This is a genomic window from Bacillus sp. F56 (assembly GCF_001748205.1).
Classification (GTDB): Bacteria; Bacillota; Bacilli; order Bacillales; family Bacillaceae; genus Bacillus; species Bacillus stercoris.
This window is the reverse complement of sequence record NZ_BDFC01000005.1, coordinates 230687-287900: the sequence shown is the minus strand read 5'-3', so window position 1 is coordinate 287900 and position 57214 is coordinate 230687. Positions and strand designations below refer to the sequence as shown.

Annotated in this window: 58 protein-coding genes, 3 pseudogenes and 5 riboswitches (2 of these 66 cut by a window edge); of the genes and pseudogenes, 42 read left to right on the top strand and 19 right to left on the bottom strand. The window is 44.4% G+C overall.

What is annotated here, in order from left to right; all coding sequences use genetic code 11:
* Both BFW96_RS06020 and BFW96_RS06015 read left to right on the top strand, forming a co-directional pair.
* Window positions 1-158 carry the final stretch of a glycosyltransferase family 39 protein gene (locus tag BFW96_RS06020; protein ID WP_069838916.1) on the top strand. It extends 2002 nt beyond the left edge of the window, so 158 of the gene's 2160 nt are visible here — the last part of the coding sequence; its start codon lies beyond the left edge, outside the window; the stop codon is at window positions 156-158.
* Window positions 159-169: 11 nt separating this feature from the next.
* Window positions 170-1141 carry a glycosyltransferase family 2 protein gene (locus BFW96_RS06015; protein ID WP_014663672.1) on the top strand — a complete coding sequence of 324 codons (972 nt, stop codon included), beginning with the start codon at window positions 170-172 and terminating at the stop codon, window positions 1139-1141.
* Between the two features lie 183 nt (window positions 1142-1324).
* Here the strand turns inward: BFW96_RS06015 and BFW96_RS21680 are convergent, their stop codons facing one another.
* Window positions 1325-1501 (bottom strand): hypothetical protein, encoded by a 177-nt coding sequence (locus BFW96_RS21680; RefSeq protein WP_052438167.1) that lies wholly within the window; start codon window positions 1499-1501, stop codon window positions 1325-1327.
* Between the two features lie 159 nt (window positions 1502-1660).
* On the bottom strand, window positions 1661-3031 hold the full coding sequence (htrA, locus tag BFW96_RS06005; RefSeq protein ID WP_069838915.1) for a serine protease HtrA: 1371 nt from the start codon (window positions 3029-3031) through the stop codon (window positions 1661-1663).
* Between the two features lie 165 nt (window positions 3032-3196).
* Here htrA and proG point away from each other — a divergent pair, with 165 nt between their 5' ends.
* The 10 genes from proG (at window position 3197) to BFW96_RS05955 (ending at window position 13575) form a co-directional block, all read left to right on the top strand.
* Window positions 3197-4015, top strand: a complete 819-nt coding sequence (gene proG, locus BFW96_RS06000; protein WP_069838914.1) for a pyrroline-5-carboxylate reductase ProG — start codon at window positions 3197-3199, stop codon at window positions 4013-4015.
* A 127-nt stretch (window positions 4016-4142) separates the two neighbouring features.
* Window positions 4143-4967: a D-aminopeptidase DppA gene (gene dppA, locus BFW96_RS05995; protein WP_014663676.1), complete on the top strand. Its 825-nt coding sequence runs from the start codon at window positions 4143-4145 to the stop codon at window positions 4965-4967.
* A 16-nt stretch (window positions 4968-4983) separates the two neighbouring features.
* On the top strand, window positions 4984-5910 hold the full coding sequence (gene dppB, locus BFW96_RS05990; RefSeq protein ID WP_069838913.1) for a dipeptide ABC transporter permease DppB: 927 nt from the start codon (window positions 4984-4986) through the stop codon (window positions 5908-5910).
* A 5-nt stretch (window positions 5911-5915) separates the two neighbouring features.
* Window positions 5916-6878 (top strand): dipeptide ABC transporter permease DppC, encoded by a 963-nt coding sequence (dppC, locus tag BFW96_RS05985; protein WP_069838912.1) that lies wholly within the window; start codon window positions 5916-5918, stop codon window positions 6876-6878.
* A 4-nt stretch (window positions 6879-6882) separates the two neighbouring features.
* Entirely contained in the window at window positions 6883-7890 is a 1008-nt protein-coding gene (gene dppD, locus BFW96_RS05980; protein WP_069838911.1) for a dipeptide ABC transporter ATP-binding subunit DppD, read from the top strand.
* Window positions 7891-7892: 2 nt separating this feature from the next.
* Window positions 7893-9542 carry a dipeptide ABC transporter substrate-binding protein DppE gene (gene dppE / locus BFW96_RS05975; protein ID WP_014663680.1) on the top strand — a complete coding sequence of 550 codons (1650 nt, stop codon included), beginning with the start codon at window positions 7893-7895 and terminating at the stop codon, window positions 9540-9542.
* Between the two features lie 87 nt (window positions 9543-9629).
* On the top strand, window positions 9630-10589 hold the full coding sequence (locus BFW96_RS05970; protein WP_069838910.1) for a S66 peptidase family protein: 960 nt from the start codon (window positions 9630-9632) through the stop codon (window positions 10587-10589).
* Window positions 10586-11686 carry an L-Ala-D/L-Glu epimerase gene (gene ykfB / locus BFW96_RS05965; RefSeq protein ID WP_069838909.1) on the top strand — a complete coding sequence of 367 codons (1101 nt, stop codon included), beginning with the start codon at window positions 10586-10588 and terminating at the stop codon, window positions 11684-11686. Before BFW96_RS05970 ends, ykfB begins: the two co-directional genes overlap by 4 nt.
* Entirely contained in the window at window positions 11683-12573 is an 891-nt protein-coding gene (gene eepC / locus BFW96_RS05960; RefSeq protein ID WP_069838908.1) for a gamma-D-glutamyl-L-lysine dipeptidyl-peptidase, read from the top strand. Before ykfB ends, eepC begins: the two co-directional genes overlap by 4 nt.
* Window positions 12574-12585: 12 nt before the next feature.
* The gene (locus BFW96_RS05955) at window positions 12586-13575 is read left to right on the top strand and encodes an ABC transporter ATP-binding protein (RefSeq protein ID WP_040083344.1); all 990 of its coding nucleotides are present in this window, start codon (window positions 12586-12588) and stop codon (window positions 13573-13575) included.
* Between the two features lie 35 nt (window positions 13576-13610).
* Here the strand turns inward: BFW96_RS05955 and pgl are convergent, their stop codons facing one another.
* Window positions 13611-14660, bottom strand: coding sequence for a 6-phosphogluconolactonase (gene pgl, locus BFW96_RS05950; RefSeq protein ID WP_069838907.1), 1050 nt, complete (start codon window positions 14658-14660; stop codon window positions 13611-13613).
* A gap of 89 nt (window positions 14661-14749) precedes the next feature.
* Complete coding sequence (locus tag BFW96_RS05945; RefSeq protein ID WP_069838906.1) at window positions 14750-15610, bottom strand: dimethylarginine dimethylaminohydrolase family protein; 861 nt, start codon at window positions 15608-15610, stop codon at window positions 14750-14752.
* A 159-nt stretch (window positions 15611-15769) separates the two neighbouring features.
* Here BFW96_RS05945 and BFW96_RS05940 point away from each other — a divergent pair, with 159 nt between their 5' ends.
* On the top strand, window positions 15770-16288 hold the full coding sequence (locus BFW96_RS05940) for an acyl-CoA thioesterase (RefSeq protein WP_003232595.1): 519 nt from the start codon (window positions 15770-15772) through the stop codon (window positions 16286-16288).
* A gap of 226 nt (window positions 16289-16514) precedes the next feature.
* Window positions 16515-17726 carry an NO-inducible flavohemoprotein gene (hmpA, locus tag BFW96_RS05935; RefSeq protein WP_371326432.1) on the top strand — a complete coding sequence of 404 codons (1212 nt, stop codon included), beginning with the start codon at window positions 16515-16517 and terminating at the stop codon, window positions 17724-17726.
* A 74-nt stretch (window positions 17727-17800) separates the two neighbouring features.
* On the opposite strand, the pseudogene BFW96_RS21395 reads toward hmpA, so the two are convergent.
* A pseudogene (locus tag BFW96_RS21395) lies at window positions 17801-18028 on the bottom strand (hypothetical protein).
* 109 nt (window positions 18029-18137) lie between these two features.
* Between BFW96_RS21395 and BFW96_RS05925 the strand changes: the two are divergent.
* The 9 genes from BFW96_RS05925 (at window position 18138) to BFW96_RS05885 (ending at window position 25104) form a co-directional block, all read left to right on the top strand.
* Window positions 18138-18869, top strand: a complete 732-nt coding sequence (locus BFW96_RS05925) for a DUF421 domain-containing protein (RefSeq protein WP_040083340.1) — start codon at window positions 18138-18140, stop codon at window positions 18867-18869.
* Window positions 18870-18960: 91 nt separating this feature from the next.
* A complete protein-coding gene (locus BFW96_RS05920) occupies window positions 18961-19488 on the top strand; it encodes a DinB family protein (protein ID WP_069838904.1) in 528 nt (175 codons plus the stop codon).
* Window positions 19478-19993 (top strand): GNAT family N-acetyltransferase, encoded by a 516-nt coding sequence (locus BFW96_RS05915; RefSeq protein ID WP_069838903.1) that lies wholly within the window; start codon window positions 19478-19480, stop codon window positions 19991-19993. The genes BFW96_RS05920 and BFW96_RS05915 overlap by 11 nt, the downstream gene beginning before the upstream one ends.
* A gap of 32 nt (window positions 19994-20025) precedes the next feature.
* Window positions 20026-20137: riboswitch (guanidine-I (ykkC/yxkD leader) on the top strand.
* 77 nt (window positions 20138-20214) lie between these two features.
* Window positions 20215-20553 carry a multidrug efflux SMR transporter subunit YkkC gene (ykkC, locus tag BFW96_RS05910; protein ID WP_014663694.1) on the top strand — a complete coding sequence of 113 codons (339 nt, stop codon included), beginning with the start codon at window positions 20215-20217 and terminating at the stop codon, window positions 20551-20553.
* Window positions 20553-20870, top strand: a complete 318-nt coding sequence (gene ykkD / locus BFW96_RS05905) for a multidrug efflux SMR transporter subunit YkkD (RefSeq protein ID WP_014476583.1) — start codon at window positions 20553-20555, stop codon at window positions 20868-20870. Before ykkC ends, ykkD begins: the two co-directional genes overlap by 1 nt.
* A gap of 70 nt (window positions 20871-20940) precedes the next feature.
* Window positions 20941-21843: a formyltetrahydrofolate deformylase gene (gene purU, locus BFW96_RS05900; RefSeq protein WP_069838902.1), complete on the top strand. Its 903-nt coding sequence runs from the start codon at window positions 20941-20943 to the stop codon at window positions 21841-21843.
* Between the two features lie 350 nt (window positions 21844-22193).
* Complete coding sequence (proB, locus tag BFW96_RS05895; RefSeq protein WP_069838901.1) at window positions 22194-23291, top strand: glutamate 5-kinase; 1098 nt, start codon at window positions 22194-22196, stop codon at window positions 23289-23291.
* 11 nt (window positions 23292-23302) lie between these two features.
* The gene (proA, locus tag BFW96_RS05890; RefSeq protein ID WP_069838900.1) at window positions 23303-24550 is read left to right on the top strand and encodes a glutamate-5-semialdehyde dehydrogenase; all 1248 of its coding nucleotides are present in this window, start codon (window positions 23303-23305) and stop codon (window positions 24548-24550) included.
* A 128-nt stretch (window positions 24551-24678) separates the two neighbouring features.
* On the top strand, window positions 24679-25104 hold the full coding sequence (locus tag BFW96_RS05885) for an organic hydroperoxide resistance protein (RefSeq protein WP_069838899.1): 426 nt from the start codon (window positions 24679-24681) through the stop codon (window positions 25102-25104).
* Between the two features lie 40 nt (window positions 25105-25144).
* Here BFW96_RS05885 and ohrR read toward each other — a convergent pair whose 3' ends face one another.
* Window positions 25145-25579 carry an organic hydroperoxide resistance transcriptional regulator OhrR gene (gene ohrR, locus BFW96_RS05880; RefSeq protein WP_069838898.1) on the bottom strand — a complete coding sequence of 145 codons (435 nt, stop codon included), beginning with the start codon at window positions 25577-25579 and terminating at the stop codon, window positions 25145-25147.
* Window positions 25580-25721: 142 nt separating this feature from the next.
* Between ohrR and ohrB the strand changes: the two genes are divergently transcribed.
* Window positions 25722-26132: an organic hydroperoxide resistance protein OhrB gene (ohrB, locus tag BFW96_RS05875; RefSeq protein WP_003232570.1), complete on the top strand. Its 411-nt coding sequence runs from the start codon at window positions 25722-25724 to the stop codon at window positions 26130-26132.
* A gap of 325 nt (window positions 26133-26457) precedes the next feature.
* Here ohrB and guaD read toward each other — a convergent pair whose 3' ends face one another.
* The 3 genes from guaD to isp all read right to left on the bottom strand — a co-directional run bounded on the left by guaD (window position 26458) and on the right by isp (window position 30764).
* Entirely contained in the window at window positions 26458-26928 is a 471-nt protein-coding gene (guaD, locus tag BFW96_RS05865) for a guanine deaminase (protein ID WP_069838897.1), read from the bottom strand.
* 173 nt (window positions 26929-27101) lie between these two features.
* The gene (gene metE, locus BFW96_RS05860) at window positions 27102-29390 is read right to left on the bottom strand and encodes a 5-methyltetrahydropteroyltriglutamate--homocysteine S-methyltransferase (protein WP_069838896.1); all 2289 of its coding nucleotides are present in this window, start codon (window positions 29388-29390) and stop codon (window positions 27102-27104) included.
* Between the two features lie 127 nt (window positions 29391-29517).
* Window positions 29518-29673, bottom strand: a riboswitch (SAM riboswitch).
* A 131-nt stretch (window positions 29674-29804) separates the two neighbouring features.
* Window positions 29805-30764 carry a serine protease Isp gene (gene isp, locus BFW96_RS05855; protein ID WP_014663706.1) on the bottom strand — a complete coding sequence of 320 codons (960 nt, stop codon included), beginning with the start codon at window positions 30762-30764 and terminating at the stop codon, window positions 29805-29807.
* A 222-nt stretch (window positions 30765-30986) separates the two neighbouring features.
* On the opposite strand from isp, the gene rsbRB reads away from it, so the two are divergent.
* Entirely contained in the window at window positions 30987-31820 is an 834-nt protein-coding gene (gene rsbRB, locus BFW96_RS05850; RefSeq protein WP_014663708.1) for an RsbT co-antagonist RsbRB, read from the top strand.
* 31 nt (window positions 31821-31851) lie between these two features.
* On the opposite strand, the gene thiX is transcribed toward rsbRB, so the two are convergent.
* From thiX to thiU, 4 genes and pseudogenes are all read right to left on the bottom strand, one after another.
* Window positions 31852-32616 carry an HMP/thiamine ABC transporter permease ThiX gene (gene thiX / locus BFW96_RS05845; protein ID WP_069838895.1) on the bottom strand — a complete coding sequence of 255 codons (765 nt, stop codon included), beginning with the start codon at window positions 32614-32616 and terminating at the stop codon, window positions 31852-31854.
* Window positions 32591-34234, bottom strand: a complete 1644-nt coding sequence (locus tag BFW96_RS05840; RefSeq protein WP_069838894.1) for an ABC transporter ATP-binding protein — start codon at window positions 34232-34234, stop codon at window positions 32591-32593. The genes thiX and BFW96_RS05840 overlap by 26 nt, the downstream gene beginning before the upstream one ends.
* Window positions 34221-34820 carry an ECF transporter S component gene (locus BFW96_RS05835; protein ID WP_014663711.1) on the bottom strand — a complete coding sequence of 200 codons (600 nt, stop codon included), beginning with the start codon at window positions 34818-34820 and terminating at the stop codon, window positions 34221-34223. Before BFW96_RS05835 ends, BFW96_RS05840 begins: the two co-directional genes overlap by 14 nt.
* A 1-nt stretch (window position 34821) precedes the next feature.
* A pseudogene (gene thiU, locus BFW96_RS05830) lies at window positions 34822-35423 on the bottom strand (HMP/thiamine ABC transporter substrate-binding protein ThiU).
* Window positions 35424-35520: 97 nt separating this feature from the next.
* A riboswitch (TPP riboswitch) is annotated at window positions 35521-35633 on the bottom strand.
* A 101-nt stretch (window positions 35634-35734) separates the two neighbouring features.
* Here thiU and ykoG point away from each other — a divergent pair.
* The 7 genes from ykoG (at window position 35735) to mgtE (ending at window position 41147) form a co-directional block, all read left to right on the top strand.
* Entirely contained in the window at window positions 35735-36421 is a 687-nt protein-coding gene (gene ykoG / locus BFW96_RS05825) for a two-component system response regulator YkoG (protein ID WP_069838893.1), read from the top strand.
* A 3-nt stretch (window positions 36422-36424) separates the two neighbouring features.
* Window positions 36425-37789, top strand: coding sequence for an ATP-binding protein (locus tag BFW96_RS05820; protein WP_069838892.1), 1365 nt, complete (start codon window positions 36425-36427; stop codon window positions 37787-37789).
* The gene (locus BFW96_RS05815; protein WP_069838891.1) at window positions 37786-38466 is read left to right on the top strand and encodes a PepSY domain-containing protein; all 681 of its coding nucleotides are present in this window, start codon (window positions 37786-37788) and stop codon (window positions 38464-38466) included. The genes BFW96_RS05820 and BFW96_RS05815 overlap by 4 nt, the downstream gene beginning before the upstream one ends.
* 91 nt (window positions 38467-38557) lie before the next feature.
* A complete protein-coding gene (locus BFW96_RS05810; protein WP_069838890.1) occupies window positions 38558-39070 on the top strand; it encodes a PepSY domain-containing protein in 513 nt (170 codons plus the stop codon).
* Between the two features lie 80 nt (window positions 39071-39150).
* On the top strand, window positions 39151-39288 hold the full coding sequence (locus BFW96_RS05805) for a transcriptional regulator SplA domain-containing protein (protein WP_052438166.1): 138 nt from the start codon (window positions 39151-39153) through the stop codon (window positions 39286-39288).
* Window positions 39289-39395: 107 nt separating this feature from the next.
* Window positions 39396-39561: riboswitch (M-box (ykoK) riboswitch) on the top strand.
* Window positions 39562-39651: 90 nt separating this feature from the next.
* A complete protein-coding gene (locus tag BFW96_RS22010) occupies window positions 39652-39774 on the top strand; it encodes a hypothetical protein (protein WP_041521309.1) in 123 nt (40 codons plus the stop codon).
* Between the two features lie 17 nt (window positions 39775-39791).
* The gene (gene mgtE / locus BFW96_RS05795) at window positions 39792-41147 is read left to right on the top strand and encodes a magnesium transporter (RefSeq protein ID WP_014663717.1); all 1356 of its coding nucleotides are present in this window, start codon (window positions 39792-39794) and stop codon (window positions 41145-41147) included.
* A gap of 42 nt (window positions 41148-41189) precedes the next feature.
* Here mgtE and BFW96_RS05790 read toward each other — a convergent pair whose 3' ends face one another.
* A complete protein-coding gene (locus BFW96_RS05790) occupies window positions 41190-41522 on the bottom strand; it encodes a MerR family transcriptional regulator (RefSeq protein WP_003232541.1) in 333 nt (110 codons plus the stop codon).
* A 193-nt stretch (window positions 41523-41715) separates the two neighbouring features.
* Between BFW96_RS05790 and BFW96_RS05785 the strand changes: the two genes are divergently transcribed.
* From BFW96_RS05785 to BFW96_RS05775, 3 genes are all read left to right on the top strand, one after another.
* Entirely contained in the window at window positions 41716-41871 is a 156-nt protein-coding gene (locus BFW96_RS05785) for a hypothetical protein (protein WP_052438165.1), read from the top strand.
* 87 nt (window positions 41872-41958) lie between these two features.
* Window positions 41959-42141: a stress response protein YkoL gene (ykoL, locus tag BFW96_RS05780; RefSeq protein WP_014663719.1), complete on the top strand. Its 183-nt coding sequence runs from the start codon at window positions 41959-41961 to the stop codon at window positions 42139-42141.
* A 132-nt stretch (window positions 42142-42273) separates the two neighbouring features.
* Window positions 42274-42738, top strand: a complete 465-nt coding sequence (locus BFW96_RS05775; RefSeq protein WP_003232536.1) for a MarR family winged helix-turn-helix transcriptional regulator — start codon at window positions 42274-42276, stop codon at window positions 42736-42738.
* Between the two features lie 15 nt (window positions 42739-42753).
* Here the strand turns inward: BFW96_RS05775 and BFW96_RS05770 are convergent.
* Window positions 42754-43871, bottom strand: a pseudogene (locus BFW96_RS05770) (MGDG synthase family glycosyltransferase); the annotation flags it as partial.
* Between the two features lie 91 nt (window positions 43872-43962).
* On the opposite strand from BFW96_RS05770, the gene BFW96_RS05765 reads away from it, so the two are divergent.
* Window positions 43963-44514 (top strand): YkoP family protein, encoded by a 552-nt coding sequence (locus tag BFW96_RS05765; protein ID WP_040083805.1) that lies wholly within the window; start codon window positions 43963-43965, stop codon window positions 44512-44514.
* 27 nt (window positions 44515-44541) lie between these two features.
* Here BFW96_RS05765 and BFW96_RS05760 read toward each other — a convergent pair whose 3' ends face one another.
* The gene (locus BFW96_RS05760) at window positions 44542-45354 is read right to left on the bottom strand and encodes a metallophosphoesterase (protein ID WP_069838888.1); all 813 of its coding nucleotides are present in this window, start codon (window positions 45352-45354) and stop codon (window positions 44542-44544) included.
* A gap of 192 nt (window positions 45355-45546) precedes the next feature.
* Here BFW96_RS05760 and BFW96_RS05755 point away from each other — a divergent pair, with 192 nt between their 5' ends.
* Both BFW96_RS05755 and BFW96_RS05750 read left to right on the top strand, forming a co-directional pair.
* Window positions 45547-47241 (top strand): DUF6044 family protein, encoded by a 1695-nt coding sequence (locus tag BFW96_RS05755; protein WP_069838887.1) that lies wholly within the window; start codon window positions 45547-45549, stop codon window positions 47239-47241.
* A 12-nt stretch (window positions 47242-47253) separates the two neighbouring features.
* Window positions 47254-48267 carry a glycosyltransferase family 2 protein gene (locus BFW96_RS05750; RefSeq protein ID WP_069149484.1) on the top strand — a complete coding sequence of 338 codons (1014 nt, stop codon included), beginning with the start codon at window positions 47254-47256 and terminating at the stop codon, window positions 48265-48267.
* Window positions 48268-48286: 19 nt separating this feature from the next.
* On the opposite strand, the gene BFW96_RS05745 is transcribed toward BFW96_RS05750, so the two are convergent.
* From BFW96_RS05745 to BFW96_RS05735, 3 genes are all read right to left on the bottom strand, one after another.
* Complete coding sequence (locus BFW96_RS05745) at window positions 48287-50125, bottom strand: DNA ligase D (protein WP_069838886.1); 1839 nt, start codon at window positions 50123-50125, stop codon at window positions 48287-48289.
* Window positions 50126-50128: 3 nt separating this feature from the next.
* Window positions 50129-51013 carry a non-homologous end joining protein Ku gene (gene ku, locus BFW96_RS05740; RefSeq protein WP_069838885.1) on the bottom strand — a complete coding sequence of 295 codons (885 nt, stop codon included), beginning with the start codon at window positions 51011-51013 and terminating at the stop codon, window positions 50129-50131.
* Window positions 51014-51102: 89 nt separating this feature from the next.
* Entirely contained in the window at window positions 51103-53511 is a 2409-nt protein-coding gene (locus tag BFW96_RS05735; protein ID WP_069838884.1) for an EAL domain-containing protein, read from the bottom strand.
* Between the two features lie 230 nt (window positions 53512-53741).
* Here BFW96_RS05735 and BFW96_RS05730 point away from each other — a divergent pair, with 230 nt between their 5' ends.
* The 4 genes from BFW96_RS05730 to rsgI all read left to right on the top strand — a co-directional run.
* On the top strand, window positions 53742-54356 hold the full coding sequence (locus BFW96_RS05730) for a DedA family protein (RefSeq protein WP_069150765.1): 615 nt from the start codon (window positions 53742-53744) through the stop codon (window positions 54354-54356).
* A 47-nt stretch (window positions 54357-54403) separates the two neighbouring features.
* Window positions 54404-54563: riboswitch (yybP-ykoY riboswitch) on the top strand.
* 49 nt (window positions 54564-54612) lie between these two features.
* Entirely contained in the window at window positions 54613-55407 is a 795-nt protein-coding gene (locus tag BFW96_RS05725) for a TerC family protein (RefSeq protein WP_069838883.1), read from the top strand.
* Window positions 55408-55670: 263 nt separating this feature from the next.
* Window positions 55671-56426: an RNA polymerase sigma factor SigI gene (gene sigI / locus BFW96_RS05720; RefSeq protein ID WP_003245855.1), complete on the top strand. Its 756-nt coding sequence runs from the start codon at window positions 55671-55673 to the stop codon at window positions 56424-56426.
* On the top strand, window positions 56423-57214 hold the 5' portion of the coding sequence (gene rsgI, locus BFW96_RS05715) for an anti-sigma-I factor RsgI (RefSeq protein WP_069838882.1). 354 nt of this gene lie beyond the right edge of the window; 792 of the gene's 1146 nt are visible here — the first part of the coding sequence; it begins with the start codon at window positions 56423-56425; its stop codon lies off the right edge, out of view. The genes sigI and rsgI overlap by 4 nt, the downstream gene beginning before the upstream one ends.

The following is a 57214-nucleotide window of genomic DNA, read 5'->3' as shown; positions in this document are numbered from 1 at the left end:
AAAAATGGCAATCAAGTTCTGATCAAAAAACAGAAGATACTGATTCAGCTGATACATCAAGCAACAGCAAGGCTTCAGGCCAAACCGGCAAAATGGGCGGCGGGCCTGGCGGAATGAACCAGTCAGCAACGTTATACGAACTAAATGCTGATGAATAGGAGGAAAAAACATGAGCAGACATATTCAATATTCAATTGTTGTACCTGTGTATAACGAAGAGCTTGTCATTCATGAAACCTATCAGCGCTTAAAAGAGGTCATGGATCAAACGAAGGAAAACTACGAGCTGCTTTTCGTCAATGATGGAAGCAAAGATCGCAGTATTGAGATTTTAAGAGAGTACAGCCTGATCGATCCGAGAGTAAAGATTATAGACTTTTCAAGGAATTTTGGGCACCAGATCGCGATTACAGCGGGTATGGATTATGCACAGGGAAATGCCATCGCCGTCATTGACGCCGATTTGCAGGACCCTCCTGAGTTAATTTTAGACATGATTGAAAAGTGGAAGGAAGGCTATGAGGTCGTATACGCCGTACGTACAAAACGAAAAGGGGAAACCTTTTTCAAAAAACAGACTGCAGCTATGTTTTACCGGCTTCTCAGCAGCATGACAGATATTGATATCCCGATTGATACCGGGGATTTCCGCCTCATGGACAGAAAAGTCTGTGATGAAATGAAAAAATTAAAGGAAAAAAACCCTTTTGTCCGAGGACTCGTCAGCTGGGTAGGCTTCAAACAAACGGCAGTTGAGTATGTACGTGATGAAAGGCTTGCCGGAGAAACGAAATACCCGCTTAAGAAAATGCTGAAGCTTTCAATGGACGGCATTACGACATTTTCACATAAACCGCTGAAGCTGGCAAGCTATGTCGGGGTCTTAATGTCAGGCGCAGGATTTCTGTATATGTTTATCGTACTGTATTTGAAGCTGTTCACAGACAGCACGATTACCGGCTGGTCATCACTTATTGTGATCCAGCTCCTGTTCAGCGGCATTGTGCTTCTGATACTGGGCATGATCGGCGAATATATCGGCAGAATCTATGATGAAGCCAAAGACCGGCCACTTTACATCGTACAGAAATCGTACGGGATTGAAAATAAAAGACTCTATAGAGACCAGCACATGTCATAACCTTAAAACCTCTGTTCTTAACGGACAGGGGTTTTTTTATGTTCTGTCGATCAAAGTGAAAAATGCGAATGGATATATGGAATAAGAGAAGGCGGAAGAGATTGCGGGCTTGTACTTCGGTTCACTCACGCTGAAAGAAAAACGGCAAAGCCTAATCGTTTTCGTCTTAGGCTTTGCCGCATGTCAACTATTATATTGGGGGGCTTTTAAGAAACGCATGATCACTGCTGTACCAGTGACGTTTAATAGAATACTGGCACCCAGTACAACTCCCCATGCCAACGTCGATTCAGAGAGAAGAAAGCTCAGCAAAAGAAAAGCTAATCCTGCGCAGATCATACTCAATCCCGCGGTTTTCATGTTTATACCTCCTAGCAAACGATGTTTCTAGCATCTTGATGCGAATGATGTCAGTCTGTATGATATACGGATATCTTGCCAGAAAGTTTCATAGAGCAGTTAGGTCTTTGTCTATTAAAAAAGCCTCAGGCCGAATTTGGCGGCCTGAGGCTTTATCTCTTACGAAGTTTTCTCTTCTTTTTGATCGAGTTTAATTTTTTTCGTCATTTCTTTGCCGTTTCTGAGAATTTTCACTTCAACGGTATCACCGATTTTTGCGTCTTTATATAAGATATTGCGCAATTCACTGCCTGTATCGGTTTCTTTACCTTTTAGGCCGATGATAATATCCTCCGCTTTTAATCCAGCCTTTTCAGCAGGAGAGCCTGAAGCGACCTCACGGATGTAAACACCTTTATTCAGCTGGCTGCCGAACAGGCCGAGTGTGCCTTCTTGGTAGTTTTGCGGCACTTGTTCTAGATCAAGCATGCTGACACCGATATATGGACGTTCAATTTGCCCTTTCGACAGCAATTCTTCAGCAATCGGTTTTACGTCATTGCTTGGAATGGCAAATCCGATACCCTCAACATCATCCTCACTGATTTTCATACTGTTAATGCCGACAATTTTGCCGTCTGTATTTAACAAAGGGCCGCCGCTGTTACCTGGGTTAATTGCTGCGTCTGTCTGAATGACGTTAATGCTCGTTTCGCCGGCTGAAGTAGACATTGAAACCGTCCTGTCCACGCCGCTTACAATTCCTTGTGTTACCGTGCGGGACAGGTCTTTTCCAAGCGGGTCCCCAATCGCAATAACGGTCTCGCCTGTTCTGAGATCAGATGAATTTCCGAAGTTTGCCACTTTTGTGACATGATCATCACTGATTTGGAGAACAGCTAAATCAGTTAACGAGTCACTGCCTACCAGCTTTGCTGTCACTTCAGTGCCGTCATATAAAGATACCTTCAGTGAAGATGCTCCTTCTACGACGTGGTTATTTGTAATGATATAAGCCTTGCCATTCTCTTTTTTGAAAATGACACCAGACCCTGAACCGCTTTCTGTATCTTCGCTGGAATCAGAGCTGGAACTGGATGAGCCAGAGCCGAACAAAGAGCTGTTTGATTGTGCCTGAAGATTTGTAATGCCGACTATTGCTGGTGAAAGGTCTTCTACCATATCTGAGATTTTAGAAGAGTCCTCGCTCTTGAATGCAGATGAGCTGCTTGAGCTTGATGAGCTTTTTTTAGATTCAGAGGACGTGCTTTTAGCAGTAACAGATTGCGTTTGCTGCTGGCTGGATGATTGTTTTGCAGTGTCCTGAGAATCATGGTCGCCAAGCGGTGTAAACGTGTAAATGCCAAGGGCGAGACTGCCGCCGATCACTCCGCCAAGCAACGGCCTGAACCATCCGAATCCTCGTTTTTTCTTTTCCTGATCATGAATGACATTGCGGGCTGAGTAGGAGGTGCTCTGATCGTTCTCTTTTGTTAAAAAGACCTCATTCTCATTACCTTCCGTTCTGTTTTCATCACGATAGTTATTCATTATGTTCACTCCGTTTCTCTATTTTCACATTACTATTTATGATAGGTTTATGACTTGAGTTTATCATAAACAAAAACTGTGGGATAAAAATGAAAAGATTATGGGAAATTGTGAAAAAGTGCGGAAAACGGTACACTTCATATTGTATATGAAAGGACTGAGTCAATGGAACAAATTGGATTGATTGGATATGGCAGCATGGCGGATATGATCGCCAGACAGCTGTTGAAGCACGGACAAATAAAAGAGAATGAGCTATTTATTGAAACGAGAACGAAGGGGGAGCGGCTGCAGGCACTCATGTCAGATTACCCAAACGTATCGGCTGATTCGCTGGAGAAATGGGCAAATACATGCCAATTGATTTTGATATGCGTCCCGCCGCTCCATGTCATCGAAACAATGCGCCGTCTGCACCCGTATGTGAACAGAAATACTCACATCGTATCCATAGCTGCCGGTGTGCCGCTGCGTCTTTTGGAGGCGGAAACAGAAGCGGGTATCTCACGCGTTATTCCTGCCATTACGTCCGAAGCAGAAGCCGGCATCTCACTTGTCGTTCACAGTGAAGCACTAGCTGCGGAGAAGAAAGAGCATCTGAATGAATTGTTATCGGTTTTCAGCCGTGTACGAGAAATCAAAGAATCGAATGTTGATGCGGCCAGCAATTTAACGAGCTCGGCACCGGGATTCATAGCTGCAATCTTTGAAGAATTGGCACTGTCTGCCGTCAGAAACAGCAGCCTGTCCAAAGAAGAAGCCTTTGATTTTCTGATTCATTCACTATACGGAACTGGCAAGCTGCTGATCGAAAAAAATATGTCTTTCGAGGAGACGCTGGAACGTGTTGCAACGAAAGGCGGAATAACGGGAGAGGGAGCTGAGGTGATACGCGCCTCTGTGCCGGACGTTTTTGATCAGGTGTTTGAAAGGACGCTGAAAAAATATGAACTTGTTACAGAACAGACAGAAAAACAGACATGAATCCTTGCAAGAGGATTCTTTTTTATCACTGAATGGTCGAGATTTTCCCCAGTTATATTGCATTTTTCCTCTTTTTTTAATATAATTTGTTGGAATATTCATAATTTAGTAAAAAAGGAGGAGCGTTATGAAATTGTACCTGTCAGTAGATATGGAAGGTATTTCGGGTCTTCCGGACGATACCTTTGTGGATTCCGGCAAGCGTAATTATGAACGCGGGCGGCTCATTATGACTGAAGAAGCAAACTACTGTATTGCCGAAGCATTTAACAGCGGGTGTACAGAGGTGTTGGTCAATGACAGTCATTCGAAGATGAATAATCTGATGGTTGAAAAGCTTCACCCTGAAGCAGATTTGATTTCCGGTGACGTCAAACCATTTTCTATGGTTGAGGGACTGGATGATACGTTTACAGGCGCTTTGTTCCTCGGTTATCATGCGAGAGCCTCGACCCCCGGTGTCATGTCACACAGCATGATTTTCGGGGTCCGTCATTTTTACATAAACGATCAGCCTGTCGGTGAGCTTGGGCTAAATGCATACGTTGCCGGTTATTATGATGTCCCTGTATTAATGGTAGCCGGGGATGACCGGGCGGCGAAGGAAGCGGAAGAGCTTATTCCGAACGTGACGACAGCCGCAGTCAAACAAACGATTTCAAGATCTGCAGTGAAGTGCTTGTCGCCTGCGAAAGCCGGACGGCTGTTGACAGAAAAAACCGCATTTGCCCTGCAAAACAAGGACAAGGTCAAACCGCTTACACCGCCTGACAGGCCGGTTCTGAGCATTGAATTCGCCAATTACGGCCAGGCAGAATGGGCGAATCTGATGCCGGGAACGGAAATCAAAACGGGAACCACAACCGTTCAATTTCAGGCGAAGGACATGCTTGAAGCCTATCAGGCGATGCTTGTCATGACTGAGCTTGCGATGCGGACATCATTCTGCTAAAGGGGTGTTTTAGGCTTTGGCACGATACCTGATAAAGCGTTTTTGGGCAATGGCAGCTACGATTTTGGTGATTACCACCCTGACTTTTGTTCTCATGAAGGTCATTCCCGGATCTCCTTTTAACGAGGAGAGAGGCACAAATGAAGCCGTTCAAAAAAATCTCGAAGCCTACTATCACTTAGACGATCCTCTCATTTTCCAATACATCATCTACCTAAAATCCATCATTACATTCGATTTTGGACCTTCAATAAAAAAACCATCCGACAGCGTAAATGACATGCTGGAACGCGGATTTCCCGTTTCCTTTGAGCTTGGAATGACGGCGATTGTCATTGCTGTGATTTCTGGGCTGGTACTAGGCGTAATCGCTGCGCTCCGCCGTAATGGCTTTTTGGACTACGCTGCGATGAGTCTTGCGGTACTTGGCATCTCCATCCCGAATTTTATTCTCGCAACATTGCTCATCCAGCAATTTGCAGTCAATCTCAAACTATTTCCTGCTGCCACATGGACGAGCCCGATTCATATGGTGCTTCCGACCGCAGCGCTTGCTGTAGGGCCAATGGCGATCATTGCCAGGCTGACACGGTCAAGCATGGTCGAAGTTCTGACTCAGGATTATATCCGCACAGCAAAAGCAAAAGGGCTTTCCCCGTTCAAAATTATTGTGAAACACGCACTCAGAAATGCACTCATGCCCGTCATTACCGTCCTGGGCACACTCGTCGCCAGCATCTTAACAGGAAGCTTTGTCATTGAAAAAATCTTTGCCATTCCGGGAATGGGAAAATATTTTGTGGAAAGCATTAATCAGCGGGACTATCCCGTGATTATGGGAACGACCGTTTTTTACAGCGTCATTCTGATCATCATGCTGTTTTTGGTCGATTTGGCCTACGGTCTCTTAGACCCGCGCATTAAACTGCATAAGAAAGGGTGAAGCGTGTGAATCTCCCTGTACAAACGGATGAACGCCAGCCAGAACAGCACATTCAGGTACCGGATGAGTGGTTTGTCTCAAATCAGGAAAAAAATCGGGAAGCCGATTCGGTCAAGCGGCCGAGCTTGTCATACACGCAGGATGCCTGGAGGAGGCTGAAGAAAAATAAATTAGCGATGGCTGGACTCTTTATTCTTTTATTTCTTTTTGTCATGGCAGTTATCGGACCCTTTATATCGCCTCATAGTGTCGTGCGCCAATCGCTGACCGAACAAAATCTACCGCCCTCAGCCGATCATTGGTTCGGCACCGATGAACTCGGCCGGGATGTGTTTACCCGAACATGGTATGGCGCGAGAATTTCGTTATTTGTCGGCGTGATGGCAGCGCTGATTGACTTTGTGATCGGTGTCATTTACGGAGGCGTTGCCGGTTATAAAGGCGGCAGGATTGACAGCATTATGATGCGGATTATCGAAGTGCTGTACGGGCTGCCGTACCTGCTTGTTGTCATTTTGCTGATGGTGCTCATGGGGCCGGGACTGGGCACGATTATTGTGGCGCTGACTGTGACCGGATGGGTCGGCATGGCGAGAATTGTAAGAGGCCAGGTGCTTCAGATTAAAAATTATGAATATGTGCTCGCCTCGAAAACCTTTGGCGCGAAAACGTTTCGCATTATACGGAAGGATTTGCTGCCGAATACAATGGGAGCGATCATCGTACAAATGACATTAACCGTACCTGCCGCAATATTCGCAGAATCATTTTTAAGCTTTCTCGGCCTCGGCATACAGGCCCCGTTTGCAAGCTGGGGTGTGATGGCAAATGACGGCCTGCCTACAATTTTGTCTGGCCATTGGTGGCGCCTGTTTTTTCCGGCCTTTTTCATATCTCTGACAATGTATGCGTTTAATGTGCTGGGGGACGGATTGCAGGATGCGCTCGACCCTAAGCTGAGGAGGTAGCTGTATGGAAAAAGTTCTGTCAGTCCAAAATCTGCACGTGTCTTTTACGACTTACGGCGGGACGGTTCAGGCGGTCAGAGGGGTGAGCTTTGATTTGTATAAAGGAGAAACCTTTGCGATCGTCGGCGAATCCGGCTGCGGCAAAAGCGTGACCTCTCAAAGCATTATGGGCCTGCTTCCGCCTTATTCGGCGAAGGTGACAGACGGCAGCATTCTATTTAAAAACAAAGACCTTTGCCGTCTCTCTGACAAAGAAATGAGAAGCATAAGGGGAGCCGACATTTCTATGATTTTTCAAGACCCGATGACGGCGTTAAACCCGACGCTGACTGTCGGCGACCAGCTGGGGGAAGCGCTATTGCGCCACAAAAAAATGGGCAAAAAAGCGGTGCGGAAAGAGGTGCTTTCCATGCTGTCATTGGTCGGTATTCCAGATCCCGAAGAGCGCCTAAAGCAATATCCCCATCAATTCAGCGGCGGCATGAGACAGCGGATTGTCATTGCGATGGCGCTGATTTGCGAGCCTGACATCTTAATTGCGGATGAACCGACCACCGCCCTGGATGTAACCATTCAGGCCCAGATTTTAGAGCTGTTTAAAGAGATTCAGAGAAAAACGAATGTGTCTGTCATTCTGATTACGCACGATTTAGGGGTTGTTGCCCAGGTAGCTGACAGAGTCGCAGTCATGTATGCCGGGAAAATGGCGGAAATCGGCACAAGAAAAGATATTTTTTATCAGCCGCAGCACCCATATACAAAAGGCCTGCTGGGCTCTGTTCCGCGGCTGGATTTAGATGGCGCTGAGCTGATCCCGATTGACGGAACGCCGCCGGATTTATTTTCACCTCCGCCGGGCTGCCCGTTTGCCGCCCGCTGTCCGAACAGGATGGTTGTGTGTGACAGGGTATATCCGGCCCAGACGATCAGATCTGACTCGCATACTGTCAACTGCTGGCTGCAGGATCAACGAGCAGAGCATGCTGTGCTGTCAGGAGATGCGAAGGGTTGAACATGAAAAGGGGGAAGAGGATGAAACGAGTGAAAAAGCTATGGGGTATGGGCCTTGCATTAGGACTTTCGTTTGCGCTGATGGGATGCACAGCAAATGAACAGGCCGGAAAAGAAGGCAGTCATGATAAGGCAAAAACCAGCGGAGAAAAGGTGCTTTATTTAAATAACGAAAATGAACCGACTTCATTTGATCCGCCGATCGGTTTCAATAATGTGTCATGGCAGCCGTTAAATAACATCATGGAGGGGCTGACGCGTCTTGGCAAAGAGAATGAGCCCGAGCCGGCAATGGCGGAGAAGTGGTCTGTATCAAAGGATAAAAAAACCTACACGTTTACGATACGAGAAAATGCGAAATGGACAAACGGAGATCCGGTAACAGCCGGAGACTTCGAATACGCGTGGAAGCGGATGCTTGATCCGAAAAAAGGCGCTTCATCGGCATTCCTAGGCTATCTTATTGAAGGCGGCGAAGCGTATAACAGCGGGAAAGGGAAAAAAGACGATGTGAAGGTGACGGCAAAGGATGATCGAACCCTTGAAGTTACGCTGGAAGCACCGCAAAAATATTTTCTCAGCGTCGTCTCCAATCCAGCGTATTTTCCAGTAAACGAAAAGGTCGATAAAGACAATCCAAAGTGGTTCGCTGAGGCGGATACTTTTGTTGGGAACGGCCCGTTTAAGCTGACTGAATGGAAGCATGATGACAGCATCACTATGGAGAAAAGCGACACGTATTGGGATAAGGATACCGTAAAGCTTGATAAGGTGAAATGGGCGATGGTCAGTGACAGAAATACAGATTATCAGATGTTTCAATCAGGCGAACTTGATACTGCTTATGTCCCTGCAGAGTTAAGCGACCAGCTGATGGATCAGGATAACGTCAATATTGTTGACCAGGCGGGTCTCTATTTCTATCGGTTTAATGTGAACATGGAGCCATTCCAAAATGAAAACATCAGAAAAGCCTTTGCGATGGCTGTGGATCAAGACGAAATTGTAAAGTACGTCACGAAAAATAATGAAAAACCGGCGCGCGCCTTTGTATCGCCTGGATTTACGCAGCCCGACGGCAAAGATTTCCGTGAAGCGGGCGGAGACCTGATCACGCCTAACGAAAGCAAAGCGAAGCAGCTGCTCGAAAAGGGGATGAAGGAAGAAAACTATAATAAGCTTCCTGCGATCACGCTTACTTACAGCACAAAGCCGGAGCATAAAAAGATTGCCGAGGCTGTCCAGCAAAAATTAAAAAATACCCTTGGAGTCGATGTAAAGCTGGCCAATATGGAATGGAACGTATTTTTAGAGGATCAAAAAGCATTGAAATTCCAATTCTCTCAAAGCTCATTTTTACCAGATTATGCGGACCCTATCAGTTTTCTGGAAGCCTTCCAAGCGGGAAATTCGATGAACCGCACAGGATGGGCCAATAAAGAATACGATCAGCTGATCCAAAAGGCGAAAAATGAAGCCGATGAAAAAACACGTTTCTCTCTTATGCATCAAGCTGAAAAGCTACTCATCAATGAAGCGCCGATCATTCCAATTTATTTTTATAATCAGGTTCACCTGCAAAACGAACAAGTAAAGGGAATTGTCCGTCACCCTGTCGGCTATATCGATTTAAAATGGGCAGATAAAAACTGATGGCGGTGATTGAGGAAATACTGCTTCTTTATGCGAAGGAGCGGTATTTTTTCTCTTTCTTGCACGTATACGTAGGGTGCAGAGCAAATGAAAGGAGTGTTTCCGTTGAATCACAAGCCGAAAGCGCTGAAAAAGGGTGATACAGTCGGAGTGATCGCGCCCGCAAGCCCGCCGGATCCAAAAAAGCTTGACACCGCGCTTTTATTTTTAGAAGAGCTCGGTCTTCAGGTGAAGCTGGGCAAGGCACTGAAAAACCAGCACGGTTATTTAGCGGGACAGGATGATGAGCGTCTGGCGGATCTCCATGAGATGTTCAGAGACGAGGAGGTGAAAGCAGTGCTGTGCGCATGCGGGGGGTTTGGGACAGGACGTATCGCCGCGGGCATTGATTTCAACTTAATCCGCAAACACCCTAAAATCTTTTGGGGATACAGCGATATTACGTTTTTACATACTGCCATTCATCAAAACACAGGTCTTATCACCTTCCATGGCCCGATGCTTAGCTCGGATATTGGCCTTGACGACGTTCACCCGCTGACAAAAGCGTCGTATAAGCAGCTCTTCCAGGAGACGGAATTCACCTATACTGAAGAGCTTTCTCCGCTGACCGTGCTTGTTCCCGGCAAAGCGGAAGGTGAGCTTGTCGGGGGAAATCTGTCTTTGCTGACGTCTACACTGGGCACGCCATTTGAAATTGATACGAGAGGAAAGCTTCTGTTTATTGAAGATATTGACGAGGAGCCTTACCAAATCGACCGGATGCTAAATCAGCTGAAAATGGCGGGGAAGCTGACGGAAGCGGAGGGGATTTTAGTTTGTGATTTTCACAATTGTGTCCCAGTGAAGAGAGAGAAGTCTCTCTCTCTTGAGCAGGTGCTGGAAGACTATATTATAACAGCCGGAAAACCTGCTCTGAAAGGATTTAAAATTGGCCACTGCTCCCCAAGTATTGCCGTTCCGGTCGGTGCGAAAGCTGCTATGAATACAGCAGAAAAAACAGTTGTAATAGAGGCAGGCGTTTCAGAAGGGGCGCTGAAGACATGAAAATCATTCGAATCGAAACAAGCCGAATCGCCGTCCCGCTGACAAAGACATTTAAAACCGCGCTTCGCACTGTGTATACGGCTGAATCAGTCATTGTCAGGATCACTTATGACAGCGGCGCAATCGGATGGGGAGAAGCGCCGCCGACGGTCGTGATTACAGGTGACAGCATGGATAGCATTGAAAGTGCCATCCACCATGTGTTGAAGCCGGCATTGCTTGGAAAAAGCCTGGCGGGCTGTGAGGCTATTCTGTACGACATCCAGCATCTTCTTACAGGAAATATGAGCGCGAAGGCTGCTGTGGAAATGGCGCTATACGACGGCTGGGCGCAGATGTGCGGACTGCCGCTTTATCAAATGCTTGGCGGATACCGGGATGCGCTTGAAACAGATTATACCGTCAGTGTCAACTCACCTGAAGAGATGGCAGCGGATGCTGAGAATTATCTCAAACAAGGCTTTCAAACGCTGAAAATAAAGGTCGGAAAAGATGATATCGCAACAGATATCGCCCGCATTCAGGAAATCAGAAAACGTGTCGGATCAGCCGTGAAACTGCGTTTAGACGCTAATCAGGGGTGGACGCCGAAGGAGGCTGTAACTGCCATTCGGAAAATGGAGGATGCGGGCCTTGGGATTGAGCTTGTTGAGCAGCCTGTTCATAAAGATGATCTCACAGGGCTTAAAAAGGTGACAGATGCCACAGATACGCCGATTATGGCTGATGAAAGTGTTTTTACACCGCGGCAGGCATTCGAAGTTCTGCAAACCCGAAGCGCAGACTTGATCAATATTAAATTGATGAAAGCGGGCGGCATCAGCGGAGCAGAGAAAATCAATGCCATAGCGGAGGCCTGCGGGGTGGAGTGCATGGTCGGCAGCATGATCGAAACAAAGCTGGGCATTACGGCCGCGGCGCATTTTGCGGCAAGCAAAAGAAACATCACACGCTTTGATTTTGACGCGCCGCTGATGCTGAAAACAGATGTTATCAAAGGCGGTATAACATACAGCGGCAGCACGATTTCGATGCCTGGCAGACCGGGTCTCGGAATCACCGGGGCTGCGCTTTTGAAAGGGGAAACAGAGCAATGATGCACACCGTCATATCAGCAGTGGCCAACATCTGGACAGCGCCTGATTCACCGCGTCTGTCTGATCAATTCATGCTTCAACCGACTGTAAGGATCAGAGACTGGCTGGAGCGCATGACGTATGATGAACGGCTTGGATTATGTACAGACAATGTAATCCAAACTCAGGTTCTCTTTGGCGAAAAGGTACTTGTGACGGCGGAACAGGGGGAATGGGTTTCTGTGATCGTGCCTAGCCAGCCATCCCGAAAGGATCCGCGCGGATACCCGGGCTGGATGAAAAAGAACCAACTGGAAAAATCTACACCCATCCATTCACAACACGATGTGATGATCAGCAAACCTGCTGCCTTTTTGTACAAAAGCAATGGAGAAAAGGAGATCGAATTGAGCTTTTTGACAGTTCTCCCCCTCATTGCAGAAGAAAACGGATATTTTAAGGTTTCGACCGTTTTTGGGGAAAGGTTTGTGAAGCAAAGTGATGCAGTGCCTGTCAGCGAACAGAAAGGGACTGCTGAAGACATCATTCAAACGGGGGCGTTTTTTCTTGGCCTTCCCTACCTGTGGGGAGGGATCAGCGGGTTTGGGTTTGATTGCTCCGGGTTTATGTACAGTATATTTAAGGCCAATGGATACCGCATCCCCCGTGATGCGGGAGATCAGGCTAAGGCGGGGAAGGATGTCCCGCTTGATGATATGAAGGCTGGTGACCTGCTGTTTTTTGCTTATGAGGAAGGAAAAGGAGCGATTCATCACGTCGGTCTCTCCGTTGGCGGCGGAAAAATGCTTCATTCTCCAAAGACGGGAAAATCAATCGAAATCCTTACATTAAAAGAAACAATCTATGAAAAAGAACTTTGTGCGGTGCGCCGCTGTTTTTCAGAATAAGGAGGGAGACAAATGACGCCACTGCCTTTGTTAGAGGTCAGCAAGCTAAAAATGCATTTTGACGCAGGGAAAAAGCGGACAGTCAAAGCCGTCGACGGGGTCACCTTTCAGATTCGTGAAGGAGAAACGTTCGGGCTAGTCGGGGAATCAGGGTGCGGGAAATCAACCTTGGGGAGAGTGCTGATGCGCCTCTATCAGCCAACAGAAGGAAGTGTGGTATACCGCGGCACAAATCTTCATGCACTAAGTGAAAAAGAGCAGTTTGCCTTCAACCGCAAACTGCAGATGATTTTTCAGGACCCCTATGCTTCATTGAACCCGCGCATGACCGTTCGAGAAATTATTTTGGAGCCGATGGAGATTCACAATCTCTACAATACCCATAAAGCGCGGCTTCTCGTCGTGGACGAGCTCCTTGAGGCAGTTGGGCTTCACCCCGATTTTGGCAGCCGTTATCCGCATGAATTCAGCGGCGGGCAAAGGCAGAGAATCGGGATTGCGAGAGCACTGTCGCTGAATCCCGAATTTATCGTGGCGGACGAACCGATTTCTGCTCTTGATGTCTCGGTTCAAGCGCAGGTGGTCAATCTGCTGAAGCGGCTTCAAAAAGAAAAAGGGCTCACATTTTTATTTATTGCCCACGATCTTTCGATGGTGAAGCATATCAGTGACAGGATCGGTGTCATGTACTTAGGGCACATGATGGAAATTACAGAGAGCGGCACTTTGTATCGTGAGCCGCTACATCCCTATACAAAGGCGCTTTTATCCTCGATTCCGATTCCGGATCCCGAATTGGAGGACAAGCGTGAGCGTATTCTCTTGAAAGGGGAGCTGCCGAGCCCAGTCAATCCGCCGAGCGGCTGCGTGTTTCGGACCCGTTGCCCGGAGGCGATGCCTGAATGCGGGGAATCCCGTCCCCAGCTTCAAGAAATCGAACCCGGCCGCTTTGTCGCTTGCCATTTGTATCGAACTGCTGAGACGAGAGAAAAGGTGAGATAGACAAAAAAGACTGGCTCCTGAGCCAGTCTTTGCTTTTATGCTTGATGTAAAAATTTTACACAAACCGGGTAAGGGACAGAAACAGTTGACGGAAGCAGTGTCAATCTGCCGGTTTCTTTGTCTCTTTCAAACAGGACAAGGCTGCCTGTTTCTTCGTTTGAGGCAACGAGGAACCCTTCCGTTGGGTCAAATACAAAGTCACGAGGCCAGTTTCCTTCTGTCGAAACTCTTTCTATGAAAGCCAGCTCTCCTGAATATTGATTCACTTCAAATACGGCGATACTGTCGTGGCCGCGGTTTGCGACGTAAACAAAGCGTCCGTCCTGTGTGACATGAATTGCACTTCCCTGGCTGTTATCCGTAAAATCATCAGGGATGGCAGAAACGACCTGAATTTCTCTAAATTCACCGGCTGTCGGATTGTATTCAAGCGCAATCACTTCATTGCTTAATTCTGTCATGACATAAGCGTATTTTTCTTTCGGATGAAAAGCGATATGGCGAGGCCCTGTACCGGGAGCGAAGGAATGGCTTCCGGATTCAGCCAATACGCCGTCTTTCAGCTTATAGGTGTACAGCTTATCTGTACCTAAATCAACCGCTACGACATAATTGTGTTCAGGTGTGAACCCTGCGTAGTGTGTATGCGGTTTTTCTTGTCTTTCGTGCGGACCTTTTCCTGTGTGAGCGGCTTCAGAAGCAGGTGATTGCAAGCTGCCGTCTTCCTGAACCGGAAACGCGTGTACCTTCCCGCTGTGATAATTGGCAGTCAGTACGAATTGATTTTGATCATCAACACTTACGTGGCATGGAGAAGGACCATCAATTAACTGATGATTCAGAAATGTCAACTCGCCGCTGTTTTTATTGATTTGATAGGCAGCAACTCCGCCTTGGCCGTCTGCTTTTTCGATGGAATAAAGGATGGTGTTGTTTTTATTCGGCGTCACATATGTCGGGTTGCCCAGCTTAGCGGCAAGCTTTGGCTCACTGAGTGCTTTTTTCTCAGTATCAAGCTCAAATGAATAAATTCCTTCGCTTCCGCCTTTTGTATATGTTCCGACATATCCTATGTATTTTGTCATGCGATTTCCCCCTTAAAAATGATGTCACCTCTATATTAACGTATCTTGATAAAATAAGCTGTTCAAAACATGAAAAAGGGGAAGATTCTTCATTCACCGCGAATCAGCGGCAGTGTACAGCACCTGAAGGAGCCGCCTGATTTGATAATTTCTGACAGGTCAATTTCGATAATGTGATAGCCTCTTTTTGATAGCTCTTGATTGACATGTTGGTTGCCAGGGAGGCTGATGATCGTTTTTCTCCCGATTGAAAGGACGTTGGTGCCAAGCGTAAATTGTTCGTCCTCGGGCACTTCAATAAGGTCATAACGTTTTGCCAGCATATCAGCTGCCTCTGGCTCAAGTGCTTGAGGATAAATTAACGCTTCGCTTTCAGATACAATGTTAAAAACACAGTCCAAATGCAAAAATTTTTCATGCAGCTTTACTGGAATGATCGTGTACTCAGGAAGTGCCTCTTCCAGCTGGCCGATGGCTGAAATGTCGGTGCGCTGGCTGATTCCGACATATACGGTGTCACCATCGATAATGACATCCCCGCCTTCAATGCTTGTATCAAGCATACGGGTGTAAGAGATACCTTGGCTGTGAAAAAAATCTTTTATAACGGCTTCTTCTCCTTGGCGAATCGGTTCAGTCATGCTCGACAGAAAAGCTTTTTCTCCGATGACAAACCCTATATCCCTAGTAAAAACCTGTTCTGGGAGTCCGTCACGAACGGGCAAAAGGATGACCTCAACGTTGTGTGACCTGAGTGCCTCCACTAAGCGGCTGTGCTGATCGTTGGCGGTTTTTACATGAATATTGTCATCTTCAAAATGTTTTTGTGTTTCGTTTATGACATCTTTTATGGTCATGTGCTCAGGTCTGCATAAAACCACTTTCTGAAGTGTGCCGTATTCCGTTCGGCATACCGTTTTGTGCTGAGATTTCGGGATGGATACGTCCATTTGTTTTTCCTCCTAAAGTGTGAAGAATACATTTATTATTCCCTCATCATGAAAATCATTAAACCATTTTAAATTTTAGACAAATGGAAGAGAATATTGTTTAATAGGAGAATATAAGTGCATTTAGCTAAAAGATCAGACATCAAAGGGGAGAAAGGTATGGAAACACCGGAAACAAGATTTTGTAAAGAGTCAAAGGTTGTAAAAACCAGCAGGGTGTTCCCGCTTGATACGAACAACCATAATACACTGTTTGGCGGAAAATTAATGAGCTACATCGATGACATTGCCTCTATTTCTGCGGCGCGCCATTGCAGACGTGAAACCGTAACAGCTTCAATGGATTCTGTAGATTTTTTAAAACCGATCGGGCAAAAGGATTCTGTTTGCCTAGAGTCGTATGTGACATGGGTCGGCACATCTTCCATGGAAGTATTTGTGAAAGTTATTAAGGAGCATTTGATGACTGGCGAACGGGAACTCGCTGCCACATCCTTTTTGACATTTGTCGCATTAGATTCAAATGGCAAGCCGGTGCCTGTACCGAGAGTTGTACCGGAAACAGAAGAAGAAATCATGCTGCATAATACAGCTGTACAGCGCGCTAATGAACGAAAGAACCGCAAGAAACACAGCCAGGCGCTTGCAAATGCGCTTGGAACTGATAAGCCTTGGTGAACATTAAACCCAAAACATAAGTTGTTTTGGGTTTTTTTGTACTTTTCAATGGTGATTATTACAATGGTTAGTCCGTTTTTGCTAGGGGATTCTATAAAAAAGCAACAAATGTCATGTTAAATTGATAATTTTGTGACAACTTTATTAAAGATTCATTTTAGATATATCTTTTATTCGTAAGATCATGTATTTTAAAGATATATTCTAAATACATCTTTTCGAAAGGATTGTTTATACAATGTTAGATAACAAAACAATCGAAATTATTAAAAGCACTGTACCCGTATTGCAACAGCATGGAGAAACAATCACTGGCCGTTTTTACGATCGGATGTTTCAAGACCATCCAGAGCTTTTAAACATTTTTAACCAAACAAACCAAAAGAAAAAAACACAGCGAACTGCATTGGCAAATGCCGTTATTGCAGCTGCGGCAAATATTGATCAGTTAGGAAATATTATTCCGGTTGTCAAACAAATCGGCCACAAGCACCGCAGTATTGGAATTAAGCCTGAACACTACCCGATCGTCGGTAAATATTTGCTGATTGCCATTAAAGATGTATTGGGAGATGCTGCAACCCCTGACATTATGCAGGCATGGGAGAAAGCGTACGGAGTTATTGCTGACGCGTTCATCGGAATTGAAAAAGAAATGTATGAACAGGCGGAAGAGCAAGCCGGCGGCTGGAAAGAGTATAAGCCGTTCGTCATCGCGAAAAAAGAGCGGGAAAGCAAAGAAATTACATCCTTCTATTTGAAATCAGAAGACGGCAAGCCGTTACCTGAATTCCAAGCGGGGCAGTACATCAGCCTAAAAGTTCGGATTCCTGATTCTGAATATACGCATATCCGCCAGTACAGCCTGTCTGATATGCCGGGAAAAGACTATTATCGAATTTCAGTAAAAAAAGATGGTGTCGTGTCTTCCTATCTACATGATGGGCTTCAGGAGGGAGATTCAATAGAGATCAGCGCACCGGCAGGGGACTTTGTTTTAAATCTTGCATCACAGAAAGATCTCGTTTTGATCAGTGCCGGAGTTGGCATTACACCAATGATCAGCATGTTGAAAACATCTGTTTCCAAACAGCCTGAACGGCAAATTCTGTTCATTCATGCGGCGAAAAACAGTGAATATCACGCATTGCGCCATGAGGTAGAAGAAGCCGCTAAACATTCTGCTGTTAAAACAGCATTTGTGTATCGCGAGCCGACAGAGGAAGACCGTGCAGGTGATCTTCAATTTCATGAAGGGCAGATTGATCAGCAATTCCTCAAAGAATTGATTGCCAACACAGATGCGGATTACTATATTTGTGGTTCACCGTCGTTTATTACGGGAATGCATAAGCTTGTATCAGAGCTCGGGTCAGCGCCGGAGTCTATCCATTACGAGCTATTCGGCCCGCAACTAAGTTTGGCACAGTCCGTTTAAACACAAACATGAAACTCTTCTCCTTTCAGAGAAGAGTTTTTTATTGAGAGAGAAGAAGGCGGACAAGCGCCGGTTTACATCCGGACAATCACTGACCCGCCGCCGTTTGTGCATACACGGTTTTGCTGTTCTTGCATTGTTCTCAGCTATTCATTGTTTACCTCAATCGCTCTGATTAGCTGCTCCATCCTTAGCTCTAAACCGACCAGCCTGTCAAGTGTTTGCTGTTGCTGATAGCCCGCGAGCTGGGGAGCTTATGGCAGATCGCAGGGCCAATGGGAATACGTCTTCTGATATTTCATATTGTGCCTCCAATCGGTGTCACTTTCTATTGGACAAAAGGGCATGCATAGAGGGTCTGCCACGGGGCACAATAGGCTCAATATGATCAGCGGATGGAGGTAAAGATCGGTGTTATGGATGGTATGGGTATTTTTACTGAAGCCAGTTATCGTATTTTCGATTGCATATATTTTGTTTCGGCTTGCCGGTAAAAAAGCTGTGTCACAAATGAACAATTTTGATCTGCTTTTGACCTTTGCAATCGGAACCATCATCAGTGAGCCGATCCTAACATCCAAGCTGCCGATGTCAATTTATTATGCGGGCGCTTTTTTGGTGCTTTATCTAATAATGAGCAAGCTCTCTTTATCTAATAAATGGCGATGGCTCCTGGTCGTGAGCCCAACTGTCTTAATCCGAAACGGGGATATTGATGAACGCGGCCTCCGTAAAGAAAGGCTGACTGTTAATGAACTGCTCGGAAAGCTGAGGGAAAAGGGCTATGCCGATCCGGCTGACATTGATCTTGCCATCATTGAAGAAACGGGAGAAGTAAGCGTTATTCCAAAAGAGGAAGCGAGAGCGGTGCAAGTGCGGGATTTGAATATGAAAGCTGAACGGAATTTTATCCCGATTCCGCTCATACTGGACGGCGAAATCCTTGATCATAATTTAAAATATCTCCAAAAAAACCGATCCTGGCTGTTTGAGAAACTTGAGGAAAAAGGGTACAGCCCGAAACTGCTGTCTTCAATCACCCTTGGCACGATGAATGCGCGCGGCGATATATCCCTTGATTTAAATACCTCGAATGAACCCCAGCATGATCCTTATTTATATAAACCGGGAAATAACAATTAAGATGGCTCTCTATTGCAATGAGAGCTTTTTTCTTTTTTAAAGGGAATTTTTGTTTGGTGTCAAATGTACCTAGTTAGGAGGGGAGCTGAACATGAAGGACTTATTCATAAGAAACGATATGGCACCAACGGTCAGTCTGCTATATTCCGCAGTGGAAGAAAACAGTCTCCGTCTGGCTTCCATCGTAAGCCACATGACGCACAGTGAACTTTACTATAAGGGGCGCTGCCAAACAAAAAACAGCACGGCTCAGCTTTTGCACCATATCGCAAATGTTGATATCAGATGGGTCTGGCGGATCAAGGGAAATCGGATACCGAATCATATTGAACAGGCATACGGCCCGATGACAGATCAAAACGGACAGCTGCCTGAACCGAAGAATCAACCCGGATTAGATGAACTCCTGAAAAGACATCAGCATGTGGTAAACGAGCTGAAATCGGTATGTTACACCTTAACTGAAAATGATTTGCATCAGCCTCTTTCTTATGATGGTGACACCGCGACCATACGGTGGGGCATTTGGCATATGTCAGATCATAGCCGCTATCATCAAGCACATATTGAAGCCCTCAAAAAAGAATGGAAGCAGGATGTGGCGAAATATGAGCGTTAAAACGAAGCTTGTAACCGATCGAATTCGTTTGCGCAGTATGGAAGATCGGGATCAGGCTTATTTGTTTGAACTTTTTAACGATCCTGACGTCATGAAATATTACTCCGGTTTAAAAGATAAGAGGCAAACCCGCGAGTGGATCAATTGGAACAAACGAAATGAAAAAGGGTACGGCGTCAGTCTGTGGGTCGCCGAAGATAAGCGGACAGGGGATTTTTTGGGACAATGCGGCATCGTACCACAGCAGATCGAAAATCAAACAGTAATGGAAATTGGCTATATGTTTGCCCGCCGCCACTGGGGGAACGGCTATGCGCAAGAAGCGGCTCGGGCCTGTCTGGACTATGGCTTTAACGAGCGGCAGTTCGGCAAAATGGCGGCTTTGATTGATCCGGGTAACAAAGCGTCCATACGGGTAGCGGAGAAAATCGGCATGCATTACAGCAAAACGATCAGAAAATGGAATAAACCGATCGCTGTTTATGAAAGAAAATCTTACAATTGAAAGATAGAGCTGAGTTTAGTATGATGATATCATGTAAAGTTTTCTAGGGTTCCGCATGTCAATGGACATGGACTGGTCCGAGAGAAAACACATACGCGTAAATAGAAGCGCGTATGCACACGGAGGGAAAAAAGCCCGGGAGAGTCAAGCTCATTATGAGTCGACTGTCCGGGGTTTTTTTGTTTTCGGAGAATCTTAATAGATAGAAAGGAATGACTCAAATGAAATGGGGATTGGTCGTGCTTGCCGCTGTTTTCGAGGTTGTTTGGGTGATAGGCTTAAAGCACGCTGACTCAGCCTTAACATGGAGCGGCACTGCCATCGGCATCATATTCAGCTTTTATCTTCTAATAAAAGCAACTCATAGTCTGCCTGTCGGTACCGTATACGCCGTCTTTACCGGACTCGGCACAGCGGGAACGGTACTTAGTGAAATTATTCTGTTTCATGAACCAATTGGGTGGCCGAAGCTATTGTTAATTGGCGTGCTCTTAATCGGTGTCATCGGATTGAAGCTTGTGACACAGGATGAGACAGAGGAAAAAGGAGGCGGGGCATAATGCTGCACTGGATCAGTTTACTGTGCGCGGGCTGTTTAGAAATGGCCGGCGTGGCCCTTATGAATCAATATGCGAAGGAAAAAAGCGTGAAATGGGTGTTGTTGATCATTGTTGGTTTTGCCGCTTCATTTTCCTTGCTGTCGTACGCAATGGAAACCATTCCGATGGGAACGGCTTACGCGGTCTGGACAGGGATTGGCACCGCCGGCGGGGCGCTTGTCGGCATCCTCTTTTACAAGGAGCAAAAAGACGCCAAACGGATCTTCTTTATCGCGTTGATTTTATGCTCAGCGGTTGGTTTAAAAATTTTGTCATAAATTGATTTTTATCAAATCTTCAGTATAATGGATAAATAGTTTAGACTTACAAAGATAAGAGGGATTATTCATGAAATCATATATGACTCAGCGGATGGACGATTACCGTGACGGAAATGAGGATAAAGGGCGCCTTTTGGTCAGCTGTCCCGATCAGCCGGGGATCGTCTCCGCGGTTTCCGCGTTTTTATTTGAACACGGCGCTAATATTATAGAATCAAATCAATATACGACAGACCCTGAAGGCGGGCGGTTCTTTCTGAGAATCGAATTCGACTGTGCGGGCATTCATGAGAAAAAAGAATCCCTTCAAGCGGCGTTTGCCTCTGTTGCGGAAAAATTCGACATGACTTGGAGCTTAACATTGGCAAGCGAGCTGAAGCGCGTCGCCATCTTTGTTTCAAAGGAGCTTCACTGCCTGCATGAGCTGATTTGGGAATGGCAAACCGGCAACCTTATGGCTGAGATCGCTGTTGTCATCAGTAACCATGAGGAAGCGAGAGAGCTGGTTGAGCGCCTGAACATTCCATTCCACTATATGAAAGCGAACAAAGACATCAGAGCGGAAGTCGAAAAAAAGCAGCTTGAACTGCTGGAGCAGTACGATATTGATGTGATTGTGCTCGCACGCTATATGCAGATTCTAACTCCTGATTTTGTTTCGGCTCATCCGAATCGCATCATCAATATCCACCATTCATTCCTGCCTGCTTTTATCGGTGCGAATCCGTACAAACGGGCCTACGAGCGCGGCGTGAAACTGATCGGTGCGACATCTCACTATGTGACAAACGATCTTGATGAAGGGCCGATCATTGAACAGGATATTGAGCGAGTAGACCACCGCGATAATGCGGAAGCGTTGAAAAACATCGGAAGAACAATTGAGCGCAGCGTGCTTGCCCGTGCTGTGAAATGGCATTTGGAAGACCGCGTCATCGTTCATGAAAATAAAACAATCGTCTTTAACTAGACCACAAAATGCCCGCGCAATGCGGGCTATTTTTGATCACAAAAAACCTTGACAAGTGTCTCTTTTCTTTGCATAATATAAAAAAATCATTGAGCGTTGAAGAGGATTAGTAAGCAGACCTTTCTGTGACAGAGAGCAAAATGACCCGCTGAAACATTTTGCCGCATGAAACCTGCCGAACCTGCCTTGGAGTCTTAGGGGGAAAACCTAGGCGCATAACCTGGCGTTACAGGAGAGCGGAGCGTGCACAAGCGCGTTCAATCAAGGTGGTACCACGGAAACCCATTTCGTCCTTATGAATCAGGATGAAATGGGTTTTTTTATTGTAGAAGAGCCGCGGAGGAGAATAAATGAAAAAACAAAGAATAGTAGTGAAAATAGGAAGCAGTTCGCTCACGAATAGCAAAGGGAGCATTGATGAGGCAAAAATCAGAGAGCATGTTCAGGCCATTTCCGTGTTGAAAAAAGCGGGGCATGAAATGATCCTGATTACCTCGGGAGCCGTAGCGGCGGGGTTTTCAAGCCTCGGTTATCCGTCCCGCCCCGTTACCATCAAAGGAAAACAGGCGGCAGCCGCGGTCGGACAAACACTGTTAATGCAGCAATATATGAATCACTTTAAACAATACTCATTGACTCCGGGACAAATCCTTTTAACGAGAAATGATTTTTCGAAAAGAGAACGGTATCGAAACGCATATGCTACGATAATGGAATTATTAGAACGGGGCGTCATTCCGATTATCAACGAGAACGATTCCACATCTGTTGAAGAATTGACTTTCGGAGATAATGATATGCTTTCTGCATTAGTCAGCGGATTGATTCACGCAGACCAGCTTATGATTCTCACCGACATCAACGGACTGTATGATGCCAATCCGAATGAAAATCCTGAGGCGAAACGATTTGATTATTTGCCGGAGATCACGCCTGAAATGCTTGGATATGCAGGTTCAGCCGGATCAAAGGTCGGCACCGGCGGAATGAAATCAAAACTGTTAGCCGCACAAACCGCGCTGTCTCTTGGAGTGAAAGTGTTCATTGGAACAGGCAGCGGGGCGCAAAAACTTGCGGACATTTTGGACGGGAGGGGAGACGGCACTTATATCGGAGACAAAGAACTGTCTTCGGTTAACAACACGAGGCAGTGGATTCAGTTCCACTCTCCGATATCTGGAGAAATCATCATTGATGCGGGTGCCGAAGAGGCGATGATCCATAACGGAAGCAGTCTGCTGCCCGCTGGCGTTGTGGGCGTTAACGGAAGTTTTCCGAAAGGGGCGGTTGTGGAAGTCAGGGGACCGGGCGGCGTGATCGGCAAAGGCCAAACTCATTACTCCTCCGAGGAGATTATGGAGGCTAAAGGCAAACGAAGTGACGAACTTGATTTTGAGAAAACGTTTGAGGTTATTCATAGGAATGACTGGGTCAATGTAAAAGACTAGGAGGCGGAAAAATGAGTGAAGTTTCTGTAAAAGCGAAGCAGGCGAAAGAAGCAGCAGCCGAAATGATCATGAAAACAACAGTCGAGAAGGATGAGGCGCTCAGTCTCATTGCAAACGGACTCCGTAAAGAACTGGATTTTCTCTTGGCGGAGAATGCAAAAGACATTGAGAACGGAAAAGAGAATGGTTTAACACCGGACATCATTGACCGTCTCACGCTGGATGAGAAACGTATACGCGATATCGCGGACGCGGTGGAGCTCTTAATCGACTTAGCGGACCCGGTCGGCGACTCTCTTGAAACGATTGAAAAAGAAAACGGCCTGTTTATTGAAAAAATCCGTGTGCCGCTCGGTGTCGTAGGAATGATTTATGAGGCGAGGCCAAACGTCACAGTCGATGCGGCTACCCTTTGCCTAAAGACAGGGAACGCGGTTGTTCTGCGGGGGAGCTCCTCAGCCATCCACAGCAACAAAGCGCTCGTCAGTGTCATTCACAGAGCACTTGAGCAATCAGAGCTTCCGATTCACGCTGTGCAGCTGATTGAAGATACGAGCAGAGAGACAGCAAAAGAGCTCTTTACGTTAAATGATGGCTTAGACGTATTGATTCCGCGCGGAGGCAAGAAACTGATTGATCTCGTTGTAAGAGAATCAACAGTTCCTGTATTAGAAACGGGAGCTGGAAACTGCCATATATTCATCGATGAAACGGCTAAACCGCAAATGGCAGAAAAGGTTGTCGTAAATGCCAAAACGCAGCGCCCTTCCGTATGCAACGCGATTGAATCATTGCTGATTCACAAGGCATGGGCAAGACAGCACGGGAAAGAATTGCTGGCCCAGCTGGAAAACGCGGGAGTTGAAATTCGCGGTGATGAACTTGTATGTGAACTTCACCCTTCAAGCAAACAAGCATCAAAAGAAGATTGGGAAACTGAATTTTTAGCGCCTGTCCTCAGCGTAAAGACGGTTGAGAACGTCCAAGAAGCTGTGAAGCATATCCAACAATACGGCACCAATCATTCTGAAGCGATATTAACTGAAAATGACAAAAACGCGGCTTATTTTCAAACGGCTGTCGATGCTGCCGCTGTCTATCATAACGCGTCAACCCGTTTTACTGATGGCTTTGAATTCGGCTACGGAGCCGAAATCGGCATCAGCACGCAAAAGCTTCATGCAAGAGGGCCAATGGGGCTTCCTGCACTGACTTCTACTAAATACATCATAAAAGGAACTGGGCAAATCCGCGAATAGCGGGGAAATATTTGATACAGAAGCTTATCTCGTTACGGGATAAGCTTTTTTTATGCGGCAAAAAATTGACATCACAAAATAGATTGTGTACAATTTAATTGTACAAAACATATTAGGGGGATAAAAAAATGAGTCAGCCATTATTTACAGCAACTGTTTCAGCGGTAGGAGGAAGAGAAGGAAAGGTCATTTCATCAGACCGCGTTCTTGAGCTTGATGTCGCAATGCCGGGAACACCAAGAGCAAAGAAATTAGAAAAAGCGACAAATCCAGAGCAGCTCTTTGCAGCGGGTTATGCAGCTTGCTTTGACAGTGCATTGCAGCTTGTCGCAAGAACAGAACGGGTAAAAGTAGAGACAGAGGTTACAGCGAATGTCAGCCTGTTAAAGGATGAAGCGGACCAGGGCTATAAGCTGGGTGTGACGCTGCAAGTAAAAGGAGAAGGAGTCAGTGCATCAGAATTGGAGGCGCTTGTGAAAAAAGCGCACGACGTCTGCCCGTATTCAAAAGCAACCTCCGGAAATATTGAAGTGACGCTTGAAGTTGTTGAATAAATAAAAAGAGGATGCCCCGCACAGGGCATCCTCAATTTTTTTAATGAAGTGTTTCCAACAATGTATATAGAGCGGACTTTAACTGTTTGAGATCCTCTCCAGATAGCTTTGAGAGCCCTAGAATCGTCTCTGGAATGTCAACCGCTTTTTCTTTTAATAACGCCCCGTCCTCTGTCAGGCTGACCAACACGGATCGCTCATCCTCTTCAGATCTTTTTCTCGTAATCAAACCCTGGTGTTCCATTCGTTTAAGCATTGGAGTAAGTGTCCCTGAATCTAAATACAGCAGCTCGCCCATTTTTTTGACAGTAAGGGTTTCATGTTCCCATAACAAAAGCAAAGCCAAATATTGAGGGTATGTTACATTCAGCTTATCAAGCAGCGGCTTGTATTGCTTTGTCATTTCCCGCGAACTCGCATATAGCAAAAAACAAAGCTGATTCTCCAATTTCATATGATCAAATTTATTTTCCATTTTGTTCACCAACTCTTTTTGTCATTCGATTCTATTGTATCTGAAAAACTTCACTTTTCCTATTCTCGGCAAACATAGCATGTTTAAAAAGATCAGAAAGGGAAATATAACAACTAGATATAAATAAGGAGGCTGAATACAAATGGCATTATTTACAGCAAAAGTAACCGCGCGAGGCGGACGGGCAGGACATATTACATCAGATGACGGTGTTCTTGATTTTGATATTGTGATGCCAAACGCGAAAAAAGAAGGACAAACCGGCACCAATCCGGAACAGCTCTTTGCGGCAGGGTATGCTGCATGCTTCGGCGGCGCGCTCGAACATGTGGCCAAAGAGCAAAATATCGAAATTGATTCGGAGATTGAAGGGCAGGTCAGCCTCATGAAGGATGAGAGCGACGGCGGCTTTAAAATCGGTGTCACACTTGTTGTGAACACGAAAGATTTAGACCGGGAAAAGGCACAAGAGCTTGTCAACGCCGCTCATGAATTCTGCCCTTATTCCAAGGCAACCAGAGGAAATGTTGATGTGAAACTAGAATTAAAATAATAACCGGCATCCTGAGACTCTCAGGATGTTTTTTGTGTGGAAGCAAACAGAGTGGGCGTGATTTTTCTCGAGGTCTGAAACATGTCTTGTAAATGGATTCAGACTTATGCATGATGAATTGACGCGGAACGGGATAGAAGTGGGCACAGATGATTGATAAAACGTCAGAGAAGCGGTCACAGCGTTTGAAGCCTGAAAAGTTACAGGTGAAGCGGGCGGCTGGTGCGGTGTCTGCCGTGCTGAATTGGCGTATATGACTGCTGTTTTGGGGCATAGCGGCTGCTTGAAGAAATAACAAGAATCAGGCCGTGCATGCCTGATCCTTTTAATATTCTTTCTTGTTGGCAAGATCCCGCCATGCTTGAAACGGGGATAAATGCTCTGTCAGAGTCACTTGATAAAAGGGAATTGTTCTTTCTTCAGCGGGTTTATCAATTTCTTCATAAATGAATGAATCATCAAACCCGGCTTCGGCAGCGTCTGTATGCTCCGCTGCATAGAAAACGGCTTTCGGCCGGGCCCAGTAGATGGCGCCCAAGCACATTGGGCATGGTTCACAGCTCGTATACAAAATGCAGTCATCAAGCTGGTATGCCCCTAACACCTTACAGGCGTTCCGAATAGCTGTAACTTCCGCGTGGGCAGTCGGATCATTGTTTGTTGTGACGTTGTTCTGGCCCTCTGCAATAATGGCTCCGTCTTTCACGATAACAGCTCCAAAAGGCCCGCCGATACCTGCATTCACCCCTTCACATGCGAGAGTGACAGACCGTTTTAAGAACGTTTCATGATTCATCCCAATCCCTCCTGTCAATAGAGTGTTATTAGTATAGCCGAAAAGAATGCAAAGAACATTCTTAAAAAAGTGCAAAATAAACAAAGTATTTGGGGGATTTGCTAAAATGAGAAACCGATTGTGGCTGTATTATAGAAAAAACCACCTGCTAAATGCAGATGGTTTTTTAAAAATTATACTAGCTGTGTCTGCTGTGCTCTCGCCTGTTTTGCGGCTTCAACCATGTTTTTCAATGCGGCAACCGTTTCTTCCTGCTGTCTTGTTTTCAATCCGCAGTCCGGATTTACCCAGAAGCGGTCAGTCGGACAGACGGCAAGCGCCTCAACAATAATGTTGTACATTTCTTCAGTTGACGGCACACGAGGGCTGTGAATGTCATATACACCAAGGCCAAGCCCTTTCAAATACGGGTGGTCTTTTAAGTAATCTAAAAATCCTCCGTGGCTTCTGCTATGTTCGATTGTAATCACATCGGCATCAAGATCATTGATCGTACCAACGATATCTTCGAAGTTGCTGTAGCACATATGTGTATGAATCTGCGTCTCGTTTTTCACGGAAGAAGTGGTTAATCTGAATGCTTCTGCCGCCCAAGTCAAATACTCATCCCAATCGCGGGTTTTCAATGGAAGGCCTTCACGCAGCGCTGGTTCATCGACCTGAATGATTTGAATGCCTGCGTCTTCCAGCGCTTTAACTTCTTTACGAAGGGCAAGCCCGATTTGGAAGGCGATTTCTTTTCTCGAAATGTCGTTTCGAGGGAAAGACCAGTTTAAGATTGTAACAGGTCCCGTCAGCATTCCTTTCACATGCTTGGAAGTCAGTGACTGTGCATAGACTGTGTCTTTCACTGTCATCGGTTCAATAAATTCAACATCTCCGTAAATGACTGGCGGGCGTACACAGCGTGATCCGTATGATTGAACCCAAGCGTATTTAGTGAAGGCGAAACCGGCCAGCTTTTCACCGAAGTATTCGACCATGTCTGTCCGTTCAAATTCGCCGTGAACAAGGACATCAAGCTCTAATTCTTCTTGAATATCAATCCATCTTTTTGTTTCCGCATTGATAAAGTTTTGATACTGTTCATCGGACCACTCAGCTTTCCGCCATTTTTGGCGCGCGCTCCGCACTTCAGCAGACTGCGGGAAGCTGCCGATCGTTGTCGTCGGCAAAAGCGGAAGGCCGAGAGATTCATTTTGCAGGGCTAAACGTTCTTCAAACGGAATAGGACGCTTGAAGTCTTTATCAGTTAATTGCTCAAGCTCTTTCTTTTGTTCGGAATTGGCGCCTGTTGCAAACTGTTTAAGCGCCTGGATATCAGCCTTAACCTGCTGAATCTCTTCGCTGATCGCCGCTTTTCCTGATACTAATCCCTCTTTCAAAGCTGTCAGCTCGGCCAGCTTTTCTTTTGCGTAGGATAATCCGTTCAATAGATCTGTTTCCAAGTGCTCATCGGGGTGTTTCGCTACTGGAACATGCAGCAGGCTGCTTGAAGGCTGAATCCACAGTTCATCAACTTTTGCAACGCTGAGAATATCAAGAACGGCATCGAGACGCTCTTCAAGATCTGCTTTCCAAATATTGCGTCCGTCGATAACGCCGGCTGCCAGCACTTTGTCTGTCGGAAAGCCATGTGTTTTAAGCTGTTCCAGGTTTCTCCCTTTATCGTGAACGAAATCAAGGCCAATTCCTTGAACTGGGTAAGAGATCAGCTCTTCATAAGCATCAACAGAATCAAAATACGTCTGCAAAAGCACATTCAAGGATGAAAGTTCACTTGTAATGCTTTCAAATAATTCTTTTGCGCCGCGGACATCTTCGCTAGAAGCGGTAACGAGCGCCGGCTCATCAATTTGAACCCATTTTACGCCTTCTTCTTCAAGCTCCTTCAAAAGCTGTACATATAATGGCACAAGGCGTTTTTGGATCGCTTTTGCTTCAGACGGTTCATAGCCTTTAGCAAGCGTAACAAATGTATAAGGGCCGACAATCACAGGCTTTGTTTCAACACCGTATGCCTCTTTGATACGGCGATAATCTTCGAGCTGTTTATTTCTTGTCAGACGGAATTCAATGCTCTCGTCATATTCCGGAACGATGTAATGGTAATTTGTATTAAACCATTTTGTCATTTCACTGGATACAGCGTCTTTGATTCCGCGGGCAATAGCGAAGTATGTATCGGTAGCGTCAGTCAAATGCCTGAACCGTTTCGGGATCCAGTTGAAGCTGACGGCTGTGTCGAGTACATGGTCATACTGTGTGAAATCAGAAACAGGCACAACATCAATCTGCTGGTCAATTTGTGTTTTTACTGCGGATAAAAATAGTTCGTCAATTTGCTTCAAAAACGTATCTTTATCAGTACTGCCTTTCCAATACGCTTCAAGTGCTTTTTTCCATTCTCGGTTTAGTCCGATTCTGGGAAATCCTAAATTCGATGTTTTGATAGTTGTCATTGTTTCTCCTCCTTTATATGTAAAACACTCTCGTTAACCCGCGGATACAGGCTGCTAAGAGGTTTTCTCACAACAAAAAGCCTCTTTCCCATGAGAGAAAGAGGCTTTTCTACGTAAAACACTGCCTCTCTCATCTCTCAGATTCAATCTGATGGAATTAGCACCGTGCCTTATGAGACATCAGTCTCGGCGCGAAAAGCAGTGCGCCCCATTTCACAATGGTATTACGGTCGGTTGCTGTTGGGGTCAAAAGGCCAATCCCTCGCCCAACTCTCGATAAGAGAAAATGTTATTAATTTTTTGAAAAGTTGAATCATTTGTTGGTAATCTTAACAGTAATTCAAATTCATTGTCAATATAGAATTTGAAATTTTATTTACATGATTTGGAGCATATTATATAAGAAAAATACTTTTATAGGGTCAACAAATGTGATTGCTCTGCTTTTTCTGCGAGCTCATCAGGAGCTGTTAAATACAGGAATCCATTGCCTGCCAGCGTTTTTGCAATGTCAAGAGGAAGTGTCCTGCGGATTAGCTGTGCGAAAACTTCAGATTCTGAAAGCTTTCTTTGAAATGATTCTTCTTCATAGCTTTTGATTAAAGCAAGCGCACCGCTGACATGAGGGGCAGCCATTGAAGTGCCGGTAAGCTTACCGTACTTCTTGTTGGGAAGAGTGGATAAGATGTTTTCTCCTGGTGCTACAAGGTCAATCTCTTTATTTGCGTTAGAAAATTCTGATAATTCTCGCGCTACAGAAACAGATCCAACTGCAATCACTTCATTATAAGCCGCAGGGTAGGAAAGCTCTTCTGTGCGTTCGTCGCCGTCACCCTCATTTCCCGCTGCACACACGACAAGCACTCCGTTTTTGACCGCGTTTTTCACGGCTTCTTCCAGCTCCGGCACATCACTTGGTCCGCCAAGGGACATTGAGATGATATCGACTTTCTGTTCCACCGCGTAGTTAATGCCGTTGATGATCCATTCGTATTGTCCGCTGCCGTTCTCGCCGCCAAGAACCTTCACAATCAATAGGCTTGCCTCAGGCGCGACTCCGGCAATGCCTCCGTTTGAATCATTAGCTGCAATCGTTCCGGCGACGTGTGTACCGTGTCCGTTGTAGTCGGAAATCGCATCTTCCTTGCCGCCGTCATCATCCGTGAAGTTCTTTCCGCCAATGATTTGGCTTTTTAAATCTGGATGGCTCGTGTCGCATCCCGTGTCCAATACAGCAATTTTTACATTCTTGCCTTTTACCCCTTTTGCCCACATTTCTGGCGCCTTAATCACTTTAATGCCCTCAGGAAGCTCGTTTACATCCATGATCTGCTCATTCGTCACATACGGGATCAAGCGGATTTCACCATTCATAAAAAAGCCCTCCTTTTTTATGCTTTCAAGTGGATTCAAGGGTGTTGCCTCATATTATATGAAAAAAACAACCGATCGGACAGAGCCATTTGAAGCATTTTGAAAAAATAGGATACACACCAAAGAATTAGTAATTTTCAAAATATTGGATGGCTTCAGCGTGTATGACTGGGATTTAGCTGGCAGTCAAGTTATAATGGTGTTGGGGAAAGGAGCAGTGTGATGAAACTGAATGAAAAATTATATGCGTTTTTTTCAGAACATGTGGAGCAAATGGCCGAGGAATGGATAGAAACGATGGAGGAAAGTGATCCGAATTCGCTTTACGCCTTACATAATGCAACAGTAACGGAAGAATTGAAAGAGCAGGACAGAGAATTTTACCGGCATCTGAATTACATGTATGTTTTACCGGAAAAACAATTTCTCGAAGAATTTCAAGAGTGGGTCATTGAGCTGACGAATGATCAAAAGCATCTCGACACACCGGTTCAGTATGTCATTCGAGAGTTTATGAGAAACCGGAGATTATATACGAAGTATTTTGAGAAGTTCGCAGAAGAAAATGAGTCAGCATTTGAACCGGGAGAGAAGCAAAAATGGGCTGATTTGATTGTAAAAGTATTTGATTTCACCATTTATACATTCGTTGATCACGCTGAAATGAATGCTAAGCAGCAATTAAACGCCCAGAGAGAAATGATATTGGAATTAAGCTCACCTATCATTACCCTGAGCAAATCAACAGCTCTGCTGCCGCTTGTCGGTGACATCGATACCGAGCGGGCCAAGTTTATTCTGGAAAACACGCTTCAGGCTTGTGCAAAAAGACGCGTTGAGCATCTGTTAATCGATCTGTCAGGTGTTGTGGTAGTGGATACGATGGTGGCGCACCAGATTTTTAAATTGATTGAGGCGCTCAATCTGATCGGTGTCCGGTCAACTCTGTCAGGAATCAGGCCTGAGATTGCGCAAACCGCTGTACAGCTGGGAATTGACTTTTCGAATATTACCATTAAAACCAATCTTGCCCAAGCATTAAACTATCATCAATAAAAAAATCCGCTATCTCAGATAGCGGATTTTTTTATGATGCGAAACATAAAGATACGAGAAAAGATCCCGCGAATAATAAGAGAACGAGGCAAAAGAACACCCAGTCGCGCCGGTTCACGGACAGCATCCTGTAATATGTCCGGTTTCTGCTTCCTGTAAAACCTTTCGATTCCATCGCAAGCGCTGTCCGTTCTGCTTTTCTGATGGCGCTTGCCAATAGCGGTATGGTATATCGTTTTAACCCGCTGATTTTATTTATGAAGCCGCTCTCCGCTGCACCTCCTCTGATTTTATGAGCCTGCTGGATCAGCTGGACCTCATCCTTTAACAGCGGAAGAAAGCGAAAGCCTGCAATGACACCGTACGCGAGCTTTGGTGAGAGCCTGCACTGCTGGACAAGGCTCAGCATAAATAAAATCGGATCGGTCGTAAAAACAAACATCATCGATAAGGCGGAAAAGCACAAAATACGAAAGCCCAATGAGATGCCGACAGACACATTATCGCTGTTAATGGAGATAGGGCCTGTTTGAAACAAAAAATTATCCGGTGTTGTCGGCACCTTTCCAAAAACGGCGGCTGTCCATACGCACCCGAATGCTAAAATCAAAAACGGAATCGTAAACAACAACCATTTTTTCAATGGGATTCCGGCCGCCAATAGAATACCCGCAACGATGATGATATAAAAACACGCCGGAGTGTAAGGGTTGTAAATAAACGACAGCATGACGACACAACAAAAAACCGCCGCCGCTTTTACGATTGGATTAATGAGATGTAACGGCTGCTTCATCGCGCACCTCCTCTTGATATGCCATCCATTCATATAGAAGGGGTAGGGTGAGCTTTGCTTTTTGGGCAAGCCCTGTTTCTTGAGAAAACAACTGCACTGGAGATCCATTAAAGGCCAAGCCTGTATTGTGAAGCACAAGCACGCTGTCAGCATACGAAGAGACTAGCTCCATATCGTGTGTAACCATGAGGACAGCGGTTCCCTCTGCCTTAATGCGCTGAATCATTTCCATACATTCAGCCGCCGTGCGGGCGTCCTGGCCAAAGGTTGGTTCGTCTAATAATAAAACCTTTACGTCATGCATGAGCATGGTAGCAACGCTCAGTCGCCGTTTTTGCCCTTGGCTGACCGCAAACGGATGATGATCAGCCAAATGGGCAAGATCGAAACGACTCAGCAGGTGTTGCGCTTTTTTCTCAGTTTCAGCATTTACCTTCTGGCCGAACAGCAGCTCATCATACACCGTATCGGTGACGAATTGGTGTTCAGGGTTTTGAAAAACAAATCCCATTCTTTTTCGCAATTCTTTTTCCTTATATTGCTGCAGCGGCTGTTCAAATAGAAGAATTTTGCCGCTTTGCGGTTTCATAAGACGGGCCAGAACAGATAAGAGCGTCGATTTTCCAGTGCCGTTCGGGCCGACAAGCGCCGTCAAAGAGCCTTCGCGCAATGAAAAGCTGATGTCTTCGAAAATCGTTTGTTGTCCTCTCGCGAACGAAAGGCTGCGGACTTCGAGCACACTCTTTCCAGAAGGAGTTTCCTTCTTTTCGGCACGCCCGGCAGGAAAGGGCTCTTTGAACAGCGTTTCTTTTGATAAAGTAAACGGCATACTCAGCTTTTCCTGCAGATGGCAGACCTTTGGAATTGCGATGCCCAATTTCTTTAGTGTCTCCGCTTCGTGCTGAAATAGATCTTTCGTCAGGCCATCCAGCGCTTTGTGGCCTGATTTATCGAGCACGATCGTCCTCTCAATCCAAGGCGCCCATTCATCAAGCTGATGCTCAATGACGAGGAGGCTGAAACCTTTTTCCCGCTGAAGATCTTTCATCAGATGAACGAATTCCCGCGCTGAGAAAGGGTCTAATAGAGAAGTTGGCTCATCTAAAATAATAAGCTCAGGCTCCATCGCCAAAATACAGGCGAGAGCCACTTTCTGCTTTTGTCCTCCTGAAAGGGTGGATATCGTTTTTTCTTTTAAATGGGTAATACGTAATTTTTCTAATACGGCATTGATTTTCTCTGTCATTTCTTCTTTTGGAATCTGCAGATTTTCCAGCCCGAAAGCGATTTCGTCCTCCACCGTCAGCATGCAGAACTGCTGATCAGGATCCTGAAAAACGACCCCGGCATGCTGAGCAATCGTTTCGGTGGTTTCAGCGTTTGTGACCGGCTTTTGAAATAGAAAGACATGTCCGGACTGAATGCCGTCGCAAGCCTCCGGATATAGACCGTTTAAACAAAGGGCGAGCGAGCTTTTACCGCACCCGCTGGGGCCTAGCAATAAAACACATTCTCCTTTTTGAAGCTCAAACGAAATATTTTGAAAAACCGGTTTTTCGTCTTCTTCATAAGAGAAGCTGAGCTGGTCAACTGTCAGAAGCTCGTCAAAGGCTTGCATGTTCTGACGCCCGCTTCCGTTTCTTTTTCAGTTCCTTTCCGAGTGCCATTCCGTTTAACACACCTGTATAAGCGAGAGAGTCGCTGACGGCTTTTCCGAGAAGGCCCGCCAAGAGCGCGCCGGAAATGAGACGGATCACAAGCATAATGAGCAGATAACCTGATGAATAGGCTGCATAGCCAGAAACAAAGAGATCGTAGATAAAGCTGGCTACTGAAGATCCCATTCCGGCCAGCATAAGGACAGGGAGAGAGTATGCTTTCCAGCGTGTTGCAAGGAATACAGCTTCAGCCCCGAGTCCTTGAACAATGCCGATGACGATGACCATCGGGCCAGACGGATTTCCCAGCAGACACTCAACGAGAGCGGCAATGATTTCAGAAACGAGCGCCGCACCCGGTTTTCGAATGATGTATGCGGCGATGACCGAAACGATAAACCAAATGCCGTAAATCGGTTCATAGGCAATTGGCCCAAACATACCTGCAAGCACGTTTCCGAAATGTGTAAATAATAAATAAACAACGGCAAATACGATACTGATAACGGACATGATGACAATTTCTTTTACTTTCCAGCTTTTCATGTTATCCCTGCTTTCTGTTTTTTCTTGATGGGCTGTTAGCCGAAAGATTCACAGTCATGGTGATGTGGTTTGTTTGCTGCTCAGCCATGCGGAAAACGGCTTCCAATGTTCTGAATACGTCATGGGCATCCCCTTCAAGCTCGCTCGCGTAATGGACACCCTGTACAAAAGTACCTTGGGCTTTTGCGATGTCGACAGCCTTCATAATCAATCCCATATAATCCGGCTCATTCATTGGATAAAGCGCAAATTGGCACGCGCTTCCGCGTTCAAGCCTCGGACAGCATCTTCATTGACACGCTTATTGTCTTTGGAAAGATATGTATCTCCCTGAGTGTCGCCCGGGCACCCAATGGAAAACGTGCCGCTCATGACGATGTGTGTCTCGCTGTTTGCTGCATAAAGGTAAATGGCTTTTGCGGCATCGAATACATGATCAATCGATCCGCGTAACACCGTGCTGATATGGTCGGTTTTCGTCCAAACCTTGGACGTATCTGTTTTTTTCAGCGCAGACTTGATCACACTGATAAAATCATCCGTCATCGGATATAAAGAGAAGCGAAAACCGGCGATTCTGCTTGTACCGCACATATGCTCCATTTCTAAAAGCCTCCTGTTTTTTGGATAAAATAAAAAACTGCATATCCTAAGGGAATATGCAGTCATAGATCGATTAAGCGCACAAAAAAATACACCATTCGGTCAACCTGCACTTCCCCACGCTGGTATTATCCAGATCGGGTCATAAGGGATCAAAACGCGATTCTCCCGCGTTTTATCTCAGCCAAAACAGCACCCCTAGTGCTTTCCGTATACAATTTTTTATTTTGACATCATAATAGATGATAAGAATCATTTTGTAAACAACGAAATCATTTTTTTCATATAGGGACAGGAGAGGATGATCACATTTGGACAAAGGACACATATTAATTGTGGAAGATGAAGAAAAAATCGCCAGGGTTCTGCAGCTTGAATTGGAATATGAAGGATACGGCGTGACCATTAAACACAATGGAACAGAAGGCCTGAATGCGGCCGCGGAAGACGGGTATTCCTTGGTGCTTCTTGATGTCATGCTGCCGGGGCTTAGCGGACTGGAAGTGCTGCGCCGCTTGAGAAAAACGGATCAACAGACACCGGTCATTTTATTAACGGCGCGAGACAGCATTCCTGATAAGGTAACAGGTCTGGATATCGGTGCGAATGACTATGTCACCAAGCCGTTTGAAATCGAGGAATTACTTGCGAGAATCAGGGCGGCGCTGCGCCAAAATGGAACAAAAACGGAAGAAATCGGCACCTTTCTTACATATGACGATTTACGGGTGAACGAAAAAACCCGTGAAGTGAGACGCGGAGACAAAGAGGTGGAATTAACGCCGCGGGAATTTGATTTGCTCGTCTACATGCTAAAGCATCCGCAGCAAGTGCTGACACGGGAGCAAATTCTAAGCGCGGTATGGGGATTTGATTATATCGGTGATACAAATGTCGTAGACGTCTACATAAGATACATCAGAAAAAAACTGGACTATCCTTACGAAAAACAGCTGATCCATACGATTCGCGGGGTCGGCTATGCCATTAAGGGGTAAACGATGAAGCTGAAGACCAAGATTCATCTGTACACATCAATATCACTGTTAATTTTATTAATTTTGGTTCATACCGCAGTATATCTCATTTTTTCGTCTGCGCTGACATCAAAGGATGCGGCCCGGCTTGCTGATGAGACGGATAACATGGCCGAAGCGCTGCATGCTGCTGAAACAGAAGGAGTGGCTTTGCAGGACATGCTGCAGGCCTACCTGCCGGCAAATGGCATGGTGCGTGTAGTGAACGGTGATCAAAAAGCCGCCATGACGATCACAAAAGAAAAAGCGTATAAAGATTTTCCTCTCTCTTTTCACAGCGGAGAAACGGCAGATGTGAGGAAACATGACGGCAAGCTGTTTGCTGAGGCTGCTGTTCCGGTGATTTGGACCGATGGACAAGTGGTTTCTCTTCAGGTGGTGGAAAGGCTGGAGAACACAGAAGAGAGCCTGTTTCTGTTGAAACTCATCTTAATCGCTGCAAGTGCCGCTGTCTGCATTGCTTCTTTTTTTGCCGGCAGCTTGCTCGCCCGCCGTATTATCAATCCGATCAGACGATTAATGATGACCATGAAAGACATACAGCGAGAGAAAGCATTCAAAACGATTTCTTTAGAAGGACAGTCGCACGATGAATTGTATCAAATGGGGCTGACATTTAATGAGATGGCAATGATGCTGAAAGAGCACTACGATAAACAGCAGCAATTCGTTCAAGATGCTTCACACGAATTGAAAACTCCGCTCACCATTATAGAAAGTTACAGCAGCCTGATGAAGCGATGGGGGGCAAAAAAGCCGGAAGTGCTTGAGGAATCGATAGAAGCCATTCATGCAGAAGCGGTGCATATGAAGAAACTGGCCAATCAGCTTTTGGCGCTGGCCAAAAGCCATCAAGGACTCGAGGTTGATCTGAAAACAATCGATTTGATTGAAGTGTCGCGGGCCGTCACGCAAACGCTCCAGCCTGTCTATCAGCGCGACATTTTACTCGAAACAGATAAAAAGAGCCTGCCTGTAACAGCTGATGAAGAACGCATCAAGCAGCTGCTGACCATTTTGCTCGATAATGCCATAAAGTATAGTGAAAAAGCCATTGTGATATCAGCCGGAACGAAGGATGGACAGCCGTTTCTGTCAGTAAGGGATGAAGGTATCGGGATACCTGAGGAACATATCTCGCATTTGTTCGAACGGTTCTACCGGGCAGATGAGGCACGGAACAGAAAAACAGGCGGAACGGGTTTAGGCCTTTCCATTGCCAAGCAAATCGCCGATGAGCATGGCATTGAGCTATCTGTCAAAAGCAAGTCGGGACAAGGAACAGCTGTCACCATGCAATTCAGCGAACAGAATGGGGGAGGCCGATGAACAAACCAATAAAAACAGTATCTTTTGCAGCTGCAGCAGTTTTAGCCGTCATCGTCTGTACGTTTCTCATCATTCGGCAAACCCACGAGGACGTACTGTCAAAGGAGGCTGTCATAAAAAAAGTCGAAGCCTCTTATGAAGGCAAGGTCACGAAATCAACACAGTCAAAGGATAAAAAAACATATGAGATGACCCTTGAAAATCCCAAGGGAACTTATTTTATAAAAGCTGACGCAACATCAGCTGACATTCTTTCAATGAATAGAGTAAAAGCGATGAATCCATCTGTTATGACAGAAAAAGAAGCCGAGCATCTCGCGCTTAAGCGGGTGCCGGGTACGGTCAAAAAACGAACACACAAGAATCGCGTTGCCACATATATCATTCAAAAAGAAGGCGGAAAAACATACGAAGTGAAGGTAGATATGCAGGCAAAAACAGTCTTGTCTGCCGATCAAATCAGCAATAAAGACCAACAAAAAACACCGATTACGAAAAAAGAAGCCAAAACAATTGCAGAGCGAGAAACGGGCGGGACAGCGGATGACGCAGATCTCGAAGAAAGTGAGGGCACTCTCATCTTTGAAGTGGATGTTGATCTTCCTGATGATAAAGAAGCGACAGTGAAGATCAATGCCTACACAGGAAAGGTAGCTAACATTGTCTATGAAGACTAAAGGTTTCTCATCAAATTCTCATCTTACTCTCGTTTTCCTTTCATGTTGAGTGTGTAAACTGTACTCATACAAAACAAAGGAGGACTCACAAATGCTCAAGAAAAGATGGATGGTCGGGCTTTTAGCAGGGTGCCTAGCGGCTGGAGGATTCAGCTACAACGCGTTTGCCAAAGAAAACAATGAAAACAGTCAGCCTTCTTCTAAGGCGGGTGCACTCACTGAACAACAAGCAGAATCAATTGCCAAAACAGTTGTTGACGGCAACGTAGAAGACATTGACAGAGAGCTTTACAATGGCAAAGATGTCTATGAAGTGGAGATTGAAAAAGCGGGTGAAGACTACGACGTTTATGTAGATATTCATACAAAACAAGCGCTTAATGACCCGTTAAAGGAGAAAGCAGAACAAGTTGCCATAACAAAAGAAGAAGCGGAAGAAATTGCTTTAAAGCGAACAGATGGAACCGTAACAGAAAGTAAGCTGGACGAAGATGACGGTGCTTACATCTATGAAATTGAAATCCAAACGAAACAAGGAACTGAGACAGAATTTGAAATTTCCGCAAAGGATGGCCGCATGATCAAAACTGAGATAGACGACTAATCAAACCCCCGCTGCAGCGGGGGTTTTTCATGATAAGAAACCTTCTTTTGGACAATCTAAGTGAAAAGGAGGCGAAACACATGGAAAAGAAAGAGGAGCAATACATCAATCAGGCTGAATATGTCCCTCATCCAACGAAGGATGGAGAGTATGCCTTATTTCTTCATGAAACGTATCATCTGCTTTCTGAAGATGACGAGACACAAACAACAGAATAAGGGCTTAGGCCCTTGTTTTGTTCCGTAATTGTGATGTAAGCGCATTTATTACTTTTTTGAGTTGACACAGCTTGTTTTTTTCTGTAATCTCAGTGTGTCAATTCAATTAGGAACTTCGTTAGGTGAGGCTCCTGTATGGAGATACGCTGCTGCCCAAAAATGTCCAAAGACGCCAATGGGTCAACAGAAATCATCGACATAAGGTGATTTTTAATGCAGCTGGATGATTGTCCTATGCCATACAGTGCTAAAGCTCTACGATTGAAGGCGCCCGCACGCTTTTTTGCCGTGCTTCTTTCACCTTCAATCCTGAAGGCTTTTTTTATGCCTTTAAAACGAACCCAATCAAAGGAGGTGCGGAGTATGGATTCTCCCCATTCGAGTCAATCTGAAGAAGTACCCATATACTATGACAACAAGGCAATTGATTACACGATGAGGAGACGAACTGCCGCACCTTCTGGCGAGGCCGGCACGTCTCCGTAGAGGAGGTACGAGTCCCGATGGTTCAAAACATGACCTATGACGAACTCATTTTACGCATCATTATTTTATTGCGAGACGGGAAAATCAGGGATTTCAGAAGCGTTATTGATGAGCTTCAGCCCTATGACATGGCGTTTATTTTTAAAGAAATGCCGGAAAAACACCGCGCCCGCTATTTATCTTATTTAACTGTAGACGATATCACTGATATGATCGGGGAGCTGGAACGCGAATTTCAGCTTGCCGTCTTAAATAAAGTCGGAAAAACAAAAGCAACACTGGCGATGAACAAAATGGACAACGATGACCTCGCACAATTGCTTGAAGAAATGGATGAAGAACTGAAGGAGCAGCTTTTGTCCAGCATGGAAGCGTCAGAGTCAAAAGCTGTACAGCTCTTGATGAATTATCCGGCTGACTCAGCGGGACGCATGATGACAAACCGATATGTGTGGATTCCTCAGCATTATACGGTAAAAGACGCGGTCGTCAAACTGAAAAGCTTCGCTGAAATCGCTGAATCGATCAACTACTTATATGTTATTAATGAAAGCAAACAGCTGGTTGGGGTTCTTTCCTACCGTGATTTGATCCTGGGTGAACCTGAAGAAAAGGTGCAGGATTTAATGTTTACCCGCGTCATATCAGCAGATGCTCTTCAGGACCAGGAAGAAGTTGCCCGCCTGATTGAACGTTACGATTTCTTGGCAATACCGGTTGTAGAAGAAAACAACGTGCTTGTCGGCATCGTAACGGTTGATGATATTATCGACGTCGTCATTCGGGAAGCTGATGAGGATTACGAAAAATTTGCCGCTTCCGGTAAAGACATCACCTTTGACACAAAAGCTTACGTGGCGGCATACCGGCGCCTGCCATGGCTGATTTTACTCTTGTTTATCGGGCTGATTTCAGGAAGCATTATCAGCTATTTTGAAGATGCGCTGAAACAGGTTGTCGCGCTTGCGTTTTTCATGCCGATGGTGTCAGGGATGACAGGAAATACGGGAACACAATCTCTCGCGGTTGTCATCAGAGGTTTGTCTAAAGAAGAAATGAACAAAAAAACGATTGTGCGCCTGATCTTCCGGGAGTTCAGAACAAGTATTTTTATCGGAGCGGTTTGTTCTGTGCTAATCGCGATTGTCTCCATCATATGGCAGGGGAATGCGCTTTTGGGATTTGTTGTCGCTTCTTCACTGTTTTTAACCTTAATCATCGGCACGATGTCAGGAACGATTATCCCTATTATTTTGCACAAACTGAAAGTAGACCCGGCGATTGCTTCTGGACCGCTGATTACAACGTTAAACGATATTTTATCTTTATTAATCTACTTTGGCATTGCCACTGCATTCATACACTCATTATAAATTTAAAAAGTCCGTCTCAACTGCGAGCCGGACTTTTATCATTTAACGGTTTTTGTACCGAAAGTGAGCATTAAGCTGCCCCTCCAGCATTTTTTTCCGCACTTGCGGATCGTTTTTTAACATCTGTTCTTTTTTGCGCATATCCTTTAAAATCTCTGCCGTCTGTACGCCGTCTTCCCGCTTATTGGCGATATCCATCAGACGCTCCACATCGGCAAAGGAGTATTTTCTTGTCCCCCTTGAAGAACGCTGCGGGTAAATGAGTTTTCGTTCCTCATAATACCTGATCTGTCTTACGGACAATCCTGTCAATTCACTCACAATTCCGATTGAAATCACTTTTTTGTCTTTATAAGAATGATCTTCTGTGGTCATTTTTCCACCCCTGGATGTCTTTTGATAATAGTATATAAAAAACAAAGAGAAAAAACCTGACGCTTGTCATATTTTCTAACATCAAATAGAATATTTTTGAAAAAATGCGGAAGAAAAATTAACAAGAATAATGCGTAACATACAAGCGCGTTTTATCCTTTATGTAACGAACAAACGAGGAGGAAGGATAATCATGGAGGAAGAAAAAGCGGTCTCACTGGCAAAAGAAATTATCGAGTTGGATATCAAGCGTGATGAAATGCTGGAGACGTTTATGCAGCTTGCCGGAGAACAGGCTTTTCAATTATTAAGATCCGTTCAAAACGGACGGTACCGTAAATCTTCGTAAACATAAATTCTTTACATTAGATTCATACCACGTTCATTTAAATAGAGTATCTTTTGTATAGGATACCTCAAAATGAAGGAGGACGCTATGAGTAATTTATTGAAAACCGCTTTAGAAAAAGAACGAAGCCATTATTCTGAAAAACTCTATCAAATTGGGGTTTATAATAAAGAGGTCATGAACAAAATGACGATTTCTGAGCTTCGGAAAGAATATGCTTATTTCTTTCGAAGCATTACAAATCACAGAAATTATCCTTATACAAGATAATGTATAAGGATTTTTTTGCTTTTAGAAGGAATTTCTCGAATTATAGCGAATACGTATAGTAAGGGACTGAACTCTTATTATATGTAAGGGTTTTCATTATTTTTTTATAAAAATCCTATATACGAGGTAGATATGATGAGATTATCGTTTAACGAAGAAGAAGTTGAGCGTGCGATGAATTTGTACAGAGTTTTTGCAAGGGCTTTCAAAAGTGTGTCCGAACATAGTATCCGTGATAGCAAAGAGCACGGTTTTAATCCCACTGAATTTGCTGTACTGGAGCTCCTGTACACAAGAGGCCCGCAAAAATTGCAGCAAATTGGGTCGAGACTTCTGCTTGTAAGCGGAAACGTCACATATGTTATTGACAAACTAGAAAGAAACGGGTTTTTAGTAAGGGAGCAGGACCCGAAAGATAAACGCTCCGTTTACGCACATTTAACTGACAAGGGAAATGAGTATTTGGATAAAATTTATCCGATTCATGCTCTGCGTATTGCGAGAGCGTTTTCAGGCCTTTCGCCTGATGAACAGGACCAGTTGATCGTCCTGCTCAAGAAAGCGGGCATACACAGCCAGCATTTGCTGTTTCGTTAACGACTCTACACTCTCTTTCTGGAGAGTGTTTTTTTGTTTTATAGGATTCTTTTTAAAACATCTTCAATCTTCCTATCAGACATTTCTTCAAGATATTCATTGACGTGTGTTTGATATTTCTTCATCAGTTCACTTGATTGAAAAAATACCGCAAAACGTTCTTCTGCTTTTTGTACATCCCAGTTTCTCATATCTATGACAAGCTTCCTTTCTTTTAAAAGGTTCAAATTCATTTCCTCCTGTCCCGGCAGTGCATGATAAATAAATACGGGGAGCCGCTTCTGTAAGCATTCACTGATGGTCACGCCTCCGGGTTTTGTCATGATGCCTGCCGCCTGTTCGTACAAACGGTTCATCTCTGCTTTGCTGTGAAGGTAAGGAATCGCCTCAATTAAAGGGTGGTGTAAACTTTTGACATAGCAGTAGAGCTTTTCGTTTCTGCCGCATAATATTTTGTATAAGATCTTTCCGTCTGGCGACAGTTTCTGCACCCATTTTAACATTCCCCCAACTCCCATACTGCCTCCTGTGATGATGATGGTATATGGCGGATGATGCTGACAGGCATCTGCTGATCCCATTTCAAACATTCGGTGAACGGGTATGCCGGTCAAGTATATGTTTTTCTGATCGATCCCCTCTGATATAAGCTGCTTCTTTACTTCGGTGCTCGGAACAAAATGGTAATCAATGTTCTTCCGTCCCCATAATTGATTCACGAAAAAATCAGTGTATACATTCACAACCGTCAGATTCGGATATTCAGGCTTTAGCCGGTTCAGCAGATAAGAAGGCAGCGCATGTGTGCAGAAGGCGAAATCAGGTTGTTTTTCTTGGAGGATGTGCCTCATTTGCTGTGTGAACAGCAATTCGTACGTGGAATAGCGTTTGTCATGCTGATATTCTCCGCAGGCGAGCAGCCGGTAAATGCCGCTATACGTTTTTGGGAAGTATTGAATCCATTTTAAATAACCCGCGGAGGACAGTTTTTCTAACCGCCTATACGCATGTGAAAAGATATCAATGTTCTCAGCTGCAAGCCCCTGAGACTCTAATTCAGCCTGTAATGCATCAGCCACATGATGATGGCCGGTGGAAATGCTTAAAAAAGGAAAAATGAGAATGTTTTTCATGACAGTCCTCCCAAAAAAATATGGCAACTATATTTTGGGGAGAACGCTCACAAAATATAAGGGTGTTTTTGATCATAAGGAAGGTGAAAAGATGAAAACCTGTTTCCTTTCCATTTGGAAAATGCTTGACCCGATTTATTTCTTTTTTTCTAGGCTAAGCTTGATTGACAAAGAGCAAAAAAGCGTTTTTCGAGTCAGGCTGACGAAGTATAAAGGACATCATGTCGTGCTGAGCGACGGAACGCATATTAAAAAAAATGATGTGCTCGTTAAAATCCATCTGCACAATATTAAGCTGATAAGAGAACTGCAAAGCATTGAGAGTACGGTCAGAAAAGGAATCATTATTTATCAGAAAGTATATCAATCAATGCCGCTTCTTCTTGACTATATCAACAATCATAAAAAAAGCGAGAAAATCAAAGGAATCATTGGGATTACGATGCTTGACAAAGGTGTAAAAAGGCTCGGCTTTGATGTGATCACCCCGGTGAACCCTTTTTACAGATGCTTTAAAAAAATGTCCCATGTGCCGATTTTATATTTGACTTCAAAGCCTGTGAGCTTGCGGCATTTACCGAATTCATCCTATTTGTTGATCTCAAAAGAAAAGCTGCAGAAAACCTATCAAAAAAAAGACTGATGCCTCGGTCAGCACAGTCTTTTTTGCTTAAATCTGATGAAATGTCACTTCAGGGCGGCTTCCGACACGGATATTTACGCCGGTTTGTCCTAAGCCTTCGCTGATATAAAATGGCTTATCGTGATGATAATGAAGACCTTTAATCATGTTCATGCGCACGAGTTTGCCCATTTTCACCAAATGATACGGTTTTGGCCAATGGATTTGCCCGCCGTGAAAATGGCCTGACAGCAGGTAATCATAATGAACATCTTTCATATCCAGAATAATATTTGGGTCATGTGTTAGTACAAGCTGATAGCCGTTTTCCAAACTTTGATAAGAGCCGGTGATATTACTGCGATTCGTACTGTAATCATCAATGCCGATAATATTGATTGGCCCTGCAGCCGTCTCGATTCGAACATGTTTATTTTGAAGCGTGATACAGCCGTTTTCCTCTAAAACACGCTTCAGCCTCTGAAAGTCTCTTTCTTTCAATACATAGTCGTGGTTACCGAACACCGCGTACATTCCATATGCAGGCTTCAGCTTTTGCAAGGCGTTCAAGTAACCTGCCAGCTTCGGAATATTACGTTTCCGATCAAGAAAATCACCGGTAAGAGCAATGATGTCCACAGGCTGATCTTTTGTTAAAAGATACAGCTCCTCAGGTGAGACTGAAATGTTTTCTAAGTGAAGATCTGATAAATGAAGGATATTTAATTTTTTTCTGGCTGGAAGGCCGTCTTTTTGATCGATTGAAATGGTGTTGACTTTCACATCTTTTGTATTGCGGTTCGCTTTATATAGAAATGGCACAAATACGAGTATGGCCAATGAAAGTAAGATTGTAAACAAAATATATCCCCTCCCTGCTATCAGTATAGTAAGTGATCAAGCACTATGGATAGCGGGAATTAATGGGTAGAGACAGGCTGAAAAACGGATTGTCATATGATGAATGATTTGGAAGGGAAAAGGGATAATAAATTTTGACACATAAGGCAGAACATGCCGACGGAGTCAGAATAACAAATGGATGTGTAAGCAATGTTACGGTTGATGAGACAACAAAAAAAAGAAACATATTATCTCTGGATCGCATTATTTCTCCTTTTGCTGTATGTATCCCCGCTTTTTATTTTAAAGGAAGATGCCCATATCCGAGTCCACGATAATTTAGATTCCAACATCGCGTGGTACAAGGTTCTTGCCGATAGCGGAGAAATCGTCGGCAAGGTTGACGCTGCCATTCCGCAAATCATTAACGGGCTGCCACGGGATGCCTTTGGCACCGAGTGGAGCGGCATTGTTTGGCTTCATGCTTTCTTTTCTTCCATGACTGCCTATGCAATAAGCCAAACGGTTACAAGAGTTGTCGCTTTTTTGGGAATGTATGTGCTGCTGAAAAAACATGTAATCCCGGAGCCAAAAGCGGCTTTCATCCGAATTGGCGTATCGCTTGCATTTGCCTTAACACCTTTCTGGCCTTCGGGAATGCTAAGTACGCTTGGGTACCCTTTGGCACTGTGGGCTTTTTTAAATATCCGAAAAGGGGATATCTCATGGAGAGAATGGCTGACGCTCGGACTGCTCCCTTTATATTCAAGCTTTGTGTTAGGCTTCTTCTTTTTCCTGGCAGGAATGGCGTGTTTTTGGCTGTATGATGCCATTACAAAAAGAAGATGGAATCTGATTTTTTTAGGCAGTATTGCATTTATGACGAGTATCTATCTTTTCGTTGAATATCGGCTTGTCTATTCGATGCTGTTTGAGCACGCACCGATGCATCGGATTGAATTTATCTCATCCAGGCATGACGTTTGGCATTCTCTTCGGCTATCCGTAAAAAACTTTGTCTATGGCCATAATCATGTGATGACCGTTCATACCGTTGTCATCCTCCCGATTCTGCTGCTCGTATTTGCTGCTCTGCTGTTCAAACGAAATCGGACAAAGCCAGAAAATGTTTATCTGTTTTTATGTGTGCTTAATTACGGACTGTCATTATGGTATGCGTTTTGGTTCAATAAAATTTGGGCAGTGCCTAAGCAGAAATTTGCCTTTTTAGCAGAATTTAATTTTGCCCGATTTCATTTTCTGCGACCGCTTGTTATATACGTGAGCTTTGCGCTTGCTTTATATCTTATTTGGCGGATGGGGAAAGGGTGGAAATGGCTTGTGTACGCCGCGGTCGCTGCACAGCTGATGGTGCTGGCGCCTTTTAATGAAGAGTATACGTATGGTGTTCATTACAACGCGCCGACATTTAGGGAGTTTTATGCATCCGAGCAATTCAACGAGATTAAGGAATTTATCGGACGCCCGCAAGATTCGTACAGGGTGGCGAGCATCGGCCTGCATCCGTCTATCGCCCAATATAACGGGTTTTATACGTTAGATACGTATAACAATCTATATCCGCTCTCTTATAAATATGAATTTAGGAAAATCATCGAAAAAGAGCTGGAAAAAAACACTCGGCTGAAACAATATTTTGATGAGTGGGGCAGCCGCTGCTACCTTTTTGTCGATGAACTCGGTAAACGATATGATTTCAAAAAGAACTCGAAGAAAACGATCAACAATCTTCAATTAAATACAGATGTATTTAAAAAAATGGGCGGACGGTACATTTTTTCTTCAGTTCCGATCATGAATGCTGAACAAAACCATCTTGCGCTTGTCAAGACGTTTGACCATAAGGATTCCGCTTGGCGCATTTATTTATATGAAACAAGATAAGGAGGATATCGATTGAAACAGCCACAGCCAGTATTAACCATCGTCGTCCCGTGTTTCAATGAAGAGGAAGTGTTTCAAGAAACAAGCCGTCAGCTGACAGAGGTTGTAGACGATTTAATTGAAGAGAAATTAATTGCTGAAAACAGTAAAATTCTATTCGTCGATGATGGCAGCAAAGATCGCACTTGGGCTCTGATTGCCATGGAAAGCATAAAAAACAAGAAGGTTACCGGTTTAAAATTAGCCTGCAATGTCGGCCACCAAAAAGCGCTTTTAGCCGGACTCCATAAAGCGAAGAATAGGTCAGACTGTGTCATTTCGATTGATGCTGATCTTCAGGACGACATCTCTGTGATCCGGGATTTTATGCTGAAATATCATGAAGGCTGCGAGATTGTGTACGGTGTCCGCCGGAGCAGAAAAACCGATACCTTTTTCAAACGCACGACCGCATTAGGATTTTATCGCCTCATGAATAAGCTTGGGATTAAATTAATTTACAATCATGCTGATTTTCGTTTAATGAATAAAAGATCCCTTGAAGAGCTTGAGCGTTATCCAGAAGCGAATTTGTTTTTAAGAGGCATTGTTCCCATGATTGGCTTTAAATCAGCCGAAGTGTTGTATGACCGCAAGGAACGCTTTGCCGGCAAAACGAAATATCCGCTGAAAAAAATGCTGTCATTCGCTTTTAACGGGATTACATCATTCAGTGTCGCACCAATTCGATTCTTTACGCTTTTGGGATTTGTTTTATTTTTTCTCAGCGCTGTGGCAGGGATTGGCGCGTTTATTCAAAAGCTGCTCGGCCATACGAATGCAGGCTGGGCGTCTCTCATCATTTCCATTTGGTTTTTGGGCGGGCTGCAATTGATGGGAATTGGGATTATCGGAGAGTATATCGGGACGATATTTTCCGAAGTGAAAAGACGCCCGAAATACGCGATTGATATCGATTTGTATAATGAGCCGCTGAGCCCGCTTCAGCGCCAGGAAAAAGAGCGATTAGAGAAAAAGTACAGTTAAACGGAAAGAGCTGACTTCATTAGTCAGCTCTTTTTTTCAACTGATGTAATATAGCGCTAAGAGGTTCGTCCTGCGGGTTGCGGTAAAAATCAAAAAATGGACAGCCCTTTTTCTTAATCCGATCAATGACGGTATCAATTGTAAACAGAGCGGGTGTTAAAGATGATTGGACTTCATGCCAGTAAAGCGGTGCCGCGACAGTCCCGAGCTCATTTCCTCTCGTCGAATAGGGACAGATAATCGTTTTTCCTTCTGCATGCTGCAAATAATCAAGATACAATTTGCCATGCCTGTTTTTAATCAAGCGTTCAGTGGTAAATAGCTCGGGAAATGCATTGGTGCAGTACTCGGCAATCAGCTGTGTAAATTGGCGTGTTTCTTCATACGTGAAAGCCTCAGGAGACAAGGGAATATAAAGCTGGATGCCTTTGTTGCCGGACAGCTTCGGGTACGAAGTAATGCCAAAGGAGTCAAACAGCCGCTTCAGTTCATTTGCAGCCTGAACGGCCATAATAAAGTCATCTCGCGAAGGCGGGTCTAAATCAATGACAATCTCAGCCGGACGCCTGCTTCTAATGGTTTGAAAAGGAACGTGAAACTCCAAAGCAAGCTGGTTGCAAAGCCATAACAACGTAGACATATCCTCGCAGACAATATGCTCATGGCTTCCGTCATAGAAAGATTGAACAAAATCCGGCGCGTAGTCCGGCTTGTTTTTTTGGAAAAATGATTCGCTCCTAGCTCCATGCGGATAGCGAATGACGGTGACAGCCCGGTTTTTCAGAAATGGAAACAGGTAGTCACTGACCTCAATCATATACTGAATAAAATCTTCTTTTGTTTTTTTATTCTTTTCAAATATGATTTTATCCAGGCTTGTGAACTGAAGCTTTGGGTGAACCGGTTTAGAGTGGCGTATGACTTGCGCATATGTGCATTCGGTCCAGTCCATTTGGAATTCGAAACCGACAAACGATACCTCTCTTAGTGTGCCTTGAAGAACCGTTAAGTATTGAACAGTTGCACAAATAGAAGGTTCAAGCGTAAATTCGCCAGAAGGTGCTTGATGTCCGTGCTGTTCCATAATCTCTCGTATCGCGCTTTTTTCCTCATCACGCATTCCGTGCGAGACAGAGGCTATCGGTGTCATGATCCCGTTTTTTAATACGGACACCGTCAGAAACCCATTGTTAGGGTTGAAGCCTGTTATGCAAACATGTGCTTGTTTAAAGTTTTTATATTTGAGCCAATCGGACGACCGCTTCTTTCCAAGCCATTTGCTGTTTGTTTTTTTCGCTACAATTCCTTCTCCGTCATATTTCATTACCATTTCCCAGAGTTGATCAAAATGATCGTAACAGGGGATATATTGGATGGTTTCCTTTGCGTAAGGGTCTGGAGACGCAGGAAGCTTTGCTGCGGACATGAGGTCATACAGCGTTTTTTTACGGTCCAAATACGAACCAAGCGTTACATCTTCTCCGTTTCGCTCTAATAAGTCAAAAGCGAGAAAGCAGCACGGCCTCGCGTTTGCCGATTCCTGAATCTTGTCTGGCCTTTTTAAACGTCCCCGTACTTGAAGATGTTCAAAATCTGCTCGACAAGGATTCACCAAACAGACGATTTCTCCATCAAGTGTCAGCGGAAGTTCTTTTTCCATAGGCTGAAAGACACTTTTGGCGAATTGTGTGATTTCAGGGAAGGTGCTGTTGAGCTCCACACCATTTCTGCTGGTTAAGGTCACACCTGAAGAATGGATGCGAAGAATACATCGGTACCCGTCATATTTAACTTCGTAACGCCATTCTTCTCCGATTGGCGGTGACGAAGTAAGGACCGGCTGCATGGTTAACGCCATGGACTATGACGTGCCGGAGGCTTTTTTTCTAGTCGTTTTCCGTTTTTTATCTCCGGCTCCTTTCGGTTCAGCGGCTTGTGCAGGTGCGGCAGCCGATGTCTCGGGGTTCGGTCTTCTGGTTCTGTCGATGCTGGCTTGCAGTGCGCTTACCAGGTCAATGACATCTTCACGCGGTGGCGCTTTATCAGGAGTGACGGCTGTCTCTTTATTTTCAAGCTTGTCATTGACTCTTTGCAGCAGAGCCTGACGATACGTGTCCTCATATTTTTCAGGTTTAAACTCAGCAGTCAGTTCATCTATTAATGTGATAGCGGTTTGTAGTTCCTTATCATTTACATTCGATTGATCAGGTACACCTGGGACATGAGCGGCGCTTCTGACCTCATCCGGATAATGGATGGACTCCATGACGATACAATTTTCATAAACGCGGAGAATCGCCAGTTGCTGCTTTGACCTGATTGTCATATTGGCGATACCAATCTTTCCGGTTGAACGCAGCGCCTCACGCAGCAGAGTATAGGCTTTCGTCCCGTTATCCCCGGGGCCGACGAAGTAGGAGCGGTTAAAATAAATCGGATCAATTTCCTGAAGCTGAACAAAGTCAACAATCTCAACCGCTTTCTCCTCATGCTCCTGCTTTAAGCTTTTTAAATCTTCGTCCGTCAGCACTACATATTTTCCTTTTACATATTCATATCCTTTGACAATTTCATCAGGGCTAAGTGTTTTTTCGCAATTCGTGCAAACTTTCTCGTATTTAATTGGTGCGTGATCCTCTTTATGGAGGCTGCGCAGCTTAATATCTTTATCTTCTGTGGCCGCATATAGCTTGATGGGGATGTTTACTAGTCCGAAACTGATCGATCCCTTCCACATTGTATGCATATCGATAAACCCCTTTTTTTCTTTAGTGTGAAGAGGAGTGGGGCGATTCATGTGTAGTAACTTATGGGTGAAAAAAACAGCCGGCGCTATTATTGCGGCGGCTGTTCAATAATGAATTGTTCGATTTGTTCCGGCGGTATTGGCCTGCTGAAAAAGAATCCCTGCAAATGGTCGCAGCCTTTTTCATAAAGAAGCTGCTTTTGTGCTGAATTTTCAACACCTTCGGCAATCACCTGCAAAGACAGCTGATGGCCCATGGCAATAATAGCCCCTGTAATTTGCTCTGATTTACGATGGGTTTGAATATCGTCAATAAATGATTTGTCAATTTTCAGCCTGTGAATCGGAAAGTCCTTCAAATAGCTAAGCGAGCTGTGGCCAGTACCGAAATCGTCAATACTGATTCTGATTCCTAATTCCGTTAGCGATGACAAAACCTTTTTGGAGTGATCAAGATTGTCCATTGTCATGCTTTCTGTCACTTCCACTTCAAGAAGGTGCGGAGGAAGCTTGTATTTATTCAGCGTATCCTTGATGAGGGGAATCAGATCTTCGGATTGAAACTGTTTGGCGGAAATATTGATGGCGACAGAAAGATCATAGCCTTTGTCATGCCAAACCCTTGCCTGTTTGCATGCTTTATCTATAATCCACTTTCCGATATCAATAATAAGGCCCGTTTCTTCTGCGACACCGATGAATTCTCCGGGTGGGCACAGCTGACCGTCGGGTGTGACAAGACGTATTAATGCTTCTGCCCCTGTCATTTTTTGATTTTTTGCGCTGAATTGCGGCTGATAATATAAGACAAATCTATCGTTTTCAATTGCTTCTCTAAGTACGATCTCTTGATTCAGCTTGACGGTTTCTTTGTTCCCGATTGAAAAAGAAAAGTACCTGTATTTGCTTTTGTTTGGTTCTTTAGCGGCATACATCGCCATATCAGCCTTTTTCATCAATTCAAGGCCATCCGTCCCGTCTTTTGGAGATATCGCAATCCCGATACTGACAGAGGTGACTAAAGTGTGCTCTTGGATTTTAAAAGGTTTTTCGAATTTTTGGATAATTTTTTTTGCTAAAACATCTGCCTCGCCTGTTCCTGTATTGGCATCTGTCAATATAATAATAAATTCATCGCCGCCAAGACGGGCAATAAATCCGTTATCAGGAACTACAGATGACAGGCGCTTAGCTGCAAGCTGAAGCAGTTGATCACCGACATTATGCCCTAATGCATCGTTAATCACTTTAAACCGGTTTAAGTCCAGAAAGAATACAACGGTGTTATAGTGTAAGGTATGCTCGCGATTCAGCACTTCTGTTAGGTGAGAGATGGCATGCCTTCTGTTAGGTAAGTCTGTAAGCGAATCATAATGAGCCATTCTATGGATTTCTTTCTCTGCTCTGTACTGCTTTGTCATGTCTTTGCAAATAACATAAATGCTGTCAAGCTCTTGATTGACCTCAACAGGTATGAGCGTAATATTTAAGTGAAACTGGCCTTTTTCAGTAATCAGATCGCTATCACTGTTCATCGCTTGTTTATCTTTTTTAACTTGCTCAAAAAGGAGCTTAATCTTCTGGGATGTATAATTTTCCCAATCGTGCATGCTGAATCCAAATTTGCTGATCATTTCCTCGCCGGCATGATTTGATGATATAATGTCGCCTTCTAATGACAAAATAAAGATGGCGTCAATATTGTGGTTGATTAAAGATTGAAATCTCTGTTCGTTATCCTTTATGCGTTCGCTTTGTTTCATAAACTTTCGGTCTGCATGGGAACTGAATAATAATAGTGTTTGTATACAAAAAATAATTAAAGTAACAAAAATTGACCAATGAAACGTATGTACTTCCATATGGCTTCCGGAAGGAGCCGTGTCCTCATGGAAAGTTGCGGCAAGCATTCCTGTATAATGCATGCCCGAAATCCCTAAACCCATTACAAGTGAACTGATGACTTTATAATACATAAGATGATCAGAATGTTTTTTTACGGCCAAGTCAAAGAATATCTTTAACGAGACGAAAGATGCTGCAATCGCAATGATAATTGAAACTGTAAATAGAATCGGTTCATATATAATCATTACCCGGGAAATGGCAGACATTCCGATATAGTGCATAGAAGCAATAGATGCGCCAAGCACAACTGATCCGGTAAGCAGTCTGTAAAATGTAAGAATGTTCCGGCTGACAAAATATAATGACACAAATGATCCGGAAACAGATGCACCAATGGATGCCATTAAAGGCATGAATTCATATTCCAGCTGCATCTCCATCTCCATATGGACGGCCATCATCCCTACAAAATGCATTGACCAAATCCCGAATCCCATTATAAGTGAGCCGCCAATCAGCCAAACTTTACTTTTTAAACCCGTATGGATCGTGACTTTCCTTGACAGTTCAAGGGAAATGTATGAGGCAGCACAGGCAATAAGAATAGATAAATATATGAGCGTCGTATTATACGTAACGTGTATTTCCAAATGGAGATTCCTCCCGTATCTGATGTTCCAGTCTTGTTGACTCTCTTTATTATCGGCTGCTTAACTCCAGACTTTCAGCCTTCAAGATGATAGAAATACGAGTGAGAGCTATTTTTAGTTCAGCTGACCGTGAAAAATGTGTTAAAATCATGTTGACGTTTTCCAAAAAAATAAAATGTACAATACATAAATAGGGAAAAGGGGAGTTGAAGGCTATCGAAGAGCTGGTTATGTCATGGATAGAAGCATTTAAAAGCTTATCTTATTTTGGAATATTTCTAGCGCTCAGTATTGAGTTTATCCCCGCTGAAATCGTCCTGCCTCTTGCGGGCTACTGGGTATCGAAAGGCGATATGACGCTTGCCGGCGTTGTTTTGGCAGGAACGCTTGGAGGAGTGGCCGGTCCGCTTACGCTGTATTGGATAGGAAGGTACGGAGGAAGGCCGTTTCTTGAACGTTTTGGGAAGTACCTTTTTATTAAGCCTGAAGCGCTTGATAAGTCTGATCAATTTTTTAAAAAACATGGGGGCTTTGTCGCCTTCAGCGGCCGTTTTTTGCCTGGCATCAGGACATTGATCTCCATACCGTGCGGCATTGCAAAAATGAATGTTTGGGTGTTTTCGCTTTATACATTCATCGCTATGCTTCCGATTACATTTGTATATGTTTATCTCGGTGTGAAGCTCGGTGAAAATTGGAAGGAAGTCGGCTCTATTCTTGATCAATATATGCTTCCGATCGGGATAGCGATTTTGGTGCTGTTCCTGCTCTACTTATTGATGAAAAAGAGGAAGAAACGCACGCACTCCGAACATTTATCAGTATTTTTAAAAAATAAACGTTGACAAATCACCGCACTGCGCATATTATTGACGTATAAAATGATATTTCTTGAAATCCCAAAGGGGAGTAGCGTCCGGAATATATTCCGGAAACAAAGTCGTCATTTCATGGATGGTATCCATCGGCTTTGTTGGCATGCTTGAATTCATGTCTAGCAAGACCTTTGCCTTATGTCGGCAAAGGTCTTTTTTGCATGGTCCGGCCGGCATAAGATCGGATGAAGAGAAAGAAAACAACTTTTTTGGGAGGGTATCATTTATGGATGCAGCATTATTATTAGAGTATGGTTGGGTTCTTCTCGTCTTGATCGGGCTGGAAGGGATTTTAGCCGCCGATAACGCACTGGTTATGGCGGTCATGGTAAAACATTTGCCGGAAGAAAAAAGAAAAAAAGCGCTGTTTTATGGATTGGCAGGGGCTTTTGTACTGCGATTTGGCTCTTTATTTGCAATTTCTTTCTTGGTCAACGTATGGCAGGTTCAAGCGATTGGCGCGATCTATTTGCTGTATATCTCAGCAAGCCACTTATTGAAAAGATATGTATTTAAGAAAGAAGACACGCATAAAGAGACGAAGAAAAGCGGTTTTTGGCCGACTGTTTTAAAAGTGGAACTGGCAGATATCGCGTTTGCTGTTGATTCTATTTTAGCAGCAGTAGCACTGGCGGTTACGCTCCCTGGGACATCACTCCCGAAGATCGGCGGACTTGACGGAGGGCAATTTATCATCATTTTGGCCGGTGGTATAATCGGACTGGTGATCATGCGATTTGCGGCTTCAATGTTTGTAAAGTTATTAAAGGAACGTCCAAGCCTAGAAACAGCAGCCTTTGTGATTGTCGGCTGGGTCGGAGTGAAGCTTGCTTTATATACGCTTGCCCATCGTGACATAGCGGTTGTTTCTGAACACTTTATCCATTCTGGAACATGGAAGCTGATATTCTGGGGTGTCTTAGCGGCAATTGCAGTTAGCGGCTGGTTTATGTCAGGTGGGAAAAAACAGCTGGAGGGCACACAAAACGAACAAAAAAACAGCACTCGGGAACGGGCGTAATCTGAAAGACTCTGCTTAAAAGCAGAGTCTTTTCGTGTTTGAAGCGTTTTCATACCCGAAATAAAATAACATTTTTATAACAGGTTTGTTACAAAAAACACGCATAAAACCCCCTTAATTCTTTAGAAAGGCACGAAATCATGTATAGGACGTCAGAATGGTTTGTCATAATTGAGACATTGGAAATCAATATTTCTTTTTCTCCTTTGCGAATCCCTATCAAATTAGCTATCATTAATGAGTAGTTATAGGGAGGAACTGAGGTGAAACCAGTGCTTAGCCTTTTGTTTAAATTGGGAAAAAAGAAGCAAACGCTTGAAAAAGCTGTTGAGAGTATACAAAAAGGCAATAAAGATCTGCAAAATGAATTAATACAGCAATATAAGCCATTTATCGCAAAGACGGTTTCATCCGTTTGTAAACGATATATAGATGAAAAAGACGATGAGTTCAGTATTGGACTGATCGCGTTTAATGAAGCCATTGAAAAATATTCACCTGAAAAAGGAAATTCTCTGCTCGCATTTGCTGAGCTTATTATAAAAAGAAAAGTCATTGATTACATTAGAAAAGAAGCCAGAAGCGCACAAAATATAAATATCGATTTACAGGAAGGAGACGATCAGGAATCATCACAAAGCCTGATTGAAGCCGAGCTTTCCATTGATGAATACCGCCGTCAGATTGAACAGGAGCAGAGGCGGGAGGAAATCCTCTATTTTCAAAAGCAGCTCAAGGATTATGGTTTGTCGTTTAAAGAACTGCTTGAAAATTCTCCAAAGCACACGGATGCAAGGCAAAACGCCATAAAAGTGGCAATGACGCTTGTTGAACACGAAGAATTGGCCGCTATTTTGTACACAAAGAAGCAGCTTCCAGTGAAACAGCTGGAGCAGCTTGTCTCTGTAAGCCGAAAAACGATTGAGAGAAACAGAAAATATATTATTGCGATGTGTATTATCATTACGGGTGATTATATTTATTTAAAAGATTATCTTAAAGGGGTGCTGCACTCATGAGAAGAGGGATTATAGTAGAGAAAAATAAAAAATTCGTCACGTTGCTGACCCCTGACGGACAATTTTTAAAAGCTAAAAATGATCGCCACAGCTATGAAATCGGAGAGGAAATCATGCTTCCGAGTGAAACACGCATGGGCAGAAGGGCCAGCTTTTTTGATTTTTTTAAACTGCGCCCTTTCAAAATGGGGATTTTTACGATGACTGCTATTATGCTTTTTATTTTTATAGTTCTCCCCGTTTTTTCCAACAATAAGGCCTATGCGTATATGACAATCGATATCAATCCAAGCGTTGAAATGGCGTTAAACAGCGATTATGAAGTGATTGAACTGACGCCTCTAAACGATGAGGGAAAGCAGGTCGTAAATGATATAGATGATTGGGAGAAGACTGATTTTAAAAAGGTGATTGACGATATAATAACCGACTGCAATGAGCACGGGTATGTAAAGAAATCGAAAGAAATATTGATTTCCACTGTTTATGAAAATACGGAAGACAATACATATAAAAAAGCTGTGAAAAAACAGCTCAACGATGTAACTGAAAAATATAAAACGACATACCGCATGGAATCTCTCGAGTCTGATATGCAAACGAGGGAAAAAGCGAAGAAAGAAGGCGTTTCAACAGGCAGCTACATCAAATCAAATGAAAAGAATAACAATAAAGATTTAAAAGATGACTCCAGCAAACCATCCGGGGAAGAGGATCAAAAGAGAGAAGAAAATGAAGGTGAAAACACCGATCAAACCGACTCCCAGGACAGCAAGCAAGGAGATAAT

Bases quoted from the DNA above. Each gene is read 5' to 3' on its own strand.
- BFW96_RS06015 (WP_014663672.1), top strand. From the start codon at position 170: ATGAGCAGACATATTCAATATTCAATTGTTGTACCTGTGTATAACGAA.
- BFW96_RS21680 (WP_052438167.1), bottom strand. From the start codon at position 1,501: ATGAAAACCGCGGGATTGAGTATGATCTGCGCAGGATTAGCTTTTCTT.
- htrA (WP_069838915.1), bottom strand. From the start codon at position 3,031: ATGAATAACTATCGTGATGAAAACAGAACGGAAGGTAATGAGAATGAG.
- proG (WP_069838914.1), top strand. From the start codon at position 3,197: ATGGAACAAATTGGATTGATTGGATATGGCAGCATGGCGGATATGATC.
- dppA (WP_014663676.1), top strand. From the start codon at position 4,143: ATGAAATTGTACCTGTCAGTAGATATGGAAGGTATTTCGGGTCTTCCG.
- dppD (WP_069838911.1), top strand. From the start codon at position 6,883: ATGGAAAAAGTTCTGTCAGTCCAAAATCTGCACGTGTCTTTTACGACT.
- dppE (WP_014663680.1), top strand. From the start codon at position 7,893: ATGAAAAGGGGGAAGAGGATGAAACGAGTGAAAAAGCTATGGGGTATG.
- BFW96_RS05970 (WP_069838910.1), top strand. From the start codon at position 9,630: ATGAAAGGAGTGTTTCCGTTGAATCACAAGCCGAAAGCGCTGAAAAAG.
- ykfB (WP_069838909.1), top strand. From the start codon at position 10,586: ATGAAAATCATTCGAATCGAAACAAGCCGAATCGCCGTCCCGCTGACA.
- eepC (WP_069838908.1), top strand. From the start codon at position 11,683: ATGATGCACACCGTCATATCAGCAGTGGCCAACATCTGGACAGCGCCT.
- BFW96_RS05955 (WP_040083344.1), top strand. From the start codon at position 12,586: ATGACGCCACTGCCTTTGTTAGAGGTCAGCAAGCTAAAAATGCATTTT.
- pgl (WP_069838907.1), bottom strand. From the start codon at position 14,660: ATGACAAAATACATAGGATATGTCGGAACATATACAAAAGGCGGAAGC.
- BFW96_RS05945 (WP_069838906.1), bottom strand. From the start codon at position 15,610: ATGGACGTATCCATCCCGAAATCTCAGCACAAAACGGTATGCCGAACG.
- BFW96_RS05940 (WP_003232595.1), top strand. From the start codon at position 15,770: ATGGAAACACCGGAAACAAGATTTTGTAAAGAGTCAAAGGTTGTAAAA.
- BFW96_RS05920 (WP_069838904.1), top strand. From the start codon at position 18,961: ATGAAGGACTTATTCATAAGAAACGATATGGCACCAACGGTCAGTCTG.
- BFW96_RS05915 (WP_069838903.1), top strand. From the start codon at position 19,478: ATGAGCGTTAAAACGAAGCTTGTAACCGATCGAATTCGTTTGCGCAGT.
- ykkC (WP_014663694.1), top strand. From the start codon at position 20,215: ATGAAATGGGGATTGGTCGTGCTTGCCGCTGTTTTCGAGGTTGTTTGG.
- ykkD (WP_014476583.1), top strand. From the start codon at position 20,553: ATGCTGCACTGGATCAGTTTACTGTGCGCGGGCTGTTTAGAAATGGCC.
- purU (WP_069838902.1), top strand. From the start codon at position 20,941: ATGAAATCATATATGACTCAGCGGATGGACGATTACCGTGACGGAAAT.
- proB (WP_069838901.1), top strand. From the start codon at position 22,194: ATGAAAAAACAAAGAATAGTAGTGAAAATAGGAAGCAGTTCGCTCACG.
- proA (WP_069838900.1), top strand. From the start codon at position 23,303: ATGAGTGAAGTTTCTGTAAAAGCGAAGCAGGCGAAAGAAGCAGCAGCC.
- BFW96_RS05885 (WP_069838899.1), top strand. From the start codon at position 24,679: ATGAGTCAGCCATTATTTACAGCAACTGTTTCAGCGGTAGGAGGAAGA.
- ohrR (WP_069838898.1), bottom strand. From the start codon at position 25,579: ATGGAAAATAAATTTGATCATATGAAATTGGAGAATCAGCTTTGTTTT.
- ohrB (WP_003232570.1), top strand. From the start codon at position 25,722: ATGGCATTATTTACAGCAAAAGTAACCGCGCGAGGCGGACGGGCAGGA.
- guaD (WP_069838897.1), bottom strand. From the start codon at position 26,928: ATGAATCATGAAACGTTCTTAAAACGGTCTGTCACTCTCGCATGTGAA.
- metE (WP_069838896.1), bottom strand. From the start codon at position 29,390: ATGACAACTATCAAAACATCGAATTTAGGATTTCCCAGAATCGGACTA.
- isp (WP_014663706.1), bottom strand. From the start codon at position 30,764: ATGAATGGTGAAATCCGCTTGATCCCGTATGTGACGAATGAGCAGATC.
- rsbRB (WP_014663708.1), top strand. From the start codon at position 30,987: ATGAAACTGAATGAAAAATTATATGCGTTTTTTTCAGAACATGTGGAG.
- thiX (WP_069838895.1), bottom strand. From the start codon at position 32,616: ATGAAGCAGCCGTTACATCTCATTAATCCAATCGTAAAAGCGGCGGCG.
- BFW96_RS05840 (WP_069838894.1), bottom strand. From the start codon at position 34,234: ATGCAAGCCTTTGACGAGCTTCTGACAGTTGACCAGCTCAGCTTCTCT.
- BFW96_RS05835 (WP_014663711.1), bottom strand. From the start codon at position 34,820: ATGAAAAGCTGGAAAGTAAAAGAAATTGTCATCATGTCCGTTATCAGT.
- BFW96_RS05820 (WP_069838892.1), top strand. From the start codon at position 36,425: ATGAAGCTGAAGACCAAGATTCATCTGTACACATCAATATCACTGTTA.
- BFW96_RS05815 (WP_069838891.1), top strand. From the start codon at position 37,786: ATGAACAAACCAATAAAAACAGTATCTTTTGCAGCTGCAGCAGTTTTA.
- BFW96_RS05810 (WP_069838890.1), top strand. From the start codon at position 38,558: ATGCTCAAGAAAAGATGGATGGTCGGGCTTTTAGCAGGGTGCCTAGCG.
- BFW96_RS05805 (WP_052438166.1), top strand. From the start codon at position 39,151: ATGGAAAAGAAAGAGGAGCAATACATCAATCAGGCTGAATATGTCCCT.
- BFW96_RS22010 (WP_041521309.1), top strand. From the start codon at position 39,652: ATGGATTCTCCCCATTCGAGTCAATCTGAAGAAGTACCCATATACTAT.
- mgtE (WP_014663717.1), top strand. From the start codon at position 39,792: ATGGTTCAAAACATGACCTATGACGAACTCATTTTACGCATCATTATT.
- BFW96_RS05790 (WP_003232541.1), bottom strand. From the start codon at position 41,522: ATGACCACAGAAGATCATTCTTATAAAGACAAAAAAGTGATTTCAATC.
- BFW96_RS05785 (WP_052438165.1), top strand. From the start codon at position 41,716: ATGGAGGAAGAAAAAGCGGTCTCACTGGCAAAAGAAATTATCGAGTTG.
- ykoL (WP_014663719.1), top strand. From the start codon at position 41,959: ATGAGTAATTTATTGAAAACCGCTTTAGAAAAAGAACGAAGCCATTAT.
- BFW96_RS05775 (WP_003232536.1), top strand. From the start codon at position 42,274: ATGATGAGATTATCGTTTAACGAAGAAGAAGTTGAGCGTGCGATGAAT.
- BFW96_RS05765 (WP_040083805.1), top strand. From the start codon at position 43,963: ATGAAAACCTGTTTCCTTTCCATTTGGAAAATGCTTGACCCGATTTAT.
- BFW96_RS05755 (WP_069838887.1), top strand. From the start codon at position 45,547: ATGTTACGGTTGATGAGACAACAAAAAAAAGAAACATATTATCTCTGG.
- BFW96_RS05745 (WP_069838886.1), bottom strand. From the start codon at position 50,125: ATGGCGTTAACCATGCAGCCGGTCCTTACTTCGTCACCGCCAATCGGA.
- ku (WP_069838885.1), bottom strand. From the start codon at position 51,013: ATGCATACAATGTGGAAGGGATCGATCAGTTTCGGACTAGTAAACATC.
- BFW96_RS05730 (WP_069150765.1), top strand. From the start codon at position 53,742: ATGTCATGGATAGAAGCATTTAAAAGCTTATCTTATTTTGGAATATTT.
- BFW96_RS05725 (WP_069838883.1), top strand. From the start codon at position 54,613: ATGGATGCAGCATTATTATTAGAGTATGGTTGGGTTCTTCTCGTCTTG.